General features: G+C 46.5%; 60 protein-coding genes (2 of these 60 running past the window's edge). 34 read left to right on the plus strand and 26 right to left on the minus strand.

The features are described 5' to 3' along the window. The 7 genes from PGW99_RS09660 to rdgB all read left to right on the plus strand — a co-directional run. Positions 1-588: the end of a TonB-dependent receptor gene (locus PGW99_RS09660; protein ID WP_273777472.1), read on the plus strand. The gene continues 1,680 nt to the left of window position 1, outside the view; only the last 588 of its 2,268 coding nucleotides appear in the window; its start codon lies off the left edge, out of view; the stop codon is at positions 586-588. 88 nt (positions 589-676) lie between these two features. Next, on the plus strand, positions 677-1,360 hold the full coding sequence (locus tag PGW99_RS09665; protein ID WP_273777473.1) for a Fe2+-dependent dioxygenase: 684 nt from the start codon (positions 677-679) through the stop codon (positions 1,358-1,360). A 364-nt stretch (positions 1,361-1,724) separates the two neighbouring features. Beyond that, positions 1,725-3,422, plus strand: a complete 1,698-nt coding sequence (gene leuA, locus PGW99_RS09670) for a 2-isopropylmalate synthase (protein WP_273777475.1) — start codon at positions 1,725-1,727, stop codon at positions 3,420-3,422. Between the two features lie 83 nt (positions 3,423-3,505). Beyond that, entirely contained in the window at positions 3,506-4,666 is a 1,161-nt protein-coding gene (gene metX, locus PGW99_RS09675; RefSeq protein ID WP_273777477.1) for a homoserine O-succinyltransferase MetX, read from the plus strand. Then, entirely contained in the window at positions 4,666-5,259 is a 594-nt protein-coding gene (gene metW / locus PGW99_RS09680; protein WP_273777479.1) for a methionine biosynthesis protein MetW, read from the plus strand. Before metX ends, metW begins: the two co-directional genes overlap by 1 nt. After that, positions 5,256-5,843 carry a tetratricopeptide repeat protein gene (locus PGW99_RS09685; RefSeq protein WP_273777480.1) on the plus strand — a complete coding sequence of 196 codons (588 nt, stop codon included), beginning with the start codon at positions 5,256-5,258 and terminating at the stop codon, positions 5,841-5,843. The genes metW and PGW99_RS09685 overlap by 4 nt, the downstream gene beginning before the upstream one ends. Positions 5,844-6,248: 405 nt before the next feature. Further along, entirely contained in the window at positions 6,249-6,878 is a 630-nt protein-coding gene (rdgB, locus tag PGW99_RS09690) for an RdgB/HAM1 family non-canonical purine NTP pyrophosphatase (protein ID WP_273777481.1), read from the plus strand. A 38-nt stretch (positions 6,879-6,916) separates the two neighbouring features. Here rdgB and PGW99_RS09695 read toward each other — a convergent pair whose 3' ends face one another. Beyond that, positions 6,917-7,789, minus strand: coding sequence for a permease (locus tag PGW99_RS09695; protein WP_273777482.1), 873 nt, complete (start codon positions 7,787-7,789; stop codon positions 6,917-6,919). A gap of 152 nt (positions 7,790-7,941) precedes the next feature. Here PGW99_RS09695 and tatA point away from each other — a divergent pair, with 152 nt between their 5' ends. From tatA to PGW99_RS09715, 4 genes are all read left to right on the plus strand, one after another. Beyond that, positions 7,942-8,160: a Sec-independent protein translocase subunit TatA gene (gene tatA, locus PGW99_RS09700; protein WP_273779495.1), complete on the plus strand. Its 219-nt coding sequence runs from the start codon at positions 7,942-7,944 to the stop codon at positions 8,158-8,160. A 13-nt stretch (positions 8,161-8,173) separates the two neighbouring features. After that, positions 8,174-8,602: a Sec-independent protein translocase protein TatB gene (gene tatB, locus PGW99_RS09705; protein WP_273777483.1), complete on the plus strand. Its 429-nt coding sequence runs from the start codon at positions 8,174-8,176 to the stop codon at positions 8,600-8,602. Next, positions 8,599-9,387: a twin-arginine translocase subunit TatC gene (tatC, locus tag PGW99_RS09710; RefSeq protein ID WP_273777484.1), complete on the plus strand. Its 789-nt coding sequence runs from the start codon at positions 8,599-8,601 to the stop codon at positions 9,385-9,387. Before tatB ends, tatC begins: the two co-directional genes overlap by 4 nt. A gap of 126 nt (positions 9,388-9,513) precedes the next feature. Continuing rightward, positions 9,514-11,454, plus strand: coding sequence for a PhoX family protein (locus PGW99_RS09715; RefSeq protein WP_273777485.1), 1,941 nt, complete (start codon positions 9,514-9,516; stop codon positions 11,452-11,454). Between the two features lie 44 nt (positions 11,455-11,498). Here PGW99_RS09715 and PGW99_RS09720 read toward each other — a convergent pair whose 3' ends face one another. Next, positions 11,499-12,278 (minus strand): NRDE family protein, encoded by a 780-nt coding sequence (locus tag PGW99_RS09720; RefSeq protein ID WP_273777486.1) that lies wholly within the window; start codon positions 12,276-12,278, stop codon positions 11,499-11,501. 92 nt (positions 12,279-12,370) lie between these two features. Here PGW99_RS09720 and lgt point away from each other — a divergent pair, with 92 nt between their 5' ends. The 7 genes from lgt (at position 12,371) to msrA (ending at position 16,850) form a co-directional block, all read left to right on the plus strand. After that, on the plus strand, positions 12,371-13,180 hold the full coding sequence (gene lgt, locus PGW99_RS09725; RefSeq protein ID WP_273777487.1) for a prolipoprotein diacylglyceryl transferase: 810 nt from the start codon (positions 12,371-12,373) through the stop codon (positions 13,178-13,180). 72 nt (positions 13,181-13,252) lie between these two features. After that, positions 13,253-13,648: a hypothetical protein gene (locus PGW99_RS09730; protein ID WP_273777488.1), complete on the plus strand. Its 396-nt coding sequence runs from the start codon at positions 13,253-13,255 to the stop codon at positions 13,646-13,648. Positions 13,649-13,653: 5 nt separating this feature from the next. Continuing rightward, entirely contained in the window at positions 13,654-14,025 is a 372-nt protein-coding gene (locus tag PGW99_RS09735) for a hypothetical protein (RefSeq protein ID WP_273777489.1), read from the plus strand. A 162-nt stretch (positions 14,026-14,187) separates the two neighbouring features. Further along, the gene (thyA, locus tag PGW99_RS09740) at positions 14,188-15,030 is read left to right on the plus strand and encodes a thymidylate synthase (protein WP_273777490.1); all 843 of its coding nucleotides are present in this window, start codon (positions 14,188-14,190) and stop codon (positions 15,028-15,030) included. Then, entirely contained in the window at positions 15,027-15,551 is a 525-nt protein-coding gene (locus tag PGW99_RS09745; protein ID WP_273777491.1) for a dihydrofolate reductase, read from the plus strand. Before thyA ends, PGW99_RS09745 begins: the two co-directional genes overlap by 4 nt. A 219-nt stretch (positions 15,552-15,770) precedes the next feature. Continuing rightward, positions 15,771-16,220, plus strand: coding sequence for an META domain-containing protein (locus PGW99_RS09750; RefSeq protein WP_273777492.1), 450 nt, complete (start codon positions 15,771-15,773; stop codon positions 16,218-16,220). A 105-nt stretch (positions 16,221-16,325) separates the two neighbouring features. Continuing rightward, positions 16,326-16,850: a peptide-methionine (S)-S-oxide reductase MsrA gene (gene msrA, locus PGW99_RS09755; RefSeq protein WP_273777493.1), complete on the plus strand. Its 525-nt coding sequence runs from the start codon at positions 16,326-16,328 to the stop codon at positions 16,848-16,850. Between the two features lie 60 nt (positions 16,851-16,910). Here msrA and PGW99_RS09760 read toward each other — a convergent pair whose 3' ends face one another. From PGW99_RS09760 to PGW99_RS09780, 5 genes are all read right to left on the minus strand, one after another. Then, positions 16,911-17,315 (minus strand): ExbD/TolR family protein, encoded by a 405-nt coding sequence (locus PGW99_RS09760; protein WP_273777494.1) that lies wholly within the window; start codon positions 17,313-17,315, stop codon positions 16,911-16,913. Further along, positions 17,315-17,938, minus strand: coding sequence for a MotA/TolQ/ExbB proton channel family protein (locus PGW99_RS09765; protein WP_273777495.1), 624 nt, complete (start codon positions 17,936-17,938; stop codon positions 17,315-17,317). Before PGW99_RS09765 ends, PGW99_RS09760 begins: the two co-directional genes overlap by 1 nt. An 18-nt stretch (positions 17,939-17,956) precedes the next feature. Continuing rightward, entirely contained in the window at positions 17,957-18,736 is a 780-nt protein-coding gene (locus PGW99_RS09770; RefSeq protein ID WP_273777496.1) for an energy transducer TonB family protein, read from the minus strand. Between the two features lie 305 nt (positions 18,737-19,041). After that, positions 19,042-19,908, minus strand: a complete 867-nt coding sequence (gene purU / locus PGW99_RS09775) for a formyltetrahydrofolate deformylase (RefSeq protein ID WP_273777497.1) — start codon at positions 19,906-19,908, stop codon at positions 19,042-19,044. Between the two features lie 77 nt (positions 19,909-19,985). Then, entirely contained in the window at positions 19,986-20,681 is a 696-nt protein-coding gene (locus PGW99_RS09780; protein ID WP_273777498.1) for a TetR/AcrR family transcriptional regulator, read from the minus strand. A 112-nt stretch (positions 20,682-20,793) separates the two neighbouring features. Here PGW99_RS09780 and PGW99_RS09785 point away from each other — a divergent pair, with 112 nt between their 5' ends. From PGW99_RS09785 to PGW99_RS09800, 4 genes are all read left to right on the plus strand, one after another. Further along, a complete protein-coding gene (locus tag PGW99_RS09785; protein WP_273777499.1) occupies positions 20,794-22,242 on the plus strand; it encodes a coniferyl aldehyde dehydrogenase in 1,449 nt (482 codons plus the stop codon). 163 nt (positions 22,243-22,405) lie between these two features. Next, positions 22,406-22,642 (plus strand): 50S ribosomal protein L28, encoded by a 237-nt coding sequence (gene rpmB / locus PGW99_RS09790; protein ID WP_000048256.1) that lies wholly within the window; start codon positions 22,406-22,408, stop codon positions 22,640-22,642. A 12-nt stretch (positions 22,643-22,654) separates the two neighbouring features. Continuing rightward, positions 22,655-22,810: a 50S ribosomal protein L33 gene (gene rpmG, locus PGW99_RS09795; RefSeq protein WP_003654787.1), complete on the plus strand. Its 156-nt coding sequence runs from the start codon at positions 22,655-22,657 to the stop codon at positions 22,808-22,810. Positions 22,811-22,960: 150 nt separating this feature from the next. After that, a complete protein-coding gene (locus PGW99_RS09800) occupies positions 22,961-24,679 on the plus strand; it encodes a cation:proton antiporter (protein WP_273777500.1) in 1,719 nt (572 codons plus the stop codon). Between the two features lie 37 nt (positions 24,680-24,716). On the opposite strand, the gene PGW99_RS09805 is transcribed toward PGW99_RS09800, so the two are convergent. The 12 genes from PGW99_RS09805 to PGW99_RS09860 form a co-directional block, all read right to left on the minus strand. Then, positions 24,717-24,995: a hypothetical protein gene (locus tag PGW99_RS09805; RefSeq protein ID WP_273777501.1), complete on the minus strand. Its 279-nt coding sequence runs from the start codon at positions 24,993-24,995 to the stop codon at positions 24,717-24,719. 102 nt (positions 24,996-25,097) lie between these two features. Then, on the minus strand, positions 25,098-25,601 hold the full coding sequence (locus PGW99_RS09810) for a DUF6586 family protein (RefSeq protein ID WP_273777502.1): 504 nt from the start codon (positions 25,599-25,601) through the stop codon (positions 25,098-25,100). Positions 25,602-25,746: 145 nt separating this feature from the next. Then, complete coding sequence (locus PGW99_RS09815) at positions 25,747-25,995, minus strand: RNA recognition motif domain-containing protein (protein WP_273777503.1); 249 nt, start codon at positions 25,993-25,995, stop codon at positions 25,747-25,749. 83 nt (positions 25,996-26,078) lie between these two features. Beyond that, a complete protein-coding gene (locus PGW99_RS09820; protein WP_273777504.1) occupies positions 26,079-28,070 on the minus strand; it encodes an ATP-dependent helicase in 1,992 nt (663 codons plus the stop codon). A gap of 193 nt (positions 28,071-28,263) precedes the next feature. Next, positions 28,264-29,415 carry a glycerate kinase gene (locus PGW99_RS09825; protein ID WP_273777505.1) on the minus strand — a complete coding sequence of 384 codons (1,152 nt, stop codon included), beginning with the start codon at positions 29,413-29,415 and terminating at the stop codon, positions 28,264-28,266. A gap of 80 nt (positions 29,416-29,495) precedes the next feature. Next, positions 29,496-30,068: an HdeD family acid-resistance protein gene (locus PGW99_RS09830; protein ID WP_273777506.1), complete on the minus strand. Its 573-nt coding sequence runs from the start codon at positions 30,066-30,068 to the stop codon at positions 29,496-29,498. Positions 30,069-30,201: 133 nt separating this feature from the next. Then, complete coding sequence (locus PGW99_RS09835) at positions 30,202-30,960, minus strand: hypothetical protein (protein WP_273777507.1); 759 nt, start codon at positions 30,958-30,960, stop codon at positions 30,202-30,204. 39 nt (positions 30,961-30,999) lie between these two features. After that, positions 31,000-31,980: an NYN domain-containing protein gene (locus PGW99_RS09840; protein ID WP_273777508.1), complete on the minus strand. Its 981-nt coding sequence runs from the start codon at positions 31,978-31,980 to the stop codon at positions 31,000-31,002. 92 nt (positions 31,981-32,072) lie between these two features. Further along, positions 32,073-34,715 carry a type I DNA topoisomerase gene (topA, locus tag PGW99_RS09845; RefSeq protein WP_273777509.1) on the minus strand — a complete coding sequence of 881 codons (2,643 nt, stop codon included), beginning with the start codon at positions 34,713-34,715 and terminating at the stop codon, positions 32,073-32,075. 31 nt (positions 34,716-34,746) lie between these two features. Continuing rightward, positions 34,747-35,196, minus strand: coding sequence for an ammonium transporter (locus PGW99_RS09850; RefSeq protein ID WP_273777510.1), 450 nt, complete (start codon positions 35,194-35,196; stop codon positions 34,747-34,749). A gap of 285 nt (positions 35,197-35,481) precedes the next feature. After that, a complete protein-coding gene (locus PGW99_RS09855; RefSeq protein WP_273777511.1) occupies positions 35,482-36,489 on the minus strand; it encodes a hypothetical protein in 1,008 nt (335 codons plus the stop codon). A 70-nt stretch (positions 36,490-36,559) separates the two neighbouring features. Then, the gene (locus PGW99_RS09860) at positions 36,560-36,805 is read right to left on the minus strand and encodes a SlyX family protein (RefSeq protein WP_273777512.1); all 246 of its coding nucleotides are present in this window, start codon (positions 36,803-36,805) and stop codon (positions 36,560-36,562) included. A 34-nt stretch (positions 36,806-36,839) separates the two neighbouring features. Between PGW99_RS09860 and PGW99_RS09865 the strand changes: the two genes are divergently transcribed. The 3 genes from PGW99_RS09865 to PGW99_RS09875 all read left to right on the plus strand — a co-directional run bounded on the left by PGW99_RS09865 (position 36,840) and on the right by PGW99_RS09875 (position 40,930). Then, positions 36,840-38,753, plus strand: coding sequence for an ATP-binding cassette domain-containing protein (locus PGW99_RS09865; protein ID WP_273777513.1), 1,914 nt, complete (start codon positions 36,840-36,842; stop codon positions 38,751-38,753). 114 nt (positions 38,754-38,867) lie between these two features. Then, the gene (lpxL, locus tag PGW99_RS09870) at positions 38,868-39,806 is read left to right on the plus strand and encodes an LpxL/LpxP family Kdo(2)-lipid IV(A) lauroyl/palmitoleoyl acyltransferase (RefSeq protein WP_273777514.1); all 939 of its coding nucleotides are present in this window, start codon (positions 38,868-38,870) and stop codon (positions 39,804-39,806) included. 17 nt (positions 39,807-39,823) lie between these two features. Beyond that, complete coding sequence (locus tag PGW99_RS09875) at positions 39,824-40,930, plus strand: glycosyltransferase family 4 protein (protein WP_273777515.1); 1,107 nt, start codon at positions 39,824-39,826, stop codon at positions 40,928-40,930. 297 nt (positions 40,931-41,227) lie between these two features. Here the strand turns inward: PGW99_RS09875 and PGW99_RS09880 are convergent, their stop codons facing one another. After that, positions 41,228-42,364: an endonuclease/exonuclease/phosphatase family protein gene (locus PGW99_RS09880; protein ID WP_273777516.1), complete on the minus strand. Its 1,137-nt coding sequence runs from the start codon at positions 42,362-42,364 to the stop codon at positions 41,228-41,230. Between the two features lie 192 nt (positions 42,365-42,556). On the opposite strand from PGW99_RS09880, the gene asd reads away from it, so the two are divergent. The 5 genes from asd (at position 42,557) to truA (ending at position 48,515) form a co-directional block, all read left to right on the plus strand. Beyond that, positions 42,557-43,675: an aspartate-semialdehyde dehydrogenase gene (asd, locus tag PGW99_RS09885; protein ID WP_273777517.1), complete on the plus strand. Its 1,119-nt coding sequence runs from the start codon at positions 42,557-42,559 to the stop codon at positions 43,673-43,675. A 148-nt stretch (positions 43,676-43,823) separates the two neighbouring features. After that, a complete protein-coding gene (locus tag PGW99_RS09890) occupies positions 43,824-45,131 on the plus strand; it encodes a type IV pilus assembly protein FimV (RefSeq protein WP_273777518.1) in 1,308 nt (435 codons plus the stop codon). A gap of 68 nt (positions 45,132-45,199) precedes the next feature. Beyond that, the gene (locus tag PGW99_RS09895) at positions 45,200-46,675 is read left to right on the plus strand and encodes a fimbrial protein FimV (RefSeq protein ID WP_273777519.1); all 1,476 of its coding nucleotides are present in this window, start codon (positions 45,200-45,202) and stop codon (positions 46,673-46,675) included. 50 nt (positions 46,676-46,725) lie between these two features. Then, positions 46,726-47,685, plus strand: a complete 960-nt coding sequence (locus PGW99_RS09900) for an asparaginase (protein WP_273777520.1) — start codon at positions 46,726-46,728, stop codon at positions 47,683-47,685. 26 nt (positions 47,686-47,711) lie between these two features. Next, positions 47,712-48,515 carry a tRNA pseudouridine(38-40) synthase TruA gene (gene truA, locus PGW99_RS09905; protein WP_273777521.1) on the plus strand — a complete coding sequence of 268 codons (804 nt, stop codon included), beginning with the start codon at positions 47,712-47,714 and terminating at the stop codon, positions 48,513-48,515. Positions 48,516-48,536: 21 nt separating this feature from the next. Here the strand turns inward: truA and PGW99_RS09910 are convergent, their stop codons facing one another. Next, positions 48,537-49,547 carry an AraC family transcriptional regulator gene (locus PGW99_RS09910; RefSeq protein WP_273777522.1) on the minus strand — a complete coding sequence of 337 codons (1,011 nt, stop codon included), beginning with the start codon at positions 49,545-49,547 and terminating at the stop codon, positions 48,537-48,539. 231 nt (positions 49,548-49,778) lie between these two features. Between PGW99_RS09910 and infA the strand changes: the two genes are divergently transcribed. Next, positions 49,779-50,000 (plus strand): translation initiation factor IF-1, encoded by a 222-nt coding sequence (gene infA, locus PGW99_RS09915; RefSeq protein WP_001284370.1) that lies wholly within the window; start codon positions 49,779-49,781, stop codon positions 49,998-50,000. A gap of 153 nt (positions 50,001-50,153) precedes the next feature. Here the strand turns inward: infA and leuB are convergent, their stop codons facing one another. From leuB to leuC, 4 genes are all read right to left on the minus strand, one after another. Then, positions 50,154-51,233 carry a 3-isopropylmalate dehydrogenase gene (gene leuB / locus PGW99_RS09920; RefSeq protein WP_273777523.1) on the minus strand — a complete coding sequence of 360 codons (1,080 nt, stop codon included), beginning with the start codon at positions 51,231-51,233 and terminating at the stop codon, positions 50,154-50,156. Between the two features lie 47 nt (positions 51,234-51,280). After that, positions 51,281-51,856 carry a hypothetical protein gene (locus tag PGW99_RS09925; protein ID WP_273777524.1) on the minus strand — a complete coding sequence of 192 codons (576 nt, stop codon included), beginning with the start codon at positions 51,854-51,856 and terminating at the stop codon, positions 51,281-51,283. Positions 51,857-51,959: 103 nt separating this feature from the next. After that, complete coding sequence (gene leuD, locus PGW99_RS09930) at positions 51,960-52,610, minus strand: 3-isopropylmalate dehydratase small subunit (RefSeq protein WP_273777525.1); 651 nt, start codon at positions 52,608-52,610, stop codon at positions 51,960-51,962. A gap of 15 nt (positions 52,611-52,625) precedes the next feature. Then, positions 52,626-54,044 (minus strand): 3-isopropylmalate dehydratase large subunit, encoded by a 1,419-nt coding sequence (gene leuC, locus PGW99_RS09935; protein WP_273777526.1) that lies wholly within the window; start codon positions 54,042-54,044, stop codon positions 52,626-52,628. A gap of 245 nt (positions 54,045-54,289) precedes the next feature. On the opposite strand from leuC, the gene PGW99_RS09940 reads away from it, so the two are divergent. Continuing rightward, complete coding sequence (locus PGW99_RS09940) at positions 54,290-54,526, plus strand: DUF2061 domain-containing protein (protein ID WP_273777527.1); 237 nt, start codon at positions 54,290-54,292, stop codon at positions 54,524-54,526. A 157-nt stretch (positions 54,527-54,683) separates the two neighbouring features. Here PGW99_RS09940 and PGW99_RS09945 read toward each other — a convergent pair whose 3' ends face one another. Continuing rightward, complete coding sequence (locus PGW99_RS09945; protein WP_273777528.1) at positions 54,684-55,169, minus strand: hypothetical protein; 486 nt, start codon at positions 55,167-55,169, stop codon at positions 54,684-54,686. Between the two features lie 248 nt (positions 55,170-55,417). Between PGW99_RS09945 and PGW99_RS09950 the strand changes: the two genes are divergently transcribed. Further along, positions 55,418-56,284: a LysR family transcriptional regulator gene (locus PGW99_RS09950; RefSeq protein ID WP_273777529.1), complete on the plus strand. Its 867-nt coding sequence runs from the start codon at positions 55,418-55,420 to the stop codon at positions 56,282-56,284. A gap of 128 nt (positions 56,285-56,412) precedes the next feature. After that, positions 56,413-57,007, plus strand: the start of a protein-coding gene (gene ovoA / locus PGW99_RS09955) for a 5-histidylcysteine sulfoxide synthase (RefSeq protein WP_273777530.1). It continues 1,589 nt past the right edge of the window; the window shows 595 of its 2,184 coding nt (coding positions 1-595); it begins with the start codon at positions 56,413-56,415; its stop codon lies off the right edge, out of view.

Here is a 57,007-nt window from a genome sequence, read left to right on the forward strand (position 1 = left end):
ACTTATGAGTTAGGGACAAAATGGAGCCTGTGGGAGAACCGTGCGAATGTCAACGCAGCAATTTTCCGTACTGAAAAACAGAATACCCGTATTTCTGTCGATGCAAACACCACCGCGAATGCCGGTGAAAGTAAAGTGGATGGTTTTGAAATTGGCTTAACCGGACATCTGACGGATAAGTGGGAAATGGCGGTTGGCTATAGTTATCTAGACAGCGAAGTAGAGAAAGCGGCTTATAACGCGGTCGCACAAGAAGGCAAGCCATTACCGTTCGTAGCGAAAAACAGTGCTAATTTATGGACCACCTATAAAGTGTCACCAAAATTCACACTGGGCGCGGGTGCGCAATATCGTGATCAGGTTTATGCCAATACCAACCCGATCACTGCCACTACGTCAACGAAAATCTTGCCTGCATTCACGATCTACAATGCAATGGCACAGTACCAGGTGAACGAAAACGTCAACCTACAGTTAAATGTGAACAACATTTCTGATAAACGTTACTTCACCAGCGCGCATGCTGCACACTATGCCAATGAAGGTGAAGGTCGTAATGCAGTATTAGCCGTGAACTTCAAATACTAATACTGGGCCTAGCCACAATCAAAAGACCATTTCTCGTGTAGACTAGAAATGGTCTTTTATTTTCATCACAAAAAAAAGAAGCTTGCTTATGATTCATCATATTCCAAATGTTTTAAGCAAAGAACAGGTCGCTGAATTTCGTCAACTGATGGAAACTGCCAATTGGGTAGGCGGAAAAGTCACAGCGGGAACCCTCTCCGCCTCAGTCAAAAAGAATCAGCAACTCTCTGAACATGATCCACTCACGCATCACCTTAGCGAGGTGCTGGTCAAAGCCATCTGGCAGAATCCTCTGTTTCAAGCCGCGGCTCTTCCGCATCAAGTGATTCCGCCTCTATTTAACCGTTATGATGTTTCAGAAAGCTTTGGATTCCATGTCGACAATTCGATACGGCTGATCCGTGGGACATCACAACAGTTACGTACGGATTTATCATGCACCGTATTTTTAAGCGAACCAGAAGAATACGAAGGCGGTGAACTCGTTATTGAAGATACTTACGGTTATCATGAGGTCAAACTACCCGCAGGGGATGCTGTACTCTACCCGGCGACCAGTCTGCATGAGGTCAGCAGCATTACGCAGGGAACCCGTTTTGCGTCTTTTTTCTGGATTCAAAGTATGATTCGTGAGGATACCAAACGTCATTTGCTTTTCACTTTAGATGAAAGTATCCGCCAGTTACGCAAAGACCATGATGATCAGTATCCCGAAGTGATGAAACTGACCAACATTTATCACAATCTTATTCGTATGTGGGCCGAGCTTTAATGCTGTCCAAGTGCTCTTGATCTCTAAAATGCTCGTACAATCCAGCCACATTCTATTTTAGAGATCATTTGCTTTTACTCAAAAAGCATTTACCAAACTGAGAAAAACAGAAAAATTTCTCATATTTATTAAAATAATGAAAATTTATTTTCAAAAAAGTTAAAAATGACTAAAAATTGAAAAACTTTTTCCCTTTATTCTGGTTAAACTCTATCTTATAAATGAACAGATAAGCATCAATTCGATCCAGCTCAACGCGATAGCCCAAAAAGCTTGGAAATTGACTGCATAGACACAATCTATATTAGTAGAACGGTAGTTTGAGTAAGAACTAAACTACTGAGACTACACAAGGAGTTCCCTCATGATGTTGGCTGATCCAAGTAAAAAATATCGTCGCATGTACCAGCGTGTGGACTTGCCTGACCGTCAATGGCCAAATAACGAAATCACCCAAGCGCCGATGTGGATGAGTACTGACCTTCGTGATGGTAACCAGGCCATTTTTGAACCGATGGACATGGAACAGAAATTTAAAATGTTCCAGATGTTGGTCAAAATTGGTTTCAAACATATCGAAATTGGCTTCCCATCAGCGTCGCAAATTGACTTTGACTTCACGCGCAAATTGATCGAAGAAGGTCATATTCCGGATGACGTGTATATCGAAGTCTTGGTACAAGCCCGTGATCATTTGATCCAGCGTACGTTCGAGGCCTTGGAAGGTGCGAAACGTGCCATCGTGCATATCTATAACTCCAACTCTCCAACATTCCGCAAGAAAGTTTTGAATGTGGATGTGGAAGGTGCACGTCAGTTGGCAATCAATGCTGCACAAAAAGTGAAAGAATACGCGGCGAACTACCCTGAAACTGATTTCATTTTCCAGTACAGCCCAGAGTGTTTCTCTGCAACTGAATTGGAAGTTGCCAAAGCCGCCTGCGATGCGGTGACTGAAGTTTGGGAAGCCTCTCCAGACAACAAAGTCATTTTGAACTTGCCAGCGACTGTTGAAGTTTCTACACCGAACATCTATGCCGACCAAGTAGAATGGATGCACCGTAATATCGAACGTCGTGATGGTGTAATCATCTCTGTTCACTGTCACAACGACCGTGGTTGTGGTATTGCAGCGACTGAATTGGCGATTATGGCCGGTGCAGACCGTGTCGAAGGCTGTGTGTTTGGCAATGGTGAACGTACCGGTAACGTAGACGTTGCTGCAGTAGCCTTGAACATGTACACCCAAGGTGTTGCACCAAACTTGGACTTCTCCAACATCAATGAAATCATTGCGACTGTGGAAGAATGTACCGGTTTGCCAGTGCATCCACGCCACCCATATGCCGGTGACTTGGTGTTCACTGCATTCTCTGGCTCGCATCAGGATGCGATCAAAAAAGGTTTTGAATACCAGAAAAATGAAGAAATCTGGGATATGCCTTACTTGCCAATCGATCCAAAAGATTTGGGTCGTGACTATGACGCCGTGATCCGTGTCAATTCACAATCAGGTAAAGGTGGTATCGCCTACTTGTTGGAATCAAATTATAATGTGGTCTTGCCGCGTCGTTTGCAAATCGAATTCTCACAAGTGGTTCAGCAACATACGGATGCAACGGCCAGCGAAATTTCAGCACAAGAAATCTGGAACTTGTTCAAAGAAACTTATGTTGAAGTGAAGAATGCCAACTACACAGCGAAAAACTACAAGTTGTCGGATAACAACGGCAATCAGGTGATTGAGCTTGATGTTGTGGCGAATGGTCAGAGCCAACAACTTCGTGGTGAAGGCAATGGTCCAATCTCAGCGATCTTGGATGCCTTGAACTTGCCAATCGACGTGTTGAACTACGAAGAGCGTAGTATTGGTTCAGGCGCCAATGCCAAAGCCTTGGCCTTGATCGAAATTCAAGTGAAAGGTACCGGTAAATCTGCTTTTGGTGCCGGCTTGCATGACAATATCGTGACATCTTCAATCGAAGCGATCATCGCTGCAACCAACCGTTTAATTGAACAAGGCGTGATCAGCACCGAACAAGTTGTTGCTGCTGCCGTTTAATTGACAAAAAACCCTTTTGAAAGGATACCCTTCGTTGGTATCCTTTTATTATTCTTACTAAAGATTTAAGGCGAATTGTTCCCGTGTCTTTTCCATCCGACTCCGTGGGTCTGATCACCCCGCAAAAGTTCCAATTCGAAGAACCGCTAGAACTAGAATGTGGACGCGTGCTGCCACGTTTTGACTTGATGGTGGAAACCTATGGTGTGCTGAATGAAGAAAAATCCAATGCGATTCTCATTTGCCATGCCCTGTCAGGTCATCATCATGCGGCGGGATATCACCATGCGGATGACAAGAAACCAGGATGGTGGGATGCCTGTATTGGTCCAGGAAAAGCGCTGGATACCAATAAATTCTTTGTGGTTGCCCTGAATAATATTGGTGGATGTCATGGCTCAACGGGTCCAATTTCCCCAAATCCAGAAAATGACAACCGTCCTTATGGCCCAGATTTTCCTTTGGTCACAGTGCGTGACTGGGTGAAAACCCAAGCCATGCTTTCCGACCGTCTGGGTATTACCACCTGGTATGCCATCGTCGGTGGCTCACTCGGTGGCATGCAAGCCTTACAATGGTCAGTCGATTATCCTGAGCGCTTGCAGAAGTGTGTGATCATTGCCAGTGCACCAAAATTATCGGCACAGAACATTGCCTTTAATGAAGTGGCACGTCAGTCAATTCTTTCGGATCCGGATTTCTATAATGGCCGTTATCTAGAGCATGACAGCTACCCAAAACGCGGTCTTATTCTGGCACGTATGGTCGGTCATATCACCTATCTGTCCGAAGAAGCCATGAAACAGAAATTTGGCCGTGATCTCAAATCCGGCAAATTCATGTATGGCTTTGATGTCGAATTCCAGGTCGAAAGCTACCTGCGTTATCAAGGTGAGCAATTTAGCCGTAACTTTGATGCCAATACCTATCTGATCATGACCAAGGCGCTGGATTATTTTGATCCTTCGCGTGAGTACGAATCCTCCTTGAAAAAAGCCATGGCCAATACAAAATGCCGCTTCTTGGTGGTTTCATTCACCACTGACTGGCGTTTTACCCCAAGCCGCTCACAGGAAATCGTCAATGCCCTGATCAGCAACCACAAACCGGTGAGCTATCTGGATATTGATGCCGAACAGGGCCATGATTCCTTCCTGTTCCCGATTCCGCTGTATGTGAAAGCCCTGCGTGCCTTTTTGGGTGGTGCAGACGATTTGGCCTCAACACGTGTGGAGACCGCGTAATGCGTATTGATCAACAGTTGGCAGAAAAATGGATCAAACCAGGTTCAAGCGTATTGGATCTGGGCTGTGGCGATGGCGAATTACTGGCACATATGAGCCGCAAACATCAAATCCGGGCCTATGGCTTAGAAATCGATCAAGAAAAGATTGCAATTGCGGTCAGTCGCGGTTTAAATATTATTCAACAGGACTTAAATTTAGGCTTAAGCCGATTTGCCAATCAGTCTTTTGACTATGTGGTGATGGCACAAGCTTTGCAGGCTGTAGATGCACCCGATGTTTTATTACGAGACATGGTGCGCGTGGGGAAACAGGCGATTATTACCTTTCCAAACTTTGCCCATTGGAAGACACGTTCTTTCTTGGCTTTGAAAGGGAAAATGCCGGTTTCTGAGGCTTTACCGTATATGTGGTACAACACTCCCAACATTCACCTGTGTACCTTTAAAGATTTTGAAGCACTTTGTGCAGAAAACAATATTCGTATTATTAATCGACTTGCCGTGAATGGGAACCAACAAGGAAGTTTGCTCAGTAAACATCTTCCAAATTTGTTTGGTGAAGTTGCAATTTATCGAGTGAGCGCACTATGAAAAAACTATTACTTAGCACACTTTTAATGGGGTTTTTTAGCCTTCACGCCCACGCAGACTATATTCCCCAGCCGCAATCAACGTCTTCTCAAGCAGCTCGTTACTCCACCATGTCAGTCAATGACCTGATGCAGGCCGCGAAGTCTGGGCAGGCAGGTGCACAATTCTATTTGGCCACCCGTTATCAACAAGGCAGAGAAATCGCAAAAGATGACAAACAAGCTTTTGCCTGGTTCAAATTCGCGGCTGATCAGGGCCTTTCTGCTGCGCAACTCAACGTTGGCCGTATGTATGCAGATGGGATCGGCACACAAAAAAATGAAGCACTCGCACGCAAATATTTCGAAAAAGCAGCCAGTAATGGCGATAACCGTGCCAGCTTTAACCTAGCGATGATGGAAGAACAGAAGAAAAACTACGTGGGTGCATATCAATGGTATGAACTCTCTACCCGTGATGGCATGCTCGACACCAAAGTGATTAATCTCTCTGAAGGTAAAAAAACCGCTTTGGCTGCCAACCTAACCCAAGAGCAAATTCGTATGGCACGTGACCGTGCTGATCAATGGATTCAGGCACAATAAAATTTTGATCTTTTTAAAAGGCACCTTCGGGTGCTTTTTATTGTCCAGATTGCACCTCGCACCAAAACCAACCAGGCTGTGACGCGGTTAAAAGACTCTCTCCAAATTGAATCAACAGATCAACTCGATGACTGCATTCTTACTATAAGCCAAATATACAACCGTTTTATTCTCTTCACTGCTCTACGCTCGACGTTTTCCACACTCAAAATCATGACTTTGTGTCCCCATTTTGAATACCGACTAAAGAATTAATGAATGTAAAGTTTACCTGCCTCAACTTCCAGTCGAGCTTTCAGCTCCCTCTTTTAGACTGATCATACCACCCTTGTATTTATGCCCTCATTGCATGGATAAATCCGCTAAAATAGTGGCCATTCTTTTTTTCAGATCACGGGCGAAATAATGTTTGCACACGATTGGTTATCTCAAGGTACGCTGGTTCTGGCCAGCAATAACAAAGGCAAAATCGCTGAATTTGAAAAACTATTCGAGCAGTTGGCCCTACCGGTGACAGTGGTGCCACAAGGTCAACTGAATATTGAAGATGCCGTGGAAGATGGTCTGAGCTTTGTGGAAAATGCCATTATTAAAGCCCGCCATGCTTCCCGTATTTCCAGAAAACCGGCCATTGCCGATGATTCGGGCATTTGTGTGCCGGTTTTGGGCGGTGCACCAGGGATTTATTCGGCACGCTATGCTGGAGAGCATGGCAATGATGTGGCTAACAATGAGAAATTGCTGCAAGACCTGAAACCTTTCCGCCAGGAAGGCAAAATGATTGAAGGCATGTTTGTCTGTGTCTTGGCGCTGGTACAACACGCGGAAGACCCATTACCGCAAGTATTCCAAGGAATTTGGCAAGGTGAAATTCTTGAAGCCCCACGCGGTGAAAATGGTTTCGGTTATGATCCGTTATTCTGGCTGCCTGAACTGGGGATTTCCAGCGCGGAAATGTCAAAACAGGATAAAAACCAGATCAGCCACCGTGGCCAGGCCATGCAGAAATTCCGTGCCAGCCTACTGCAAGAGTAATTTCTTGTCAGGCAATCTGATGTCATGCACACATGGCATCAGCGCAAAATATGCAGTACGACCGCATATAGCAGCACAATTACACAGCTCACCATCGTTCCTGCTGCAATATAGGCAGCAGAACGTCCCGTCCCCTGATAATGGGTTTCTAATGCCACAATATTAGCCGCCGGGGGCAGGCAAAATAACAAAAATATTACCCCGATAAACGGCCGCAACGCTGCAAATGCCAGATAGGTAACGCCACACAATACAGCACCACAGAGCAGCTTTATCCCGGCTACCTGACTGCTGTGCAGAACATCGTCCCAAGCGACCTTGGTGTGCCTGAGCCACATCCCCAACACGCACATTCCGGCAAAACTCATAGCCCACTTGCAGAAAAAATATACCCACTGCAACAGATGCGGATCCTGCACATGTTGCAGCCCAGATAGGCGTGCCAGCCCAGCCACAGCAAGGGCAATCATTGGCGGAGATCGCAGCACTTTAACTGCAATCGCCGTCCAGGGTTGAGGGGTGGAGCAGACTGCAGTGACCGCCCAGATATTGCCGAAAATGGAGCCCCCGATATAAAGAGCAACCATGGCGGCACTGATCTCTGGTCCGAACAGTGCAATTGCAAACGGAAATCCCAGCCAGGCAAGATTGACATAACTAAAGCACAAGGCTCTGAGGCGATCATGACTAAAATAGAAAAACAGTGCATAGAGCACGAGTGCCGAGCCAAAACTGAATAGCATCAGCCCCAGACTGCCCGGCTGGTAAAACACCATATTGTAAATAATGACCACAGGGATCAAACAGCATGCCAACAGGCTCGCCAGTATCGGCTTGAGCCTGTTACTCCAGTCCTGTGCAGCCAGCAACCAGCCACAACAAAAAGCCACCAGGGCAACTAGCATCGCCACAATCTTGTCCCCCTCATTTCTCTGCGGCTATGCTACCACTTTCTTGGCAGGCGATTGCTTCTCTTGAGCTGTCTTGAAATTGCAACCGGAATGTCACTGATCTGTCATTTCAGCCTGTTCAGATAGCAGCTAAAACTTCGGGAGAAAGCGTGATGGCAGGCTTGTCGATTTGGCATGTACTGATTTTTGCCATTGTGGTGATTTTATTGTTTGGCACGTCAAAATTAAAAAACTTAGGTAAAGATGTGGGTGGTGCAGTAAAAGATTTCAAAAAATCCATCCGTGAAGAGGAAGACCGTTCGAACACAACAGCTGAACCGTCCTCTGCCGCGACTACTACTAAAGCCTCTGAAAATTCAGTGAAAGGTTAATAGGCTACAACACATGTTCAATGTGGGAATGACTGAAATTTTCTGTTTTTCTGTGATTGCCTTGGTGATTTTAGGCCCAGAACAATTGCCTGAGGCAGCGCGTTTTATTGCCAAATGGTATGGCAAATTCAAACGAGCCATCACCACGATCCAGCAGGAAATTGATCAGGAACTCAAACTGTCCGAGTTCCGTGAAGAAATCCAACAAGAAATCCAACGCTTAACGGAACTAGAACGACGTCTGCAACAGCAACTGGATAAACAGCATTTGTTTGGGGAAACAAGTTGCAGGGAGCCACAAAGCCGACAAACAAGGCCACACGCCGCGCTATATCTCTACACGGCAAAACGACATATACCACCTTTCCTAAAGCCTTGTGCGAGCAGCATGATTACTTGCCCTCCTGACAATATCTCCCCTCACTTCAAGATTGCCGTATGAGCCCAATATCCCCATCTTCATCATCTTCCGACACTGAAACGCTGACCCAAATGCCAGTGATGCAGCATGTGATGGTGCTCCGGCAGCATCTGATCAAAATGTTAGGGCTCACTCTGTTACTGTTTTTCTGTCTGTTGCCTTTTCGCAATGCGATTTATCAGGGACTCTCGGCGCCCTTACGTCTGCAGTTGCCACAAAGCTCCTCGATGATTGCCACCGATGTCACCGCGACCTTTATGGCACCGTTCAAGCTCAACCTGTTTGTGGCCGTGGTACTGGCCATGCCGTTTATCCTGTATCAGTTGTGGTGTTTTATCCGCCCCGCCCTGTATCAAAAAGAACGCCGTATGGCCTTGCCCTTGCTAGGTGCCAGCATCCTGCTGTTCTATGCCGGGATTGCATTTGCCTATTTCATTACCTTACCGGCCATTCTGCATTTTTTTGTCAGTGTTTCTCCGGAAACCGTGGCACCGATGACTGACATCAACAGCTATCTGAGTTTTTGCCTGAAGCTGTTCATGCTCTTTGGGCTGACCTTCGAAATTCCACTGGTCACGTTGCTACTGATTCTGATGGGCATCGTCAGTACACAAAGTCTGGTCAAAAAACGTCGTTTTATTATCGTCGGCTGTTTTTTCATTGCCATGTTTGTGACGCCACCCGATGCATTGTCGATGATTATGCTGGCCGTTCCGATGTGCCTGCTGTTTGAACTCGGCTTATGGCTGGGCAAATTGTTGGAAGCCTCACGTTCGGGCCAAGATGAATCCATTCCTTCGGAATGAGAAGAACTGATCAAGGTGGCAACACACGACTCCCCCAAGTGACAAATCAAACAAAAAAACATGGACTGCCAAAAGAATGATCACGTCCCATCCCGATAACGAACAACATTTTGAATGGATCTGAAAATGACAATGACTTCCCCTTCTGCTAGCCGCCGCGATGTGCTGAAATGGTTAATCGGTTTACCCTTTTTGCCTTTAGGTGCGATGACAAGCGGCTGTGCACACAATCCTGCACTCAGCACGGTACAGAACTCTGGAATGCGGCTCAAACAGGCCACCTTCAGCGCGATGCAGGCACCCATCCATGTTGCCGAGATGGCCAAAACACAGGTGAACTCGCGTCTGAAAATTACCTGGGAAGACAATAGCAGCGACGACTATCAACTCGGCTATCATGAATTGCTGCGCACAGGCACCCTAGTCGAGCATTTAGATGGCGGAAAAATTGTGGCGGGTGGTTATTTTGACGCACAAGGCCAACCTATTCTGGATGATACACGCCAGTATTTCTCGGATTGTCCGGATGGTTCTTCACTGATTGCACTGCAAAATGCGCAAGTCCCAGGCGTCAAACATCCGGTCTTTTTTGTGGTGCAGTTTGAATACACGTCAAAAAGTCTGAATGGTGAGGATCCATACGGCATTTTGCCCTCTCCGATTGCCATTTTGACGCTGGACCAAGATCCGCAAACGGGCAAGCTCGAATTCAAGAAATACTTCAATGTCGATACGGCTCCGGTACATGGCTTATGGATTACCTGTGGTGCCAGCCTGTCTCCTTGGAATACACATCTTTCCAGCGAGGAATATGAACCGGATGCCTTTGATCAGGGCTTGGGCCAGTCCTTGAAAACTCTACGGGGATTTGGCCAGAAGTTCTTTGCCGATGCCCACAAAGCCAAGGCCTATAACTATGGTCATTTGCCAGAAGTGGTTGTTCATCCCGATGGCCATGCCAGCATTCAAAAACATTTCTGTCTGGGCCGCATTTCCCATGAACTGGTTCAAGTCATGCCGGATCAGCGTACGGTGCTCATGGGGGATGACTATACCAATGGCGGGCTGTTTATGTTTATTGCCGACCGGGAACGAGACCTGTCTGCCGGTACGCTGTATGTGGCGAAATACACCCAAGTGTTGAATGAACACTCGACAGCTCGCCTGCGCTGGATTGAACTGGGTCATGCCCGCAGCCATGACATTGAAACGCTGGTGAATCAGGACAATATTCAACCGTGGGACATCATGGAAAGTTATCTGGATACGGATCCGGGCAAACCGGCCGATCTGACAAGTTATATACCGATTGTGCTCAACAAGAAAAAGGCCTGGGTCAAACTCAAACCGGGGCAAGAAAAAGCGGCTGCCTTTCTGGAAACCCACCGCTATGCAACAATGCGTGGTGGCAGCTTGGGTTTTACCAAAATGGAAGGCACGACGGTCAACATCCGGGATAAAGTTGCTTACTCGGCACTCGCCAACATTCAGGACTGTATGGTGCAAGGCGACCCTTCCTGGCAGAAAGAACTGAACATTTCATTTAGCCGCCCGATCAAGGCCGGAGGCATTCTGGCACATGATCTGGCAGGAGGACAACGGACTACGGATAATCAACCGATTCACAGTGAATGGGTGCCCTACCAGTCCAAAGTCCTGCTGTTAGGTGAAGACATCGGCAAAGATGCACTAGGCAACACCGCCCATCCGGATAAGATCGCCAGTCCTGATAACCTGAAATTTTCGGAAACACTGCGCACCCTGTTTATTGGTGAAGACAGTGGCCAGCACACCAACAATTTTCTCTGGGCTTATCAGGTCGATACCGGTTCCCTGACACGCATTCTCTCGACCCCGGCAGGTGCGGAGTCGACCGGTTTACACGCGGTTGATTCCATCCATGGCTGGACTTACATCATGAGCAATTTCCAGCACCCGGGTGACAATGACAAGCTGCCTGCGGAGTTAAAAGCCCAGGTCTTGGCCAACTATAATCAAGGCTATAGTGCCAGTGTCGGCTATTTGACCGCTGACCGGATCATGCCTTCAGTTGAAAAGAAAAACTAACCTTTTTCAGGCAAATGCCGGTGTCCGCATCGGCATGGTGCTATTTACTGCAAAGTAATCTGTTGCTGCCGGATCATGCCATGCTGCTCGCCCTGTTGAGCTTTTTCCAGCCAGATCCATTGCTGCGGTGTCATCCGTAAAAAGTTGGAGCAGCGCGTACCATAATCCGCACTCTGAATAAACGTGGAAGACAGCAACTGTTCTTTTTCAAGACTCAAACCGGTATGGGGTAATTGTTGCAAGGGGACTTTGCGTTCATCTTCCAGCAGATCCCAAACTGCAGCCTGCAGTTCGCTTTCCGCCAACTGAGGTAACTGCAACATCGGTAAAAACTCCTGAGTAAAGCGTTTACGCAAATGCTGGGTTTTCACCCAAGGTTCCTGCAGCAAACCATTGGAAATGACATACACGCCATTGGCCAAGACCTGCGGTGCTTCACCACGGTTGCTCATATACACGGCGTGTTGCCGGTCACCCATGATCAGGTTAAAGCCGGCGTAATTTCGCTGCTGTTTTGCCAGTTGTTGTGCAAAGCGAATCGGAGCTTGCTTTGATTCTAAAAAAGCCTGCACCAGATGACCCCGCGAGGTGGGATACTGTTGCTGATCTGTGCCATCACGGAAATTGGTAATCACCGCCCAGCGCCCTGTTGCCGTCACGCCCATCCACGTGCCACCAGACTGCAAATCCTGACCCGCCACAATCGGACTGTCCGGCCAAGGATGTAAGGGAGCTGTGGGGCGTTGATAGAATTCATCACGATTGGAAATCAGGCATAACGGAACCTGCTCTAATACCTGCCAGGCCAGCGCGACAATACACATAAAGCACTCTCTTGATCTTTACACATTGAATGTACAACATTTTTCATGGCATTCCGCTAAAATCTGTACAAAACATATGACGAGGAGCAGGAATGCTGACCTATCCCCACATCGACCCTGTCGCGATCTCACTCGGTCCGTTAAACGTCCACTGGTACGGGCTGATGTATTTACTGGCGTTCCTTTTTGCCTGGGGACTCGCTACCTACCGTGCCAAGCAGCGCACCGGGTGGAATGCCGACATGGTCTCTGATCTGATCTTTTATGGTGCTTTAGGCGTAGTCGTTGGTGGCCGGGTCGGCTACGTTTTTTTCTACGGTTTCGAGCAATTCCTGGCTAATCCACTTTGGCTGTTTCAGGTTTGGACCGGTGGCATGAGTTTCCACGGCGGTTTCATCGGGGTCATGCTGGCGATGCTGCTGTGGTGCCGTAAATATCAGAAAACCTGGTTCCAGACCCTGGACTTTATTGCCCCGTGCGTACCCACCGGTCTGATGTTTGGCCGCATTGGCAATTTTATTGGTGGTGAATTATGGGGCCGTCCGGTGACCAATCCAGATTATCCTTTTGCCATGGTCTTTCCGCATGTCGACAATCTGGCACGTCATCCGTCACAGCTTTATCAGGCACTCGGCGAAGGGTTGATCCTGTTTATCGTGCTCTGGTGGTTTAGCTCCAAGCCACGTCCACGTATGGCCGTTTCAGCGCTGTTCCTGATCGGTTACGGGATTGCCCGTTTTGTAGTGGAATTCTTCCGCGAACCGGACAATGGTCAGCTGTTTATTGCCTGGATGAGTAAGGGGCAGTTCCTGACTTTGCCAATGATTCTGATCGGCATCTGGATGATGTGGTACGCTTACCAGAAGAAAGTTTATGATTGGGGACCAACGGCATCCCGTTAATTTGAAGAGGAGCCTCGGCTCCTCTTTTTTATGCTAAAGTCTTTCTATTCTTGGCCATCAGACCGACCTCCCATGCTCGAATTTTGGTTTTCGCCCCAAATCTCAACATTCAAAAAGCTGTTGATTGCTACTGGCATTTTACTGCTGAGTATTGTGCTGTATCTGCGCTTTCCCATCGCACCGGTCACAGTCCTGATGTTTTTGGCCACCGGCCTGCTTTTTGTCATCTGCCGCTTTATCAAAGTGCAATTTACCCAACATCAACCGTTGGGGCTACTGGCACGTCTACTCACCTGGATTCCACTGGCGGCGCTATTTGCCGTGATTTTTAGCCAGCAGCAACAACGCGACCTGCTGCTTTTTGGCATTCAGGGTGTCGGCTTTATGGCACTGGGTATTTTTCTGTTTTCTCCCCAATATCTGTTTCTGCCAGCGAGAGACTCTTCCTCCGATTCAGAATCGAAGTAACGGTTATGCTGCATTTTTGGTATTCAGAACGCTGTACACGACCAATTAAGCTGTTGATCTGTATTGTCACTGTTGCGGTGACCTTATATTTTTCAGAAATGACCAAACTTTCAACCAGTTTGACTTTGCTGAGTCTTCTGTTAGGCATGGTGATCCACGGGCTTTATTCGCTCTTGCTGAAGCTTCCACAACCAAATAGCGCCTGGTCACAAAGTTTTAAAATTTTACTCGATCTGACCTTTTTGATGGGGTGGGCAGTGCTATTGCTACAGTTACCGACTGAACAGCAACTGGCTCAAGCCGTACAATTATTTGGCTTTAGTTTGACTGGTTTTTATATCGTGTCAATCTATGCAAATCGCACCCCTCGGTACTAAAACCTTCCCGACCGGCTTTATCTTGCGATTCATATTTTCTTTCCGCAGACAAGACGAAACGGGTATGATACAAAGCAATTTAAAGATTTAAATACAGCGCTCACCTAGGAACTTTTTCAGCTCCCTTCAAGTGGAAAAAACCAATGAGCGCTCAGGATTGTTATGCGCGCATATTTAGATTTACTCCAGCACATCCTCGACAATGGTGGCGACAAAGGCGATCGTACCGGGACGGGAACCCGTTCTGTTTTTGGTCATCAAATGCGTTTTGACCTATCCAAAGGCTTTCCGTTACTCACCACCAAAAAAGTTCATTTCCGTTCCATTGTGATTGAACTGCTCTGGTTCCTGAAAGGTGATACCAACGTTCAATATTTGCAGGACCATAAAGTCACGATCTGGGATGAATGGGCAACTGCCGAACAGACCGCCCGTTTTGGCCGTCCTGAAGGCGAATTGGGCCCGGTTTACGGTCATCAGTGGCGTAACTTTGGTGCCACAAAAAATAGCGAGGGTTCATATAATCAGGATGGCTTTGATCAGATTAAATGGTTAGTCAACGAGATTAAAACCAATCCGAACTCGCGCCGCCTGATTGTTTCTGGTTGGAATCCGAATGAAGCGGGCCAAGTCGCACTGCCGCCTTGTCATACCCTTTTCCAGTTTTTTGTACAAAATGGCAAGTTGTCCTGCCAACTGTATCAGCGCAGTGCCGATGTTTTTTTGGGTGTGCCGTTCAATATTGCCAGCTATGCCCTGCTTACGCATATGATTGCACAGGTCTGTGAGCTGGACGTTGGGGATTTTATCTGGACCGGCGGCGACACTCACTTATATGCCAACCATTTTGCACAGGCCAAAGAGCAGTTGTCACGTGAGCCTTTGCCACTCTGTCAGCTCAAACTCAATCCTGCAGTAAAAGACCTGTTTGAATTTAAATTTGAAGATATCGAAATCGTGGATTATCAGTCCCATCCCGCAATCAAGGCACCGGTGGCCGTATGAGTTATCAAGATTTAGAAGTCGTGCATGTCGTTGCACTCGATCAGCAGCGTTGCATTGGCAAAGGCAATGATTTACCTTGGCATATTTCAGCCGATTTAAAACATTTTAAAGCCATTACCCAAGGTGGTGTGGTGGTGATGGGCCGTAAAACGCTGGAATCGATGGGACGCGCCTTGCCGAACCGGGTGAACTGGGTCATTACCCGTGATCGAAACTGGTCTTTTCCGGGCGTTAAGGTGGCATATAGTATTGAAGCAGCTTTGCAACAAGCCGTTGCAGATGTCAAAGCCAGCGAAAAACCAGACACTCTGTTTATTATCGGTGGCGGTGAAATTTTCAAGCAAACACTGGAGATTGCAGACCGTCTAGAATTGACCCATGTTGAGCTGGATGTTCAAGGGGATGCCTACTATCCGGAAATCCCGGCTGAGTTTGAGCAAGTAAGCAGTGAAAAACATGTAGACGAAAATAACGGCATTCATTTTGAATTCGCCCGTTATGAGAAACGGACTTCGGACTAAAAAACACCTTCTCTGAAGAGCAGCCCCGTCAGGTATGCTCTTCGCACATTTAGCGCTCGAAAGCATCGTTATCAAATCGCAAATCACCGATGGCGGGTCGGACTCTCCCGCTATCGTTACGTCATTTATATTAAGACAAACAAATTCCTACCATTGGCACTAGAGCCCCGCCATTTTCTGTTTTGATAACTGCCATACTGATGATTACGGGAAGTTCACATGTTCAAGCCGATCTTTAGTGCAGCCATGCTCTCGGCTAGCCTGCTCTTGACTGCCTGTCACACCACAACGATCAACACCCATCCGCTACAAAGTCTCCAATTACAGACCCAGCGCTGGACACTGACCCATTTAGGGACGAATGTGCTGCCTGCCAACTTACAGGTTCAGCCCTATTTACAGTTTGATGCAGCAAGCAAACAAATCCGTGGGTCAGATGGCTGTAACCGAATTATGGCAAGCTATCAACTGAGCCAAAATCAGCTGCACTTCAGCCAACTGTCCAGCACCAAAATGATGTGTCGGGATGCCAACATGCTGCTTGCCTCACAATTCAGCGAGGCTTTGCAGCAAGTGACCTCTTACAGAATTGAAGCACACACCTTGCAACTCCTGGATCGAAAGGGACAGGTACTGATGCAGCTGAATAATCGCCAGGTAGCCGATTAAACCTAGCGATAGGTTCCGCAAAATAGATCAGTTTTAGGTTCCAGATGTAGCGATACTACACTGAAATATTTTAAGATTTAACCAAGTAGAAAACAGGATATCACGATGCAACAGGCTTTATTTGGGGGTGGATGCTTCTGGTGTGTTGAAGCGGTCTTTTTACAGATTCAGGGTGTAACCCAGGTGGTGAGCGGCTACGCGGGTGGCCATACCCTCAACCCGACCTATGAACAAATTTGTCGGGGTGACACGCAACACGCGGAAGTCATTCTGATCGACTTTGATGAAAGCCAGATCAGCTATGCACAGCTGCTTGAGGTGTTTTTTGCGACTCATGACCCAACCACTCTGAACCGTCAAGGGAATGATGTCGGAACGCAGTACCGTTCTGTGATTTATTATTTTAATGAAGAACAGCAACAGCAAGCCCAGTACATGATCGAACAGTTGAAGGCCGAAGGTCTAGGCATTGTCACAGAGTTGAGTCCTGCACCGACTTTCTACCCAGCTGAAGAGTATCATCAGAATTTTTATGCACGTAATCCTCATCAAGGCTACTGCAACTTTGTGATTCCACCCAAGTTAATGAAACTACAAAGTAAATTCCAAAATTTACTCAAATCATCCTGAGTCCCCTCTCCATAAAAAAAAGCAACCTGATGGTTGCTTTTTTTATGGGGAGAGATGAAATCAGTTATCACTGACAAAGGCAATATCGCTGAGCCCGGCTTCGCTCGCGCGTGACATCACCTGTGCAACACTGTCATAACGTGATTCTTTATCTGCCCGCAGTTGTACCGTTGGTTTACGCTCTGCTTGACCCGCTTCTTGGAAGCGTCGTTCCAGCTCCTGCATACTGATCATTTCTGTATCCCAGGCAATCTCACCCTTGGCATTAATGCTAACAGTAATTGCTTTAGGCGGCGGATCAATAATCTCTGCTGTAGTCTTTGGCAAGGTTAATGGAATTGATGGGTTGGCAACGGTTGCGGTCACCAGAAAGATGATCATCAAAACCAGCATAATATCGATGAGCGGAATGAGATTCATCTCATTCATGCCAGCATCGTTGTCTTCACCCAATTGAAAAGCCATTAAGCTTGACCTCCAACAAAGTTTTGTTGTGCTGCTTTCACATCGGCAGTTTTTTCACTGCTATCTTGTTGCAACATGGTATCAATCAACAAACGATGCGCTTGATCCTGCAATTCGTGCGACAGGGTACGATTGGCACGCACACAGATGTTATAGGCCAATACTGCAGGAATCGCGACAGCCAGCCCCAAACCAGTCATGATCAAAGCCTCGCCCACTGGGGTAGCGACCTGAGCCAAGCCCGCCTGACCACTTTTACCGACCGCGACCAAGGCGTGGAAAATTCCCCATACCGTACCAAACAGACCCACGAAGGGTGCGATCGATGCGATCGTACCGAGAACCGATACACCTTTTTCTGCATTGGCTTTTTCAATAGAAATCTGGCGTAACAAGGCTTGTTCAGCCACTGATTTACGCTGCTCCAGACTTAAAGGCGCTAGTTTTGACTTGAGCTGTGCCAAGGACTGGTTCAGTTGAGCATAAGCTTGCTGTTTGAGTTGGCGTGTCCCCATGACACGTAAAATAAACAGGGTCCAAGTTGCGATCGACATCGCCAGCAGGATGAAATACAAGGTCTTGCTGACCGCATCGGCATGTTGCCAATAAACTGAAAAGTTCATACTCGAACTCCTAAAATGTTAGCCGTTAGGATTCAACGTTAATTCAAATGGCTGTTCGGCACGAATCGGATAGGCCACACCATTTTCCTTATACGGTTTGAATTTTGCATTGCGCACTGCGCGTAAAATCTTTTCATCTAGAGCTGCAAGGCCGCTGCTACGGGTAATCCGGGCATTAGTAATGTTGCCTTGTTCATTGGCTTCAATCAGCACGACCACGCGGCGACTTTCACCTTGCAGATCTTTATTGCTATAACTTGGGCGAGGTGTACGACTCCACTGCACGCCAGAACCACCGATCGAAACACTTTTTGGCCCAGCAGGGATAGGAGGTGCTGGCGGTGCAACGGGTTTTGCTGCAGGTGGTGGAACTGGTACTGGTTTCACCACTTTAGTTTCGGTTACCACCGGAGCCACGACTGGTTTTGCTGGCGTTTGTACCGGTTTCACGACGGGCTTAGCCGTTTCGGCCTGTTTCACCTGCTGGATCTTTTCTACTTTTTTCGGTGGGCTGACCACAGGTTTTTCAACCACTTTAACTTCTTTCACCGGTTTCGGTGGCTCAGCCTTTTTCGGTTCAGGTTGTGGCTCAGGTTCGGCAGGTTTAGGCTGCTGCTGAATTTTCACAAACCGAACCTGTAAGGGCTGTTTTTCAATTTTTTTGAGTTCAGCAGTTTTGATCTGGCTCACTGCCCAAAGCACACCGAGGTGGCCCACCACAACGGAAACGAGTGCAGCAATGATTTTTTTCTTCATTGGATGAGGAGGCTGCGGGCTGAGAGCGGAAGATGAACTCATTGGAATCGGTTACCTAAGGCCAAGCTTGATCACCTGCTAATCACTTCAGCAGATCAAGCCTATCGGCGTGTGTCATAAACTCACGCAATAATAAATGAGAAGTGTTTTCATTTGCAACTACTTTTCAAACTCAATCACGCTGAAAAGCCGTTGCACATACTATCTTTCATCGATTTTTTCATAGAGAAAGATAATGACTTTCTCAAGACTGAAATCAACTTCTATACGTTATAATATAACAACAATACCTACCAAGACAAAAAAAGCATGTGTAACCACATGCTTCTTTTCTGCTTAAAAGCAATTTATTGAAATACCACTGTTTTATTACCATCAACAATAATACGGTCTTGTAAATGCCATTTCACTGCACGCGCTAGCACATTACGCTCCACATCTTCACCCAGCTCGCGTAGCTGTTCGACATTATAGTCATGACTAACACGCTCCACATCTTGCTCAATGATCGGGCCCTGATCCAGATCAGCGGTCACATAGTGAGCCGTAGCACCAATCAGTTTGACCCCCTTGTCATACGCCTGTTTATAAGGGTTGGCCCCGACAAAGGCCGGCAAGAATGAATGGTGAATATTGATAATTTTCATCGGCCATTTGGCAACAAAATCTTCACTCAGAATCTGCATGTAACGCGCCAAGACCAGCAAATCATTGCCTTGCATCAACTCATCAATTTTGGCGTAAGCTTCAGCTTTGTTATCTTTGCTCACCGGAACCACTTCAAAGGGAATACCAAAATTTTCCACTGCTTCACGCAGGGTTTCATGGTTGGACACGACTTTGGTGATTTCACATGGCAAACCACCACGGGCATGACGCCATAACAGTTCTAACAGAGCATGATCGACCTTAGACACCAGAATCCCCATTTTCTTAACATCGCTCACCAGCGTTAAACGCCACTGCATGTCATAGCGCTCGGCGACATTGCTGGCAAAGGTGTGCAGCAAGGTTTCTTTACGGGTTTTCAGCTGCTCCAGTTCAAACTCGACACGCATGAAATAACGCCCGCCCTGAGCCTCTGTGGCGTATTGATCAAGTGCGGTAATATTGGCACCCTGATGATACAAAAAGCTCGATACAGCCTGCACAATACCCGGCTTATCTTCACAAGTAATCAATAAACGTGCTGTATTCGCGGTGGTCATATTCATTTTATTATCACTAATGGGTTAAATTTAAAAATAAGCCGACTATTCTAGCGTTTTTTCACTGCGGACTAAATACTGCACTACGGCGTGATTTTTCCAGTGGATGGATTGGAAAATAACTCGGAAGGTCCAAAGCTTTCCAGCAGGCGTTCATAAGTCTCACGGCTTTCTCCCACCAAGTACGGCCCTTCCAAAAACACCATTTGTCTTAGGGCTTGCCCAATCCATTTTTCTTCCAGACAATTATTGTCACTGACATGTCCGGACATATAGAGGAAATTGGTCCAGTTGGTCAGCACAATCCAGACATTGACGATTAAGGCCTCAATTTCTGTAGGAGTCATTTTCATCAGTCCAGCCGCAACAAAAGCCTGATAAATTTTTTGCCCCTGCTGCATGACCTGACCAGCAAAATGGGCATAGGTCTGGCGAAAATCGCTGTTGCTTTCAATCAGCTGATAAACGTCACGGTGCAAAAAACGATAGGTCCAGAGCTGATTGCTCAAAACCTGAAAATAATGAATTTTATCATTGGCATTTAAAGGACGATCTTTCGGCACGGCCAGCATATCCAGCGTTTGCTGCTGATAATCCTGCATCAATTCCTTGATAATGTCCTGCTTGTTACGAAAGTGGTAATACAGGTTGCCTGGACTAATTCCCAATTCTGCCGCAATATGATTGGTGGTGACAAAACGTTCGCCACGTTCGTTAAATAATTGCAGGCTAATATAGAGGATGCGGTCTCTGGTTTTCATTGTTTTAGGATCAGACATGCAAGACACCCGTTGATTCAATCACTTACTAGACTAACACATTCACCCCTTGACTCATTAGAGCTTTTACTCTAAAAATCAAGTCTGATCGATCAAAAAATGGCAGCCGGTCATGAATCATGATTCAACCCCAAGCATTATGCGAGACAGCTCAGCCGAGGTTCAGCGCTTGCATCATCTTTTAGCCTTGCAGAAGGCCGCGTATCAACGTGAGCCCATGCCGAGTGCCAAAGTCCGCATGGAGCGACTGGACCGTTTGAAACGCGTACTGATCAAATATCAGGATCAGTTTGCGGCTGCCATCAATCAGGATTATGGCAATCGTTCAGTGGGTGAAACCAAAATTGGCGAATTGCTCACCTGCCTAGAGCACATCCAATATTATAGCAAGCATTTACGTGGCTGGATGCGACCCTCCAAACGCCATATCAGCTTGCTACATCAACCTGCCAAGGGTTGGGTGCAATATCAGCCACTTGGGGTGATTGGCATTATGGCGCCGTGGAATTATCCGCTGCTGCTCTCGATCGGTCCATTAATCTGTGCCTTGGCTGCAGGCAACCATGCCATGCTGAAGATTTCCAGTGCTTCGGCACAGTTTGGCCAGATACTGGCACAAGCCTTGGCTGAAGCCTTTTCTGAACATGAAGTCGCCGTCGTCAATGGCGGGGGCATTATTTCCGATACATTCTGTCGTCTGGCTTTTGACAAAATGGTCTTTACCGGCTCAACCACGGTGGGCAAAACCGTGATGGCCGCCGCCGCAGAAAATCTGGTGCCCGTGATTTTGGAATTGGGGGGTAAGTCTCCGGTCATCGTCCATCCTTCGATGCCGATTCAAGACGTGGCACAACGTATTGCGGTAGGTAAGCTATGGAATGCCGGGCAAACTTGTGTAGCACCAGATTACATCTTTCTGCCCCGTGGTAAAACTGATGAATTCATCGCAACATTTAAAGCATTTGCCCTGGAGATGTACCCGCAACTGGCTGAAAACCAAGACTACACCTCAATTGTGAATGACAAACAGTATCAGCGTCTGCAAGGTTATCTGGAGGATGCCCGCCAGCAAGGTGCACAGATCCTGAGCATTAACCCGCACGAGGAAGACCTGATCGCGGTACGCAAGATTGCTCCAACCCTGGTCACCCAGGTGCTACCAGAGATGGCCCTGATGCAGAACGAGATTTTCGGCCCAATTTTGCCGATCATGGAATATGATCAAATTGACGAGGTGATTGAGTTTATTAATCAACGTCCACGTCCACTTGCGTTATACTATTTCGATTACGATGCAACGCGTGCCGACTATGTCGCCCAGCGTACACATTCGGGGCATTTTGGCCAGAATTCGGTATTGACCCACGTCGCACAAGATGACCTGCCTTTTGGCGGTGTTGGTGCCTCTGGAATGGGTAAATATCATGGCCCGGAAGGTTTTTTCAGTTTGTCACATGAACGTTCAATGATGTCGAAGCCTAAACTGTATAGTTTAAAATTTATTCTTCCACCATTTAACAAACCCTTGCACAAATTGATTTCAAAATGGCTTCTCCAGTAAATGATCAAGGCATGATCTGTTACACCAGTTCCTGTCGGGTTTTAGCCAAATTCGCTTGTCTTTTAATCGTATTTTTGGTATAAAACGCCCCTTGAATGAATTCATCCGTTTATTTTATGACTGGCCACACATTTGCTGCTGGCTAAATCAATGGAGTTCCACCATGTCTAAGGTTTGCCAAGTTACCGGCAAGCGTCCAGTCGTTGGTAACAACGTCTCACACGCCAACAACAAAACCAAGCGCCGGTTCGAGCCGAACCTGCATCACCACCGTTTCTGGTTGGAAAGCGAAAAACGTTTCGTTCGTCTTCGCCTTACAACTAAAGGTATGCGTATCATCGACAAATTGGGCATTGAAAAGGTTGTAGCTGATCTTCGTGCTCAAGGCCAAAAGATCTAAGGAGTCATAGCAATGCGTGACAAAATTCGCCTAGTTTCGACTGCTGGTACTGGTTATTTCTACACCACGACCAAAAACAAACGTACAATGCCTGAAAAAATGGAAATCAAAAAGTTTGACCCAAAAATTCGTCAACACGTGATTTTCAAAGAAGCTAAAATCAAATAATTTTAGCCGTTCAGGAAAAAACGATCTCGTTCGAGGTCGTTTTTTTTTGCCTTTTTTTTCTTCAGCTTGTTAAAATTTTTCCTGTCTCACTTGTTGGCATTATTTATGCTTGCAGTTTCCTAACCTTAACCCCCACTTAAGGAGTGTTGAATGCCACATGATGTTGATCTGATTATTTTACTGGCGGTGGGGTTTGGTATTGCACTGTTTTTTGGCTATATCGCCGCCCGTTTACGCCTGCCCCCCCTCATTGGCTACCTGATTGCCGGAATCGTGATTAGCCCGAACACTCCCGGTATTGTGGCTGATATCCATCTCGCCAATCAGCTGGCGGAACTCGGGGTAATGTTCCTGATGTTTGGCGTCGGTATGCACTTTTCACTGAATGACCTGCTTCAGGTACGGCGTATTGCCTTGCCCGGTGCCATTTTGCAAATCGCGGTTGCCACGCTACTCGGTGTGGGTGTGTCCATGCTATGGGGTTGGGACTTTGGTTCTGCCCTAGTGTTTGGTCTGAGCCTATCCTGTGCCAGTACCGTGGTGCTGCTTAAGGCCTTGGGTGATCGTGGCTTACTTGAATCCGTCAACGGTAAAATCGCAGTTGGCTGGTTACTGGTTGAAGATCTGGTGATGGTTCTAGTTCTGGTACTGTTACCGGCCACGGCTGTACTGCTTGGTGGCAAAGCCTTAAGTGCGGAAACGGATAGTAATCTGTTAGTGACCTTAGGTCTCACCCTGCTCAAGGTGGCAGGATTTATTGCCTTTATGCTGATTATCGGCAAACGTCTGGTGCCTCTGATCATGCAGTTTGTGGCCCGTCTGGGTTCGAGAGAGCTGTTTACCTTAACCGTAGTGGCGGCTGCAGTGTCAATTGCCTACGGCTCTTATGCCATTTTTGGGGTTTCCATGGCACTCGGAGCCTTCTTTGCAGGGATGGTGGTGAAAGAATCGGACTTTAGCCATCGGGCTGAAGAAGAAACCTTACCACTACGGGAAATCTTCTCTATCCTGTTTTTCGTGTCGGTGGGTATGCTGTTTGATCCACGTATTTTAGTGGAACAACCGCTGCATATTCTGGCTGTTGTTGCCATTATCATGGTGGGTAAAACACTGGCAGCGATGGCATTGGTCTTGTTCTTCCGTTACCCGATCAATACCGCACTCACGGTCGGTGCCAGTCTGGCGCAAATTGGGGAATTCTCCTTCATCCTGGCCACACTCGGCGTATCATTACAGTTACTCAGTATCGAAGGACAGAACCTGATTCTGGCAGGGGCATTGATTTCGATCACCCTGAATTCTTTCGTTTTTTCGGCAATTGAACCCGTCCAACGCTGGATTCGTGAACGCTCTCATTTGGCCCGTCTTCTAGAGCGCAGTGGAGATCCACTGGCCATGTTACCCGATGAAGTGTCGCAAGATTACCTGCGTGATCAGGTGGTGATTGTGGGGCATGGTGAAGTCGGTCGGCGCATTACCGAGACCTTAATGGCACAAGACATCAAGGTGGTGATCGCGGAAGAAAACCGTGAAATTGTGGAAAAGCTGCGCAGTAAAGGGATTGCTGCCGTGAGCGGGGTAGCGACTGAACCTGGTGTACTGATCCAAGCACACATCATGCACGCACGTTTGCTGGTGATTTCTCCAATGGATATTCTGGATATCCATCGTATTGTCGATATTGCCAAACAATTGAATCCACAAATTCAGGTACTGGTGTGTGCCGAAAGCAAGGAAGAAGCGGAAGTCATCCGTCAGGATGAGATTGGTGAAGTGTTCTATGCCAAAGAAGAAATGGCACGCAATATGAGTGGTCATATTCTGGATCGAATCGCACTCGCCCATACGCAAAGCCATACCTCACATTAACACCCGCACATAAAAAAGCGGCTTTAAAGCCGCTTTTTTAGCTGAGATATTTCGGTGGCTCATCTACGACTTCTGCCTGCCACTGGTGAATCTGCTTTTCGAACAATCCAAATAGCGCCGCCTGAATCATATGCTGCGCGACCAATGCCGTTTGGTCACCCAATAACGACTTGACTTCATCATTGAATTGAATTTTCACTAAAGGTTCTTGTTCGGAACCTGCATTGCGCAATGCGAGCTCGCCACCTTCAAGTTGAACCAACTCTAAAATCGCGTCTTGACTCCCGAAGAGTTCTTTTAACTGTTGTATAGACATAAATCCTCCATGTTCAACATGGTGGCAAAGCACACCTGCACTTTGCTTCTCTAGAATTTTATATAGGCACAACGGGCCTGAATTTCAAGTCCAAGCTAGAACTTAGAATTCAACCATTTCGTTACGGAAACCATCAATCAAATGAGTGAGATCGCGGTGCCATTCACGTAGAATCTTAACATCGGGCAACCAAGATTGTGGTCCTTGGGTGACTTTGATGATTAGGTTTGATGACGTTTCTTCTTCAGGTGTCGGCTCAGTAGGCTCCGGTGCATACTGGCACATGCGATAGGCACGTTTTAACTCGGCAATAAAACCGTCTTTGGCCAACTGCTGCATCACCGAAACTTCAGGTGATACCTGCCCCTTGGCTGCCATGAGCTCTTCAATCGACTTCAAACTCGGTTGCGAGTCATTTAAACGGTAGTAACGCACCAGTTCCTGTAAAAAAGCCAACACGGCACCATGCAAATGAAACACTGCCGCTTCACGATGGGCTTGTGCCTGTTGGATATGTTCAGTCTGCTCGGCTTGTTGACACGACAAGCGTGCAAAATAAAGTTTCTGGTTGGTGCGGTCAGCATGATAACGAGCAACGCGGGACATAGTTTTTCCTTAATCTGGCAATATCAACAGCAATGCAGGTGCATAGATTAACCACCCCATCGGCTTTTGAATATCATTTTTTACAACACACTGCCAAAAAAGGAGCCTGCGCTCCTTCTCTGATTATGACTTCACGACATCGGGCTTATTTGGCCGAATCTTCCGCAGCTTTAACACGAATTCCCATGCCATGCACACGTAAGGTATTTAAGCCTTTGATCGCCTTGATTGCTTCACGCGGATTCGGCATTTCAACAAAACCAAAGCCTTTGGATTTTCCAGTATCTGGGTCCATCACCAAGGTACAGCTATCCACCTTGCCATACGGTTTGAATAAAGCCAACAATTCGGCTTCTGCCACAGAACGTTCCAGATTGCGAACTAAAATTTTCATACACTAACCTTCAAAATAGGCAAAACCATCAAAAAGCACTCGCCTACTCCACTTTTTGAACGCCGAAGCGTAATTGACATAGTTTAATCCAGATCGATGCCAAAATCTAAATTTAAGGCCTGACGTTCAATCAGTGCACTCTTCACGGTCTGCTGCCGGGTTTTATAATGGGTTTCACTGCTACATAAATCCCGAGTTAGGTCATTCAGAAAATAGCTGCTGACGGTGCGTCCCTGTTCATCAATCTGATCCCGTGCCCAGAGATTGAGATTCTGCTTGGTCAGAATCAATTCATTTTGTGCACGAGTTAAGGCCACATACAGTACCCGACGTTCCTCTTCAACCTGATCAAAATCGCCTTGTGCACGTGCATGCGGATATTGTCCGGCAGAAACATTGGCCACATAACACACCTTCTGCTCGGTGCCTTTAGCCGAGTGAATGGTGATTAAAGTCACCACATCTTCTTCAGACTGTCGTTCAATTTCACTGATCGAAATCGGATCAAGGACATATTCCTCTAAGAACTCACTCAACAGCTGATGTTTAGCTGCCAGCTGTTTGACCAGCTCAAAATCATTCAGGCGTTTTGACCAGTCCTTTTTCGCATAGTTTTCCTCGAGCTGCGTCAGCACCGCCTGCAGTCCAAACTCGACACAACGTATCACTTCATGGCGCAAGGCAATCATCTGCTGCATCAGGGCAATACTTTGCTCCGGAATCCGGCCAAACTTGAGTAATAAATTGATCATTAAATCGAAATCATCTTGCTGTAGTAACTGCTGGGACAATTTGCTGGCACTGACATCCCCCACCCCATTCCACAAGGTCAGGAAACGCATCCAGGCAATATCATCGCGTGGATTGGCCACCACGCGCAGCAAACTGAGCAGATCTTTGACATGTGCGGTTTCTAACAGCTTCATTCCCCCAATAAATCGGTAAGGAATATTGGCCTGAATAAGCGCCGCTTCAATATGCCGTGCCGCAAAACTCGAACGCACTAACACCATGTGATCCTGCCAAGGTGCCCCATCAATCAGATGGCGTTCCTTGATATCAATCGCGATCCACTTGGCTTCATCAAATTCATTGGGGAAAATATGCAGTCGGGGCTTCAAACCTGGACCGCGATAGGCTTGCAAATGTTTGTCATAGTGGATGGGGCTCTGATCTAGCAGCCAGTTAGACAGATCCAGAATTTCTTGGGTCGAGCGGTAATTCTCGGAAAGTTTCAGGACTTCAGCATCGGGAACGCGCTGTTTAAAATGATGAATATTTTCAAAATCCGCCCCGCGAAAACCATAAATCGATTGTGCATCATCCCCGACACAAAACAGGCTGGTTTGGCCAAGCAAAGGTTCCAGCAGGGCCCATTGCAACGGGTTGGTATCCTGCATCTCATCCACCAATAAATGACGGCACAAACCGCTCACCCAATCCCGCAGTCCTTCTGATTGTGCCAGTGCAGATGCCACAATCGCCAGAATATCGTCATAATCCAGAAAGGCTCTTGCACGTTTACGGGTTTCATATTCCTGCATGATTTCCGCAATCTGAGCCTTAAAACCGAGAAATTCCGGCAACTGTTTTTCAAGAGCTATACTGAGCTTCTGCCGGGTATTCCGTGCATAAGAATACAGGTCACACAGCTGCTGAGGCTTGGGCAACTGGTTGGGATTTTTCTTGTCATCCTTGCCACGCAGCAAACGGAACATCATCAACTGGTCGTCACGGTCAATAATCGAAAAACTGTCCAACCCAAAGGCTTTCGGTTGACGACGCAGTAGATACATACAAAACGTATGAAAGGTCGAAGCACGCAAACCTTTTGCTTCAGCCCCTAAAGCCAATTCCACGCGTGCCACAATTTCACTCGCGGCACGGCGGGTAAAGGTCAGAATCTGGATTTGATTCGCCGGAATACCTTGAGCAATCAGGTACGCGGCACGGGCGACAATGGTTTTGGTTTTGCCACAGCCTGCCCCCGCCAAAACCAGACAGTTTTGTGCTGTGGTGGTTGCTGCTTGTTTCTGCTGAGGATTCAATTCATCGATCAGGGTGGCTAAACTCATAACATCTCATCTTGTGGACTGCAGGGTTAGTTTAGCAGAGCAACCACTGAAAAGCTGATCCATCCTGTGCATGAGTGAAACAGAGATAAATACCGAATACCGAATTTTTTCACTTCTAAAAGGTTTGCCTCACATCAGTGATCAGAATGTTTTAACAAAGATCTCCTGTTGCAAAAGATGACATTGCCTTGCTTCAGGCAATCCTCTCGCTCATTTTTAACAATCGGGCAATATTTTCACAGGTTCTTTCCAGATTGCGCTCACCCATCTGTAAAGCACTCGATAAATCACACGCTCCATCGACGATACTGAAAATTGCAGTAAAACCTTCTGCATACAAGACATCAATGTCTGCTCCAACATAACCGGCACAGGCAATGACCGGTTTATGCAAACGTTTGGCCACTTGTGCTACCCCATATGGGGTTTTTCCTAGCCCGGTTTGAAAATCAATCCCCCCTTCACCGGTCAAAACTACATCGGCTTGTGCAATATGCTCTGCCAGTCGGGTCTGTTCGATGACGATCTCTACCCCTGAACGGATCTGTGCACCTGCAAAAGCCATCAACCCAAAGCCTAATCCGCCCGCAGCACCGGCTCCGGCCTGATCTTTCACATGGATATCCAGCTGTGCTGCGACCAGATCGGCAAAATACCGCAGGTTATCATCCAGTATCTGCACCATGTCTGGGGTTGCCCCTTTCTGGGGGCCAAATATCGCGGAGGCTCCCCGCTCACCACATAAAGGATTATTTACATCACTGGCAATGATGATTTCAGTCTGCTTGAGACGCGGATCCAATCCTGTCAGATCAATCCGTTTGATTCGATGCAGCTGCCCACCACCGAGCGTGACTTCCAAATCATCAGCATCATAAAATTTCACTCCCAGTGCCTGTGCCATCCCGGCACCTGCATCATTGGTCACACTTCCGCCCAGACCAATAATCATTTTGGTGACGCCCTGATCCAGGGCCTGTTTCATCATTTCTCCAGTCCCTAGCGTCGTGGTCACTAATGGATTCCGCTGTGCAACCGGCAATAAATGCATGCCATTGGCTTTGGCCATTTCAATGATTGCGGTTTTCCCCTGCTCCACACATCCCCAATAACTGGCAACACGCTGCTGTGGCAGCGGTCCTGTGACTTCACAAGGAACTTTTACACCATTTAATGCTGAAACCAGTGCATCTGCGGTGCCTTCCCCACCATCCGCCATCGGAACGTGAATAAAATGTGCGTTGGGAAATACTTTTTCTATGCCACGCTGCATGGCCTGACACGCCAGTTCAGCGCTCATGCTTTCTTTGAATGAATCGGGAGCAAGAACAAAGGTTTTATGCATGGAAAACAGATCCAGAGTTGGATTTTTCAACATCATAGTCCATATAAAACACGACAGGTACTGGCTTTAAACTGATCCAATCAGACATCTGCAGAACTTTTAGGTATTCGCTGTTGGATATACAGTGCCAGGGTCAGATAGTGGATACCTTGGAACATCAAGTCCAATGCCAGTAACAACCCGAGTAACCAGAACGGTGCTTCAGGAGAAAGAAAAATCAAGATACCCATCAAAGTGGTCAAAAACCCGGACAATAACAGCCCACCCCAACCGGCCCAAGGTTTCCAGAAAAAAGCTTTCATCATCCGGATGAGTCCGGCAACGATCAAAACGATGGCCAGCAGGTGGGTCAGTACGATGGCTGTTTGTACTGGTGTTGCAAAAGCATAATAACCGGCAAGAAAGTACAGTAGTGCAAACAAGATGCCTAGTCCGCGCAGAGCACCGCTAAAAATCTTTATGGCAGCAAATAAATGTAAGATTCCGGCCAGCATCATCAACGAGCCAAATAGCAACACCACGGACAATGTGGCAACAGGTAATGTGAACACTAGTATCAAGGAAAAGAGCACTAGAAGAATTCCCAGTGCCAGATACCATTTGCGATTTTCATGCAGTTGATGTCGGATTAAATCATTGCCGATGGTTTTCATTCTTATTCTCGACGCCTAGCCCTTTTATACTTAGATTTTTCAATAGATCATGGGCCATGTCTAGCGGCGAGATACCGCATATTGTGAATAAAATGAATCAAACTGTGGATAACTATCCTTTTATCCACATTCACTACTTTTTCCAGCCAATTTCCATTGCCGTCGCCAGATTCAGGCGAGTCTGTGCCAGATTTTCTGCCATTGTGCTCGTATTTTCAGACAAGGGGATATGCCCAGCCATAATCTCGGCATAGCGCTGTGGATACAGCGGCTGTTTTTCTGGCTCAGCATAACCAATCGGATAAGTCGGCTGCCCGTTACTTAAGTCATATTTATCGCTAGCACCAAAAGCATGCAGCAGTTCATGCACCAATACAGTTTTATTCTGATCACTCTGTTTGACAGATGCAAACAGGTTGACGGAACCAATGCGGCCTTTTTCCAGTGCCGTGGAATGCTTTAGAACATGAACATATTGAGGATCATAATAATTCAGATACAGACGTACGCTCGGTGAGCCATCGGCGGATTCACTGTGTTTCCAGGCATAGTAACGGAATTTCAGACTCCACAACATCACGTCCAGCATCGAAGCATTTTCTGGGACTTTTGGCGGTAACTGCTGAATCTCACGTCCCAGCTGGAAATAAAAATGTACGGGTTGGCCACGATACTCGGCAGCAGCAGCACTCAAATACTGTTGGGCATCTTGTAACTGGTCCAGCGAGAGCTGCTGGATATAACGCTGGGTATTCGCGTGACCATCGGCATTTACTGGATGCAACAGTACCACCACTGGTCGTGACCAGTCCTGATTCTGGTCACGATAGGCATTCACCGCCACAACCAGCAGCACTAGCAAGAGAATTAAAATCCGAACCTGTTTCCACATAGCCCTCTCCTTTAATTATTTATTTTTTAATTTAAAAGTTCAGGGCATGACTTTATTTACTCTAATAAACTTTGTGTCTCCTACCTGCTTGGACTCAATCCAACCATTATGAATTGAATCTAGAGCTTCTTCATAATTCCTTACGTTTAAATCTGATTGTTTTAAAAAGTTAATTACATCTTGGATATTTGCCCAATTATTTTTATCAGCACTTTGATTAATTGCTTTTTGTACTAGCCTAATAAAGGTACTAAAACTACTTTTCCTTAAATACATCTGGCTACCTTGCATTTTTATTTCAAATACTCCTAATGCTTTTACCAAACCAGATAATTTGTCATATCCATAATTACGTGTATCAAAATCTGGCTTTACAGCACTAATATACGTACCTATAGCACCTAGATATGCCCAACCACTATCATCAGAATTGTCTTTGACGGCTTTATAAATCAAGTTTAAGGTAGCTTTATCTATTTGTTGTTTTATTTCTTCTTTTTCAACTGATCCAGCTTTGACTACCTCTTTAGAATCAACTTCTTTCTTTAAGAATGGATTTTGTTTTAATTCATCTTTTTCATCAACAGTTAAATTTTCCACGGAAATAAATTTATCACATGCTTTCTTAAAAGGCTCGGGTGTCTTCTTACGACCAAAACCATAAACCATTAAACCGCTTTCACGAATTCTAGAAGCCAAAGGTGTAAAATCACTATCACTAGAAACGATACAAAAACCATCAAGTGCACCACTATATAATAAGTCCATTGCATCAATGATAAGGATCATATCTGTCGCATCTTTGCCCGTAGTGTAAGCAAATTGCTGAACAGGGGTAATAGCATGTGGGAGTAATACCTCACGCCAACTTTTTAGAGCATCACTACTCCAATCCCCATATACTCGCTTAACACTAGCAATCCCATATTTTGCTACCTCTTCTAAAATTAAAGAGATTGAATTTTTTGAAGAATTATCAGCATCGATTAGAACTGCTAGTTTTTTCGCATGAACGTCCATAGCCCCCTCTCTCTAAACTTTTTCATTTTAAAAAATCAAATTTTTAAAATAAAAAATGCTAGCTCAGCTAGCATTTTTGTTTTTATTGGAATTTAACCTTCAACCCACTTTTCATTTTGGTAGACCAGACTCCACTTGGTTGGTTTACCTTCCGGAGTTTCCGAACCGATATACTGAGACTGGTTCTTACGGCTGAATTTCACCACAGTCGGGTTGCCTTCAGGATCGGTGTCTGGCGCTTGCAACAGAAACTGATATTTGGCATCCAACTGCTCCGCGACCGTACGTAGCTCAGCCACTTTGGGTGCGCGGGTTTCACGGATTTTCGGAAACTTGCTGGCTGCTAGGAACAGACCGGCAGCGCCATCACGCAATACAAAATAATCATCGTGTTTGGTTGAACGCAGATGTTCCATCTTGATCGGATCAACACGCGGTGGTGCTGGCTGACCATTTTTCAGTACCTTGCGGGTATTATCACAGCTGGTACAGGCAAAATATGGACCAAAACGACCAGTTTTTAGCTGCATTTCCCCATCACATTTGTCACATGGGATGGTTGGGCCATCATAACCCTTGATCTTGAATTCGCCTTCTTCGACTTCTGAACCATCACAGTCTGGATTGTTGCCACAAATGTGTAATTTTCGCCCACCGTCGATTACATAGCTGTCCATCGCCGTGCCGCATTTGGCACAACGTTTTTTCGACATCAAGTCCGCAGTTTCCGCAGCATCATCATCCGACAAGGCAGCCAAAGACTCTACTGGAGTTAAATTCAATGTGCCCTTACAACGCTCTTTTGGCGGCAGGTTATAACCTGAACATCCCAAGAAGACTCCGGTCGTTCCTGTCCGAATCTGCATCGGGCGGCCACATTCAGGACATTTAACTTCTGGCACTTCAATCGGCTGGTTACGGCGCATGCCATGCTCGCCCTGAGCCGTGGTCAAACGCTGTTTGAAATCGCCATAGAAACTGTCCAGCAGTTCTTTCCAGTTACGGTCGCCTGTCGCTACCCGGTCCAGCTGCCCTTCAAGATCAGCGGTGAACGCATAGTTCATCAGGTTGTTAAAGCTTTCATCCAGACGATCGGTAACGATTTCACCCATTTTCTCGGCAAACAGACGGCGGTTCTCCAGCTTGACATAACCGCGATCCTGAATGGTCGAGATAATCGCCGCATAGGTGGATGGACGGCCGATACCGCGTTTTTCCAGCTCTTTCACCAAAGAAGCTTCGGTAAAACGTGCTGGCGGTTTGGTGAAGTGCTGACTTGGATCCAGTTTTTCCAGTTTTAGGATTTCGCCGATTTTGACGGCTGGCAACAACACATCATCATCGGATTTGTTTGCACCACGGACTTTGGTAAAGCCATCAAATACCAAGGTACGGCCTTTGGCTTTCAGCTCCACCCCATTGGCATCGACTAAAATGGTCGAGGATAAATATTCTGCTGGTGTCATCTGACACGCCACAAATTGGCGCCAGATCAGATCATATAAGCGTTGTGCATCACGCTCGACACCTGCCAAATCGTTACCCGTTAAAGCCACGCTGGACGGACGTATGGCTTCATGCGCTTCTTGTGCACCGGCTTTATTGCCATAACGGTTTGGCTTGGCTGGTAAATATTTTTCGCCGTACTGCTGCTCGATATGGCTGCGCACCATATTTACCGCGTCATCGCTCAGGAATGTTGAGTCGGTACGCATATAGGTAATAAAACCAGCCTCATACAGACGTTGTGCCAGCATCATGGTTTTCTTCACTGAAAAACCTAAACGGGTACTGGCGGCCTGTTGCAAGGTTGAAGTGATATACGGCGCACTTGGATTGACTTTGGTCGGTTTGTCTTCGCGCTGTGCAACTTTATATTCGGCGTCTTTTAATACGGCAAGCAACGCATCAGTTTCAGCTTTATTGCGCAGCTTCAGGGTCTTACCGGCCTGTTTGACTGCTTCAAGGCGAATCTGCTCTTTTTGTGCCTGAGTGTCGGCAAACACTTGCCAGTATTCTTCAGGGATAAAGGCACGGATTTCACGCTCACGCTCAACCACCAATTTTACTGCAACAGACTGTACACGTCCGGCTGATAAACCACGGGCGATCTTTTCCCAAAGGAGAGGAGAAATCATAAAGCCCACGACACGGTCGAGGAAGCGGCGAGCCTGTTGTGCATTGACTTTATTGGTATCTAGACGTGCAGGATGTTTAAAAGCTTCCTGAATGGCATTTTTGGTGATTTCATTAAAGACAACGCGTTGATAGCGTGAAGCATCACCACCAATCACCTCTTTTAAATGCCAGGCAATGGCTTCCCCTTCACGGTCCAAGTCCGTTGCGAGATAGATTTCATCGACCTGTGAAGCCAGTTTTTTCAGTTCGGAAACGACATTTTCCTTACCTGGTAAAACTTCATAATGTGCTTCCCAGCCATGTTCAGGATCAACCCCCATACGGTTAATCAGTGCTTGCTGGGCTTTTTGGGCTTTTTGTTCTTCGGTCAGTTTGGTACGGGTCCCCGGTTTTTTCTCGGCCGTTTTACTGCCCCCGCCTGTTGGCAAGTCACGAACATGACCCACCGAAGATTTCACGATGTATTGTGAACCCAAATATTTGTTGATAGTTTTCGCTTTTGCAGGCGACTCCACAATCACTAAGGCACGCTTGTTGGCCGCACCAGAGGCTTTTGCTGTGGTGCTTTGGGATGTGGATCGAGGAGCATTCGCCATAATGAACCATTATTCCTTTGAAGTGTAAAAATCAGACTTGTGCCAAGCTGTGTAAATAGGTTTTGATCTCTTCCAATTGAGTTCCTCTCAAATCGGATTCCTCATCCCAGTACAGGCCAACACAGTTTGCCTGCATATCAATAGCATAAATCCCTTTTAATGCAATGGGCGAATCATTCAATTTGTCATCCCCTTGGATAACCTTGAGTTGTTGATTCTCCACACGGGCACGCATTAGAGGCAAACGGGCATCTGGAATCAGCACGCTATAGTAAGCCACCATACTGGCACGATTTTCAGTAGCCATCGGAACTTTGGTCCAGTCTGGTGCAACGACAAGACGTGGATGTAATCCCATTTTCCGTGCTCTGTCGCGCATCATGCCCAAGGCTTTCTCACGTGGGCTGACCCGCAGACCAAAAATCGATCCCAAGACAAAAATGATAATGACGACTGCGACCCAAATTCCGGTATTTTCCATAGTTCACCTTTTTCTTCCTTTATTAGAGTTGCACAAGGCCAACCTAAAACGCAAGTTTGTCGGCGGATTTTCATCAGTTGAGTAAAAGAGAAAGTCGATAAACCTAGATGTCTAAAGTATTCAATGCGCAAGTTTCTTGCGAAAAATTTAGTTTTTTTGTGAGTGGTTCATACAATATTTACCGCACTATCACACAACTGGACCCTTCCCAAACAGGGATCAACATGAAGTTTGAATCATGGCACTCAAGACACCGAAAGTCATGGAAATCAAGAGATGATAGGTTTATTGCAGTAACATCTCATGACTATATAAAACTTCATGGCCATTCCAGTAGATATAGCCTTTTTCTAGAAGTTCTTTCAGCAGCAATTTCACATCCGCGTCCGGATAGAGTTTTTCCAGCAAATCACGCAGCTCAAAAATATCTTTGGGTTTTTCCGTTTTTAACTGGCTCAGCGCGCGCACCATTTCCCATTGCAAGGCATCAATCTGCACAGCATCGGGTTGCTCTTGACGAGCGCTCTGCTGAGCCTGCAACAGGGCCTGTACGGAGGGAAACGACTTTACTGAGGATGATTCTGCTGGGCTCGTAGCATTATTCTCCTGAACGTCTACAACCGTTTCCTGTAACAGATGATCCAGTTTCAGCTGTAACCACTGTTTCAAGATTTTTTTACGGTAACTCACCTGCTGGTCATAACGTTTGACTATTTTTAACTTAATCAGCATCCCCAACAGTTGTTGAGCCTGCTCTGGCAATACGTGCAGGATATTACCGATCGAATTTTTTAACCCTTCAATGGTGCCGGGTTTTCCAGCCATTTCCCCTAAAGCATCACAGTATTTCTTGACCAGTTGTAGTGCCGGTTTACGCTGGAAGGCCTGAGCACTCGGCAAGCGATAGCTACTCGCGCTAGATGCGGATTCCGTCTGGCTTTCCAGCTGGATCAGTGAAGCAAACAGACCGGCCCCCTGCATGAGTTGCAACAACACTTCTATGCTGGACATCGCAGAAAGGACTTCAATCTGGGTCTCAGCTTCCAGCAAAGCCAACAACTGTCCGACCACGACAGCATAGGCATATTCCTGATGCTCAACTTGCGGGACATCCAGCACGATCACTTGTCCACTATTCAGCCAACTGGCAAACTCCGTCAGGTCTTCCAATGCATAGTCAAATTTTCCCTGACAATTGAACAGATACACCGTGTGATAATGCTGTAACAGCTCACGCAACACGGTCGCTGTCGGCATATTTTGTTCCAGGTCAAACAGGATCACTTTATTCATTGGTATTCAAGATCGATCAATCAAAGACGAGAGAGATTAACACAGTTGAAAAATACTGCAGCGGAACCGATTAATAGTGCGGAGGTCGGTTGGTCAACGGATCAAAAGGTGCAATCCCTTCCGACAGATCTGCCGACTCGACACGCTGATAGAGCAACTGCATCTGTTTTTTCAAAATGGCAATTTCTTGTGTCTGCAAAGCCATCTGCTGGTTAAGCTGATCGACTAAATCATCCAAAAATGCAATTCGCACTTGCAAATCTTCAATCGGTGCGGAAAATGACGCTTGATCATCATCGTATGGTTGTTTAGTCATTTAACCCTCCTCAATCGGGATCTTAGGAAACATTATGGCCTATATTACTTTAAGGGACGTCCAGCTGGCATTTGGTGGACCGGCCCTACTCGATGGCGCGAACTTCACTCTAGAGCGTGGCGAACGAGTCTGTTTAATCGGCCGTAATGGTGAAGGCAAGTCTACTTTACTTAAGCTGATCGAGGGAAGTTTACTGCCCGATCGCGGTGAAGTTTCGATTCAAAATGGCCTCACGATTTCCATGCTGGCACAGGATGTCCCAATGGATCACGGTAAAGTGGCGGATATCGTCGCTGAAGGTGCCGGGGAAGCCGCGCAAGTGCTCAAAGCGTATCATGAAGCCAGTGATGCCTGTGTACTCGGTGACATGACCGCCTGTGACCGTATGGGAGAACTGCAGCATAAACTGGATCAGCTTGATGGCTGGACCCTGGAAAACAAGGTCAACACCATTCTGGGTAAAATGGGCCTGGATCCAAATGCTGACCTGGCGGATTTATCCGGTGGTCGTAAACGTCGCGTACTACTCGCACGTGCCCTGCTGACACAGCCAGATGTCTTGTTGCTGGACGAACCGACCAACCATTTGGATGTGGAAAGCATCGAATGGCTGGAAAAATTCCTGCTTGATCAGAACAACCTGACTTTATTATTCATTTCGCATGACCGTTCTTTTGTCGATCGTCTGGCGACACGAATTGTCGAACTCGATCGCGGCCAGTTGCGCAGTTTTGAAGGCAATTATTCACGTTATCTTGAGCTGAAAGCACAACAGCTGGAAGCGGAAGAAAAACAGAATGCACTGTTTGATAAGAAACTGGCTGAAGAGGAAGCCTGGATTCGCCAAGGGATTAAAGCACGCCGTACGCGTAACGAAGGTCGTGTTCGTGCCTTAAAAGCGTTACGCGAAGAGTCTAAAGCACGCCGCTTTCAGCAAGGCAAAGTCAACATGGCAACGCAAGAAGCCAACCGCTCTGGAAAACTGGTCTTTGATATTGAACATTTACGCGTTGAGTATAATGGTCATCCGATTATCAAAGACTTCTCGGCACTGGTGCTACGTGGTGACCGTATTGGTCTGGTTGGCGACAATGGTGTGGGTAAAACTACCCTTATCAAAGCCATTCTGGGTGAAATCGAACATGGCGGTTCAGTAAAAACCGGTACCCAGCTGGAAATCGCCTATTTTGACCAGCTACGTAACCAGCTGGATCTGGAAAAATCAGTCGCAGCCAACGTCAGCGAAGGTAGTGACTTTGTGGATGTCAACGGTCAGCGCCGCCATATTTTCAGTTACTTGCAGGATTTCCTGTTCTCCCCCGAACGTGCACGTACCCCAGTGAAAGCTTTATCCGGTGGTGAACGTAACCGGATTCTGTTGGCAAAACTCTTGCTGAAACCATCCAATCTAATCGTGATGGATGAACCGACCAACGATCTGGACATGGTCACTCTCGAATTGCTCGAAGACATGCTGTCGGAATACAAAGGGACTTTACTACTGATCAGCCATGACCGTGCCTTTATGGATAATGTGGTCACCTCGACCTGGGTATTCGATGGCAAAGGCAATATCGATGAATATATCGGCGGTTATCAGGACTATTTGCTGCAGCGCCCTGATCAAAAAGTCGTGGATCAAAAAAGTGATGTTAAAAAAGCACAAGCGAAAGCTGAAGCAGCAGCCAGTGCCCCCGTTGCGGCTCCCGCAAAAAAGGTCAAACTCAGCTACAAAGACCAGCGTGAACTTGACCAGTTGCCCGTAGAGATTGAAGCCTTAGAAACCGAGCAAACCGAGTTAAATGCAAAATTGGCTGACGGTTCATGGTTTGTGCAGGATGCAGCAGCAGCAACCAAAGCCAGTGAGCGTTTGGCTGAAATTGACGAATTGCTTCTGGAAAAACTAGATCGCTGGACCGAACTTGAAGCCTTGAGCCAAGGCAACTAATCTCCCTGATTGTGAGCTTCTGCATGTTCACCTGCGGAAGCTTAGTATTTTCCAAATGTGGACACGCTTGTTACACTGCGTGCAGATTTCGCGCTTTCAGTATCATCAAAACCTATGAGCAAACATCATCAAAACTACACTCCCGGTGAATTTCAATGGTCTTTCCTGTTGCCTCAATATTGGGGAATCTGGATTGCCATTGTCTTGTTGATGCTGCTCGCCATTTTACCTTGGGCAGTGCAATATCGACTTGCTCAATTTCTCGGGGCTGTAGCGTTTAAACGCTTAAAGTCACGCCGCAAAACCACGTTACGCAATCTGGAAGTCTGTTTTCCGGAATGGTCACCGCAACAGCGTGAAGCCCAAGCTAAACAGGTTTTTGTGGATATGATGCTCGGCGTATTTGAAACCCTGAATGCTTGGTACACGCCGAAATGGTTTCAAGGACGCATCACGATTGAAGGCCTGCAACATCTGACGGATGCCCAGGCACAAGGCAAAGGCATCCTGCTATTAGGAACGCACAGTACCTTGCTAGACGCTGGGGGCTATCTCTGCAGCCAGTATTTTGATCCTGATGTTGTCTATCGCCCGCAGAACAACCCTCTGCTCGACATGTTGATTTACCGTTGCCGCGCGACCATCTACACACACCAGATTGACCATGACGATATGCGTGGCCTGATCCGCCACCTAAAAAACGGCCGTGCGATCTGGTACAGTCCCGATCAGGATTACGGCCTGAAACAAGGTATCATGGCACCCTTTTTTGGTATTCCGGCTGCAACCGTTACGGCACATCGCCGTTTGCTGAAAATTTCCAAAGCCGTTGCAATTCCCCTGTATTTTTATCGTGAAGGCGATATTAGCGATCCGCGTTATCGTATCCTGATCGAACCCGCAGTGGATCATCTGCCGAGTGAAGATGAAGTCGCGGATGCCACCCGGGTCAACCAGATCATTGAACGCCAGCTACGTATCGCACCCACACAATACATGTGGTTCCATCGCCGATTTAAAACACGGCCTGAAGGCTACGATAAAATTTATTAATCTTGAGAGCGCAATCCATGAAAGTGATGCAACTTCTTCCAGAACTGAATAGTGGTGGCGTGGAACGTGGCACGCTGGAAATTGCCCAAGCACTGGTCACTCAAGGGCATGAGTCACTGGTGGTCTCGAATGGTGGACGTCTGGTCGCTCAACTCGAAGCTGAAGGCTCTACCCATTTAACCCTCGCAATTCATAAAAAGTCGCTGTCCAGCTTGTGGCAGATTGCACCACTACGTCGTCTCATCCAACAGCATCAACCCGACATTGTGCATGTCCGTTCCCGCGTTCCGGCTTGGCTCACGCACTTCGCACTCAAGGGCATTCCAGTGGCACAACACCCGCACCTGATCAGCACTGTGCATGGCTTTTATTCAGTCAACCGTTATAGTGCCATCATGACTCAGGCAGAAAAAGTGATTGCCGTCTCCGATAGCGTGGTGCGTTACATTCACGACAACTATCCGGCCTGTCCCAAAGAGCATATTGTTCGGATTTACCGTGGCATTGACCCGCAGGCCTTCCCACATGGCTATCAGCCTTCAGCCCAATGGTTGCAGCAAACATTCAAAGATTTCCCACAACTGGAAAATAAATTCTTACTCTGTCTGCCTGGGCGGATTACCCGTTTAAAAGGCCATGAAACCCTGATCCAACTGGTCAGCCAGCTCCAGCAGAATTATCCGAATTTACACGCGATTGTCGTTGGGGGTGCCGATCCGAAAAAAGCTGCCTATCTCGATGAACTTGAGCACAAGATTCAACAACAGGAACTCCGGGACAAAATTACCTTTGTTGGGCATCGCTCGGATATTCGTGAATGGTTGGCATTCAGTGATGTAGTGTTCTCCTTATCCAGTCAGGCAGAAACCTTTGGCCGTACCACTCTAGAAGCCTTATCGGTTGGAACACCAGTAATTGGCTGGAACCGTGGTGGCGTGGCTGAAATCTTGTCACAGCTCTATCCACAAGGGCTCATTGAGGTCGATGATCATGCAGCTCTATTGTCAGCGGTTAGACAACATGTTGAACAGCCACAGGTAGTTGCTCCAGTCAGCCAGTTTAGTTTGCAGCAGATGTGTGATGAGACCTTAAAACTCTATCAACAAGTGATTCGGGGTGAATAAGTGTTCCCCCTTTTATACGACAAGCTGAAAATGAGAAAAACTTAAAATCATAAACCCGAGTTCCGCTTCCTGCTGAACTCGGGTACATGAGGTTGTGCTTTCAGGTTTATTGTTATTATTCGCCTGCTGTCCTTGTCACCATCCAATCCTTGATTTTCATCCTTCAGCGTTGGCTTTCCTTAAGGGGACTGTCCATTCCCGTTCCTTGTGCTGATGTCTTCAGATTAATCTGCTTTCCCCCCTATGACCATGCGTCATCGGCTGCAATCCGTGTGAGCATTTTCGTACACTTTTAGATTAATTCTTCTCGGAATTTTCACTCTGATTTTTATAACCACGTGCAATCTCATCCGTCACAATTTTCTCTTCAGCTTCGGCTTTTTCAATCCCTTGCTGTATGGCTTGCTGTGCTTCATGCTCATCCGCAGGCGTTTGCGCTAAAGGCTGCTGGATACGCTCAAACTTACGTCCGCTCTGCAATACGGTATAAACCGGGAAATGATCCGAGCCAATATGGGATAAACGACGCATGTCAATCAGGGCAAAATCAGCACTATGAAAAATATGATCGAGTGACCAGCGAAATAACGGATAATTTGCATGAAAAGTATTAATAAAATGACGCCCCACCCGGGGATCCAGCAAACCACTCATCCGTTGAAATAAACGCGTCGTTCTAGACCAGGCCACATCATTCAGATCTCCCATCACGATGCAGCTTTGCTGCAAATCTTTCACTTGATCTCCAACAATCAGTAATTCAGCATCACGCAGGGTTGATTCACTGGCTTCGGTTGGGCTAGGTGGCTTGGGATGCAAGCAATAGAGCTGTACAGGCTGACCTGAAGGCAACAACACGGTGGTATGAATCGAAGGGATGTCATCACTCAGAATAAATTTGACTTCGGTGTTTTGTAATGGCAAGCGGCTATATAAATGCATGCCATATAAATTTTCCAGCGGTACCGCCACGCGAAAAGGGTAGTCTTTTTCAATCACCTGCAAAGCTTGCTGCCAGTCTGCATTAGATTCCAGCGTCAAAATGATATCAGGCTGGTAATCTCGAATATGGTCAATCAGTAAATCATACTGCGTATTCGGCATCAGTACATTCGACACCAGAAGAGAAATCTGCTGTTCAGGATTCAATTGCGGAGGTCGTACCTTTTTAACCTGTTTTTTCCAGAAAAAGGTATAAGGCAGCACCATTTTTAACTGATAAGCGATTGCGGCAATCAGTCCCGCCAGAATTAGTTCACGCTGCCAGTTCCAATCATGCGGCCAAAATAGCAGGAAGCACAAAACCCCTGTACCCAAAGTCAAAATCTGTAACCGTGGAAAATCTGCGCCTCGAATCCACCATTCATCACGAGGAATCAGCGACCAGAAACTCAGCCAAATGACCAAAATAGCCATGATTTCAATCCATAGCATGCATTTTTACCAGTTCTTATCCGTATTAGGGTTGTTTAATTGCAGGACCAGGAAATAATTTGATTCAAATCACTCTGATTTAAAATTTAACGTAGAAATCACGCCATTTTGATTAGGTTATACTTGCAGTTGTGTACTCATTTGGTACACTCAAGCCCCTTTATTTTTTATTACGCACCGAGGCAAAGTGACATGAAAGTAGGTCTGGTCGGTTGGCGCGGGATGGTTGGTTCCGTCTTGATGCAACGTATGGTTGAAGAGAATGATTTTGCTCATTTCGAGCCATTTTATTTTTCTACCAGTAATGCAGGTGGTGAAGCGCCTGCATTTGGTGGTAAAACTGCCCCAGCACTTATGGATGCAACGGACATTAACAGTCTGAAGCAGATGGATGTCATTGTGACTTGCCAAGGTGGTGATTATACCTCTGAAGTTTTCCCAAAACTGAAAGCAGAAGGTTGGAATGGTTACTGGATCGATGCTGCCTCTACCTTGCGTATGGCGGATGATGCAATTATCGTGCTTGATCCAGTGAACATGCATGTCATTAAAGACGGTCTCGTGAATGGCACGAAAACTTTCGTGGGCGGTAACTGTACAGTTTCCTTGATGTTGATGGGTCTAGGTTCACTGTTCCAAAACAACTTGGTGGAATGGATGACCGCGATGACCTATCAAGCGGCTTCTGGTGCGGGCGCGCAAAACATGCGTGAACTCATTACAGGTATGGGTTACCTGTACAACAACACCAAAGATTTGTTGGATGATCCTAAGTCCGCGATTCTTGACATCGATAGCAAAATCGCAGCATTACAGCGCGGTGAAGGCTTCCCTTCTGCAAACTTCGGTGTGCCACTTGCAGGTTCCCTCATTCCGTACATCGACAAACAGCTTGAAAGTGGTCAGTCGAAAGAAGAATGGAAAGGTCAGGTCGAAACCAACAAGATCTTGGGCAATACCCAGATCGTTCCAATCGATGGTCACTGCGTCCGTATCGGTGCAATGCGTTGCCACTCTCAGGCATTGACGCTGAAATTGAAAAAAGATGTTCCACTGGATGAAATCGAAGACATGATTCGCAATTCAAACGAGTGGGCCAAAGTCGTACCAAACACCCGTGAAGCCTCTATGACGGATCTTACGCCTGTAGCTGTGACAGGCACTCTGTCTGTTCCTGTTGGCCGTTTGCGTAAACTCAATATGGGTAAAGAGTATCTGGGTGCATTCACAGTGGGTGACCAGTTGCTTTGGGGTGCTGCAGAACCTCTACGTCGTATGTTACGTATCCTGATTGAATATAAAAATGCTTAAGCATCTTTAAATTCGAGCCAAAAAGCCGGTCAAATTGATCGGCTTTTTTATGTAATACATGTGTAAACGTTTTACAATTCACTTACACCTGAGTAAGGTATAACCTTTATAGAGCGCTGCCAAAAAAACACCTGAGCAACGGATCACGATGACTGTATATAACAAACTAAAAACTGCGATTTTAACGATTATTGCCTCACAGACTACGCATGCAATTTTGATTGATCCGATTCAGATTCAATCAGCTCCCGGGGAATTGCTATATGCCGAAATGAATTTCAGCCAAGCCAACACTGAAGTTCCACTGCAAGTTGCATTGGCCTCAAGTGAGGATTTAACAGGTTTAGGCATTCAACACCGCCCACCTGAGCACTTGAACTTTTTTACCCGCCGTACAGGTCAAGGTAGTGGTGTCATCGTGATTACCTCATCACGCCCGATGACTGAAGCTGAACTGAACTTCGTTGTTAAAATCAAAGAAGGCCAAGCGACGCGTTTACAACATATCCAGAGCAGCCTGAAACGTAGTGCTCATACAGCCAACGTGCCTTTTTCTAGCACTGAACGCTTACTGCAACCACAATTGATTGTCAGTGAAAAAGATATTGCACTGAACCTGCCGGTCACAACCAGCTATACCGCTCCAAAAGTCAGTAGCCTTCAGGATAACAATATCGCAAAGAGCACTGATGTACTTACTGTCAGCATTGTTCCACCTGCGCCACAAGCAAGCAAAAAAACAGAAACCGTTCAGAACAATACAGCTACGATCAAGACGACTACAGCCAATTCCCCGGCCAAGCCAGAGAATGTCAAAGAGCAGCCATTAAACTCTGCTGTAGAAAAAACACCCCAACAGGCCAAAGTAAAATCTGCAAAGCAAGAAATAGAAAAAAACAAAACTGCTGAAGCCAATACCAAGCATGTGGTCAGCAATAATGAGTCCTTATGGAGCATTGCAGCTCGTATCGCAGCACAAACTAATCGCCCTATTGCTGAAGTGATGAAAGAAATACAGGCCAACAACCGCCATGCCTTTATTCAGGGAGATGCAAACCGTTTACGCCGCGGTGCAGCCCTAAATCTGGGTGTAGCCATTTCACCCAAAGCCCGTACTGCAGCACCGGTAAAGGTTCAGAAATCAGGCAAGCCTTCTGCATCGGGAAGCACCAAATATCGCTTGAATCAAGCCGAAATGAGCTTGGTGGCTGACAGTGCACAAGATTCAGCAGAAGGAAGTGCTAAAAAGCGCACACAACAAAACCAAACCAGTGCAGAGTTGTCATTAAAAGTTATGACAGCTCGTGAAAAAACCGTTAAATTACAAAAAAACGTGACACAGTTAGAATTGGCTCTACGTCAAAAGGATCAGAGAATTCAACTATTAAATGCACGGCTGGCAAAACTGCAACAACAATTGCAACAGCAACAAAAAGCGCAGAAGTCAATTCACTAAACTGTTTTTATAGAATTTTGGGATGAACTAGACCGAGCTCACGGCTAGACGTTCAAGGGGTTTAAAATATGATGCTCTATGTGATTCCGTTTATATTGTTGTTGGTTGTGGCCATCGTCCTTAAGAAACGTGAAGCCAGCAAGAAAGAAGACAATACCAGCAGCAAAACGGTCAACAAAAAAGCTGGCAAAAAAACGACCGCTAAAAATACCGCAAAGAGCACACCTGCAGCACTCGATTTTCCAACCACACAGCAAGCTGCTGCGAACCAAACAACACCGCTGGCACCAGAAATCCGCCAGCAAATCCGTCAACGCATCCAGTCACGCAATTTCTTTGCAGCAGAAGCTGAAATTAACCAGGCTTTAAACCGTGACGCCTCGCAGCATGAATTATATTTGTTGCTCCTTGAAATTCATTTAGAACAAAAAGATGATTTCGCCATCCGCCAGTTAATGAATCAACTGCGTGATTTAGGCCTAGATGACATCTTGCAGCAGGCAGAAGCACAACAGCAAGCCCACCAAGACAAAGTACGATCAATTACTGCAGCACAAAGCATTGAAACACCAGTGACCGCAGAAGCTGCTGAATTGAGTTCAACAGTAAAACCAAGCGTACAACCGACTGAAAATCGTGTCACTGCAGCCAGCTTTGATGCTTTAGTTGAACCGCAAAACAGCAAACCTTCATTTGATGAACTTCAATCTGAATTCTCTTCGGTCAAAAATGAGCCTGAACCTGCTCCGGCAGCTGTTACACCTCTTGAATTCAATTTTTCAAAAACCGCTGTTAAGACTGAAACAGCAATTGTTGTTGATACCCCGGCAACCATCATCGAAGAAACAAAGGCTCCAAAAGCTGTAGAGCCTGTTCAAGATCTTTCTCAGGCGCTTGAATTCAAACTGGATACACCTGTCATCGAGTCTGCCCCAACAGCGAAAGTTGCAGAAGCAGAGCCAGAAAATACTGTAGCAGAACCAGCACCTCTGGAGTTTTCGTTCTCACTAGAGAGTGCCAATAAAGTTGAAGCGAGTGGGCCGGTCATTGTTGCTGAAGCTCCTGTAGTAGAGCCAAAAGCTGACAGTGCTCCAGCAGAAACTGAGTTTAAACTAGACTTTGCTAGCTTTGACCTGACGACACCAAGTAGCAGCCCTGAAGCTACAGCAGTTGAAACACCAGTATCTGAAGCTGTGCTCATCCCTGAAGTTCCAACACTGACAGCAACACCAGCCAGTGGTCTGGAATTCAATCTGGACGCCCCTGCCATCAGCCTGGATACAGCAGCTGAAAGCAATGTTCCTGCACAGCCAGCTCTAGTTGAGCAGACGACCACTTTAGTGGACCAACATGATCCATTGACTCAATCTTTCCCTGAGTTGCTGGAAGTCAATGAGATCAACCTGAATTTACAATTGGCACAACAGTATATTCAGCTCGGTGCTTATGCCCAAGCGCGCCGCCTACTCAGCGAAAATGAAGCACAGTTCAATCCAGAACAACGTGAGCAATCTGAGCTTTTACTCAAACAAATAGCTTCTTAAGCACGCTTCGTTCTACTATAAGCAGTCCATCCCGACTGCTTTTTTTATGCATGAAAAAAATCGCCTTATTGTATATGGGGGGCACTTTTGGCTGTGTAGGTGAGCCTTTAATGCCGATGCCAGCTGAGCTGTTCCTGCCTCAGCTAAAAAAAATACTACCGCCCCATTTGCAGGTCGACTGCATAGCTGCGCCCTGTATCCTCGATAGTAGCCGTTACACGGCAGCAGACTGGCTACAACTGGTACAATACATCCAGCAATTGCAATTACACGGCTACCAGCATTTTGTCATTGTGCACGGCACAGATACGTTAAGCTATGCTGCTGCTGTGCTGGCACGCTGTCTAGGCACCTCCTGCCACGTCGTTCTGACCGGCAGTCAGTATCCGCTGCTCAACACGCAAGGCGACAATACTCGTGAATTCAGTGATGCACATGACAATTTGAATCTTGCACTCGAGCACGTATTAACACTTCCTGTAGGTGTGTATCTCGCCTTCCATCATCAGGTCTGGCATGCCCAAACTGCAATAAAAATGCATAGCACTGAGCTAGATGCCTTTCGTGGCCTAGCAGCGGAACAGTCTCTCCCCGAAGAACCTTGTAGTGGTTTTATCATCAATGAGCATTATCTAGTTCGTGCCCGAGATTTCAACCTGTTAAGCTGGCATGTACAGCCTATCCAGCCTGAACTGCTGCTACAGAATCTACAGCTGCTTTTACCGCACCCACCTGCTTTTCTGGTGTTGCAAGCTTATGGTACAGGTAATTTGCAGGTCACGCCTGAAATCGAGCACTGTCTGGAACAGCTCTATGCTCAGGGCTGTCTGAGTATTTTGACCACTCAGGTTCCATTTGGCGGCATTGATCAACGTTATGCCGTCAGCCAATGGGTACAATCCAGCAAAATTATGCTGAATAACACCCTAAGCCATGCCGATCTGTATGCCAAAGCACTGCAAATGTATTTACAATACCCAACTGCAGAACAATGGGCTGCACACTGGTAGCATCCGTAATCGACATCGAGGTAAACATGCAGCGTTATGCAATCGGGATTGAGTTTTGTGGGATCCGTTATCGTGGATGGCAAACGCAGCAGCCCGGTGTTCCCAGCGTACAGGAAACCTTAGAGCGTGTGCTAAGCAAGATCGCCGATGAGCCCATCATTGTACATGGTGCTGGCCGTACCGATGCCGGTGTGCATGGCACGAATATGGTGGCTCATTTTGATACGAATGCCATCCGTCCAGAACGTGGTTGGATGATGGGCGCCAACACCCTGCTCCCCAAAGATATTGCACTGAAATGGATTCAGCCGATGGGCGAAGATTTCCATGCCCGCTTTAAAGCCTGTGCGCGCCGTTACCGTTATGTGGTCTACAATGCCCCCCATCGTCCGGCTTTACTATATAAACAGGTCACGCATATATTCCAGCCCCTCGATGCCGTAAAAATGATCGAGGCTGCCAAGAAATTTGAAGGCACACATAACTTTGAAAGTTTCCGTGCCGCAGCCTGCCAATCAAATCAGCCCGTCCGTCATGTATCACATTGCCGCATGACCCAGCATGGACAGTATCTGGTTTTGGACATTCAAGCCGACGGTTTTTTACACCATATGGTGCGCAACATTATGGGTTGTCTGCTGGAAATCGGCCAAGGGATGTATGATATCGATCATATTGACGAGATTTTTGCAGCACAAGACCGCAAGGCCGCTGGAATTACAGCGCCACCGCATGGCCTATATTTTATTCAGGCCTACTATCCAGAACCATGGCAATCCCAATTACCCGTACAGCCTTTAGGACCGCACTGGCTGAATATGCCGGAATAAGCACTGTAATCTCGACTGGGTCTAGATCTGCTGTTTACGCTTACGGTATTCGACCGGGGTTTCTTGGGTCCAGCGTTTAAAAGCCCGATAAAATGTGCTTGGCTCGGAGAATCCTGTCAGATAGACAATCCGCTCCACACTCTCATGGGTATTGGCTAAAAGTTTTTTGGCCAACCTGCAGCGATAATCCGATAAAATCTGCTGAAAACTGGTATGAGCTTCACTCAGTTGGGTGCGCAAACGGCGTGGAGTAATCTGTAACTGTGCAGCAACTGTTTCCAAGGTAGTCTCTCCACTTTCCAGTGTGGCACCAATTGCACGGCGGACTTCACCGACCAGATCATAACGTGCCAGTTCCTGCAGTTTTTCTAATGCCAGTTGTTCATGCAATTGCGACAGTTCAGGTTCGGCCTGCCAGAGCGGATGATGCAAAATCGCCGGATCAAAGTACAGCCGGGTTTCTTTTTGACCTAAACTGACCGGACATTGGTAGACTCGCTGATATTCCTCGGCTGCTGCCCCTTGCGCAAAATCAAAGTCAATATAAATGGGCTGGAACTGACCTTCAGTAATAAATTTAAAAAACCGCAAAATCCCGCACATGGCACTTTCAGTAAAATGTCGGTTAACCAGTGGATCTTTGATGTCCTGGATGCCATTAGTCAAATAACAACGTCCATCCTGCATCACCAAACGGGCCTGAAAAGCATCACTGATCAAACGCTGGTAAGCCAGTGCCCGCTGCAAGCCTTCACCGAAATTGGCACTACTGACAAATAGATGTTCAATCACCTGCCCACGATACAAGGGCAAATATTCCCCCAAATGCAGACCGATATCCGGATCTTGGCTCATCTCCTGTGCTGCGCTCCAGAATGCATGCTGGGCGCTCAGCGGTGTGCGCTGGTTGGCTTCAACCTGATTTAAGGCAACACCGGCTTTGCTCAATATTTCCTCGGTTGGCAAGCCGGCGCGACGCATGGCCTGATAACCAAATCTTAAGACGATTGACGCATCCGTTCGTTGAGCCACAGCTACTCCTTGCTGATGAATAAAAAAGTTAAATATTGAAAAAATAGAATTTAGATTAGCTTTGATTGGCCGAACTGACAACATCAGCCCAAAGAATTTTGCCGAGAAACTTTAACCTCAACATTCGCTTATTTGCCTGTCATGTGTACAGTGGAACCTCCCTGCCACCTTGTTTTTTTCGAGGAAATTGTATATAATTTGCGCCTTTCCAATTTGATTATCAGGTAGGCTATGGCCAATAAAGAGGAACTCATTGAGTTCGAAGGCGTTGTCACCGAAACGCTTCCTAATACGATGTTCCGTGTACGTTTAGAAAACGGTCACGAAGTGATTGCTCACATTTCAGGTAAAATGCGTAAGCACTATATTCGTATTTTAACTGGTGACAGTGTAAAGGTTGAAATGACACCTTACGATTTGACCAAAGGTCGTATCACTTATCGTGCACGCTAAGTTTTAGCGCAAGCAAGAAAGCCACGTCACGTGGCTTTTTTTATGTCTGTGATTTGGCGCTTTTGGCTTTTTCAAGCGACCCCATATGACACAGATCTCGAAAATTGAACATAAAAAACGCAGCATAAGCTGCGTTTTTTTACTGGGTTTAACTTAACCCAAAGCAGCTACAACAGCTGCACCCATTTCTTGAGTACCGACTTTGTTCATACCTTCAGACATGATGTCCGCTGTACGCAAGCCTTGATCCAAGACATTACCAACGGCATCTTCAATTGCTTTTGCTGCAGTCTCTTCACGGAAGGTGTAACGTAACATCATCGCAATTGAAAGAATAGTCGCCAATGGATTCGCCAAGTTTTGACCTGCGATGTCTGGTGCAGAACCATGGCAAGGTTCATACATGCCTTTACCATTTTCATCCAATGACGCTGATGGCAACATACCGATTGAACCAGTCAACATCGCTGCTTCATCAGACAGGATGTCACCAAACAGGTTAGACGTCACAATCACGTCAAACTGTTTTGGTGCACGAACCAATTGCATCGCCGCATTGTCAACATACATATGGGATAACTGGATATTTGGATACTGTTCCTGCTGCATCGCAGTCACTGTCTGTTTCCAAAGTTCGGTCACTTCCAATACGTTGGCTTTGTCTACTGAACACACTTTGCCACCACGTAGGCCAGCCAGTTCAAAGGCCACTTTCGCGATGCGCTTGATTTCAGACTCAGAATAAACATCAGTGTTGAAACCTTGCTTCTCGCCATTTTCCAATTCACGGATTCCGCGTGGCTGGCCAAAGTAAATCCCGCCAGTCAATTCACGTACGATCAAGATATCCAGACCTGCGACGATTTCTGGTTTCAAGCTAGATGCATCTGCCAATTGCGGATAAAGAATCGCTGGACGCAAGTTGGCGAACAGGTTCAATTCACTACGTAATTTTAACAAGCCACGTTCTGGACGAATGGAACGCTCAATCGTATCCCATTTTGGCCCACCCACAGCACCTAACAGAATCGCATCCGCCTTTTTCGCCTGTTCAGAAGTTACAGATGGGTACGGTTCACCATGCGCATCAATTGCCGAACCACCCAAAAGACCTTGTTCCCAGCTGAGACCCAAGTTGAATTTTTCGTTGACACGGGTCAACACCTGTTCTGCGGCAGCGACAATTTCTGGACCGATGCCATCACCAGCCAAAATCAGAATATGTTTAGACATGAGGGTTTCCATTTTGCAAAATTGATCCGTTCAGGATCAATCAGAGATTAAATTTTTTGTTCGACAAACTCACCGAGTCCGGTCAGTGCATCATAAGGTCGGCAAAAGCGGCGAATGGTACGCTGGCCTTGCTGTAAGTCCACACACAGGGGATCAGGAACTGACACATTCAACAGGCTTCCGGCATGTTTGGAACGATCACGGTACATCTTGAATGTGTACTTTTGATTGGCCACAAACTTGTGAATCACATGAATGGTTTCTGCACGATCCGGTGAAATCGGATAGAAGCGCACCACGACTTCCTGCTGCTTAGCCGGAACGGTTAAATACAGGGCATTCGGCTGGCTCGAGGAGCTGGCTTGCAAATGCACATAACCACGCTTAATCGCCTCATGATTGATACGGCGTGATACCGGGTCGACAATTTTTAAATTGTCCACGCGCTCAAACTGACAGTCTTCGGTACCTGAACAATAAATTGTGACATTCGCTTGCTCAGTAGTCGAATTTTTCGCCTGTTTGAGACGCATGGTGTCTACCATGTGCTGGGTACTTTGGCAGGCGCTCAGCGCTACGCCGCATACCAGCAAAGCAATGCTGTGACCTAAAATCTTGATCATGGTCTGGGCCCAACCTCACTAAATAGAGCAAACGATAAATATTTATATCCCTACGCATGTTAGCAAGAGTTGGACTGCATCGCCATGCTTAAATGTTGTGCTTTTAAGCTTGGATTTCCTGGAAAACCCAAGGGCGCACCTGTTTGGTTTTTTCTTCATAGGCACGGATCAAATCCGCATCCTGCAAGGTTAAACCAATATCATCCAAGCCATTCAATAAACAGTGTTTACGGAATGGATCAATTTCAAATTTGAAGGCTTCGACCGCTGGAGTACGGACTTCCTGTGCTTCAAGGTCGATGGTCAATTGATAGCCTTCGCTTGCTGCACACTCTTTGAATAACTGATCAACAATCTCTTCAGACAAGATCACCGGCAACATACCGTTTTTGAAGCAGTTATTAAAGAAAATGTCAGCAAAACTTGGCGCAATCACAGTACGGAAACCGTATTCATTCAATGCCCACGGCGCATGCTCACGGCTAGAACCACAACCAAAGTTTTGACGGGCAAGCAATACGCTCGCACCTTGATAACGTGGCTGGTTCAACACAAAATCCGGATTTTTAGGACGTTTGCTGATGTCCTGTCCCAAATAGCCTTCATCTAGATAACGCAATTCATCAAACAGGTTGTCACCGAAACCGGTACGTTTGATAGACTTCAAAAACTGCTTTGGAATGATCAAGTCAGTATCGACATTCGCACGGTCTAATGGCGCCACGATGCCTTGTTCAACGGTATAAGCTTTCATATTGCTCTTCCCCAATTAGAATGAACGAACGTCAACAAAATGACCTGCCAATGCCGCAGCAGCAGCCATGGCTGGACTGACCAGATGGGTACGGCCACCATTGCCCTGACGACCTTCAAAGTTACGGTTCGAGGTCGAAGCACAATGCTCACCCGGTTGTAACTTGTCGGCATTCATCGCCAAGCACATCGAGCAGCCTGGCTCACGCCATTCAAACCCAGCTTCAAGGAAGATTTTATCCAAACCTTCAGCTTCTGCCTGTTGTTTCACCAAACCAGAACCTGGAACCACCATCGCCTGTTTGATGGTTGGTGCCACTTTACGGCCCTGAATCACTTCAGCGGCAGCACGGATGTCTTCAATACGCGAGTTGGTGCAAGAACCAATGAATACGCGGTCGATCTGGATGTCCGCCAAAGACTGACCTGCCGTTAAGCCCATGTACTGATAAGCACGCGTCCAGTCGTTACGCTGTACGTCGTCTTTTGCCTGTTCCAAAGTCGGTACCGCTTGTGACACTGGAATTACCATTTCAGGAGAAGTCCCCCAAGATACTTGCGGCTCGATCTCTTCACCTTGCAATACCACCACGCTATCAAATACCGCATCTTCATCAGAATGCAAGGTATTCCAATAGGCTACTGCTTGATCCCACTGTTCGCCTTTTGGTGCATATGGACGGTCTTTCACATACTCGATGGTCTTGTCATCCACAGCCACCATACCGACACGTGCACCGGCTTCAATCGCCATGTTACACACAGTCATACGACCTTCGATCGACATGTCACGGAACACCTGGCCACCAAATTCAATCGCATGACCAGTACCGCCTGCCGTGCCAATTTTGCCAATGATCGCCAATACCACATCTTTTGGAGTAACGCCTTTGCCAAGCTTGCCATCAACACGCACCAGCATGTTTTTCATTTTCTTCTGAACCAGACACTGGGTCGCCAAGACATGCTCAACTTCAGAGGTCCCGATACCATGGGCCAAACAGCCGAACGCACCATGGGTTGCCGTATGCGAGTCACCACACACCACGGTCATGCCCGGCAGGGTCAAACCTTGCTCTGGACCCACCACGTGAGCGATCCCTTGGCGGATGTCATTGATGTCAAATTCAACAATATTGAAGGTCTTACAGTTATCATCCAGCGTTTGTACCTGGATACGTGAAGTATCATCTTCAATCCCGGCAACGCCCTGTTCACGCTCTTTCTTTGACGTTGGAACGTTATGGTCTGGCGTGGCCACGTTAGCACTCAGACGCCATGGCTTTCGGCCTGCCAATTGCAAGCCTTCAAACGCCTGTGGTGAGGTCACTTCATGTAATAAATGACGGTCGATGTAAATTAAGCTTGAACCATCATCACGCTGCTTGACTAAATGGTCATCCCACAACTTGTCATATAATGTTTTGCCTGCCATGTCGGACGTGCTCCATTGGACTGGGTATTTTGTGAATTTAATGGATTATAACGCGGGTTTTACATAAAACTAATTTATCATTTTTATTAATTCATAAACTTTTTGGAATGATTTTATCTGCTCTCATCTTTTCCTTCTCATCTAAAAAATGAATCGACAGCATAAAATTTCCCCATTTCACAAATAAGAATAATTCTCATAATCTAAAATCAACAACAAACGGATGCGAAATGGAGGATAGGCTGATGGCTAAAATTCAACGCTTTGTGAATCATAACCAAAGAACCTTAAAGAAAACCTTCAGCTATTACATCATGCACATCACAGTAGCCATGTTGGTGGGTTATATCGTGACAGGCAGTATCTGGGTGGCGATGACTTTGAGTTTGCTAGAACCGACTGTGCAGGCAGTGGCGTTCTTTATTCATGAACGTATTTGGGAAAAAAAAGCCCCCATAAGCAATGAAAAAATCACGGTTTAATGACCTTAAATCGATGTTCCTTTAAACATCCTCTTTCTTGTTGAGTTGCTGATTGAGTTTAAAGTCGTTAAATCAATAATTCCTTCATGTCGGGTTTTTCGATAACACTTATGAAACAGATTTACTTTCGGTAAATTGAACAATTGACATAAGGTAGTTAAATAGCGGTTCGCTTCTCTTTTACATACTGTATATATCTGTGCAGGCCTGTTTTAAAGCCACTAAAAGCCATCACACTAAATGCGACCACGAGACCCAAGTTGAAATCGTAGAATCCGATCCAACCACCTAAAATCAGTCCGATGAAGATTGCTCGTTTAGAAATTTCACCCATCGCTTGAAGGGATGCACAATCTGGGTTTAGTCTTGGATTGAGGTACAGACATTGATCTTTTTGCAGCGCAAAGCCTATATACACACCTGCTTGAGCGACAGGCAATATGACCATTCGAACTTGGTCGCCAATTTGTATGTCCAGATTGCTAGAGGTCAGTCTGACTTGCTGTAATCCAATTTTGATTAAATATTGCTTGACCGCAATAGATTTCTGGCTAGATCTGCTCTTGTACCAGATCACAATACCCTCATCAATAATCCGAATTTCTCCTACCACTCCTTCAATTAACCTGAGTGATTGCTGCATATTGAATAAAATCCTTCTAAGTTTATTTTTTTATTTAAAATTCTAATCCTGTTTTCATCTAGTAAATTAGCTCTGATTTTTTAAATAAGCATGACATTACACTGAATAGAATTATTTCCTTTACCATTGATTCAATTAATTTTCTAACTGCACTAATTTATAGAAAAATTTTACGATTTTCTTTAATTCATTCTAAAAATTTTCAATAATCACAAAATCAATAAAAAAATTTTATCCATGGATCATGCATGAACCTTGCTGCCTTTGAAGCCTTTGTGAAAGTGATGGAAACCGGCTCCATTTCCATAGCGGCCGAACAGCTGTTTATTACCCAACCCGCTGTCACCAAACGCATTCATAGCCTGGAAGAATATTTTGGAGTCAAACTGTTTGAATCGGCCGGGCGTGGTATCCAGCCGACCCATGCTGCCGGTTCACTGCTGCCCAAAGTGAAAAACTGGCTGAATGAACTCGGCGATATCCAGCATACCCTGAGTCATGAACAGAAACAGGTACAAGGCCGCTTGACCATTGGCACCAGTCACCATATTGGCTTGCATCATTTGCCGCAGCATTTAAAGCAGTATGTGCAGCAGTTTCCGGACGTGACGCTAGATGTGCATTTTGTCGATTCAGAACAGGCGCATGAACAGGTGTTGAATGGTGATCTGGAACTGGCGTTTTTAACCCTGCCTCCGATTGGTGATGAACGCCTGAAATATATCCCGATGTGGGAAGATCCCTTGGTCTTTGTCGCGGCCCCATTTCATCCTTTAGCGCAGCAAGCTGAGTTGACCCTGCAGGATCTGAGCCAGTATCCCAGTCTGTTACCTTCTGCGCAGACTTATACCAGCCAAATCACCCTGGCCGAATTTGAGAAACAAGGACTCAAACCCAAAATCAGTATGAGTAACAATCCCCTGGAATCTATCCGCATGCTGGTCTCCATTGGGCTGGGCTGGTCAGTTTTACCGAAAACCCTGCTCAACCATGACTTAAAACGTCTGAATATTGCACTAGAAATGAACCGCCAACTCGGCATGGTCTGGCATCCCGGAAGAACGCAATCTAAAGCGGCACAAGCCTTAGTTCAATCCATGCAAACATCAAAATAAGTCATGCAGCATCAAGTTGTTACCGAATCATAAAACATCCGGGGAAAATTTGGCGTAAGTTGGAAAGAAAACCGTGGCATTTTAAGCACGGAGCTACATCCACTTTTATACCGTCAAGGAGCAGAGTGATGTCACATAGCGCTTCCCCACTTTATGACAATAACAATCTAAATGCGCCCACATCCCCAACAGAAAATGCACTCATCCGGTCTGCACATGCATTTGCGCCCACCCCAAGCTTGAATCTCAGTGATCCCGAGCAGATGCGCCAGCGTTTACGTCAGGATTTCTTACATACCTTTGAATGTTATGAATCTTTATTTGAATGTCTAAACAGTGATGCAGCCTTCTACCACAAACCGATTTCCCTACGCCATCCGCTAATTTTTTATTATGGTCATACTGCAACCTTTTTGATCAATAAACTGCTGTTAAGCAAACTGATTACACAACGGGTGAATCCACATTTTGAATCAATTTTTGCTGTCGGCGTGGATGAAATGAGCTGGGATGATCTGGATGACAGCCATTATGACTGGCCGACACCTGCGGAGGTTAAAACCTACCGGGATCAGGTTAAGGTGATCGTATTGGGCATTATTGAGCATACCCCGTTGGTACTGCCCATTGACTGGCAGCATCCGTGGTGGGCAATTTTAATGGGTATTGAACATGAACGGATTCATCTGGAAACCTCTTCGGTGCTGATTCGCCAGCATGCAT

Origin of the sequence: Acinetobacter sp. GSS19 (assembly GCF_028621895.1) — a bacterium.
In the GTDB taxonomy this organism is placed as follows: Bacteria; Pseudomonadota; Gammaproteobacteria; order Pseudomonadales; family Moraxellaceae; genus Acinetobacter.

What these genes read in the sequence shown, in the direction of transcription:
- PGW99_RS09665 (WP_273777473.1), top strand. Translation starts at nt 677, where the DNA reads ATGATTCATCATATTCCAAATGTTTTAAGCAAAGAACAGGTCGCTGAA.
- leuA (WP_273777475.1), top strand. Translation starts at nt 1,725, where the DNA reads ATGATGTTGGCTGATCCAAGTAAAAAATATCGTCGCATGTACCAGCGT.
- metW (WP_273777479.1), top strand. Translation starts at nt 4,666, where the DNA reads ATGCGTATTGATCAACAGTTGGCAGAAAAATGGATCAAACCAGGTTCA.
- PGW99_RS09685 (WP_273777480.1), top strand. Translation starts at nt 5,256, where the DNA reads ATGAAAAAACTATTACTTAGCACACTTTTAATGGGGTTTTTTAGCCTT.
- rdgB (WP_273777481.1), top strand. Translation starts at nt 6,249, where the DNA reads ATGTTTGCACACGATTGGTTATCTCAAGGTACGCTGGTTCTGGCCAGC.
- tatA (WP_273779495.1), top strand. Translation starts at nt 7,942, where the DNA reads ATGGCAGGCTTGTCGATTTGGCATGTACTGATTTTTGCCATTGTGGTG.
- tatB (WP_273777483.1), top strand. Translation starts at nt 8,174, where the DNA reads ATGTTCAATGTGGGAATGACTGAAATTTTCTGTTTTTCTGTGATTGCC.
- tatC (WP_273777484.1), top strand. Translation starts at nt 8,599, where the DNA reads ATGAGCCCAATATCCCCATCTTCATCATCTTCCGACACTGAAACGCTG.
- PGW99_RS09715 (WP_273777485.1), top strand. Translation starts at nt 9,514, where the DNA reads ATGACAATGACTTCCCCTTCTGCTAGCCGCCGCGATGTGCTGAAATGG.
- PGW99_RS09720 (WP_273777486.1), bottom strand. Translation starts at nt 12,278, where the DNA reads ATGTGTATTGTCGCGCTGGCCTGGCAGGTATTAGAGCAGGTTCCGTTA.
- lgt (WP_273777487.1), top strand. Translation starts at nt 12,371, where the DNA reads ATGCTGACCTATCCCCACATCGACCCTGTCGCGATCTCACTCGGTCCG.
- PGW99_RS09730 (WP_273777488.1), top strand. Translation starts at nt 13,253, where the DNA reads ATGCTCGAATTTTGGTTTTCGCCCCAAATCTCAACATTCAAAAAGCTG.
- PGW99_RS09735 (WP_273777489.1), top strand. Translation starts at nt 13,654, where the DNA reads ATGCTGCATTTTTGGTATTCAGAACGCTGTACACGACCAATTAAGCTG.
- thyA (WP_273777490.1), top strand. Translation starts at nt 14,188, where the DNA reads ATGCGCGCATATTTAGATTTACTCCAGCACATCCTCGACAATGGTGGC.
- PGW99_RS09745 (WP_273777491.1), top strand. Translation starts at nt 15,027, where the DNA reads ATGAGTTATCAAGATTTAGAAGTCGTGCATGTCGTTGCACTCGATCAG.
- PGW99_RS09750 (WP_273777492.1), top strand. Translation starts at nt 15,771, where the DNA reads ATGTTCAAGCCGATCTTTAGTGCAGCCATGCTCTCGGCTAGCCTGCTC.
- msrA (WP_273777493.1), top strand. Translation starts at nt 16,326, where the DNA reads ATGCAACAGGCTTTATTTGGGGGTGGATGCTTCTGGTGTGTTGAAGCG.
- PGW99_RS09760 (WP_273777494.1), bottom strand. Translation starts at nt 17,315, where the DNA reads ATGGCTTTTCAATTGGGTGAAGACAACGATGCTGGCATGAATGAGATG.
- PGW99_RS09765 (WP_273777495.1), bottom strand. Translation starts at nt 17,938, where the DNA reads ATGAACTTTTCAGTTTATTGGCAACATGCCGATGCGGTCAGCAAGACC.
- PGW99_RS09770 (WP_273777496.1), bottom strand. Translation starts at nt 18,736, where the DNA reads ATGAGTTCATCTTCCGCTCTCAGCCCGCAGCCTCCTCATCCAATGAAG.
- purU (WP_273777497.1), bottom strand. Translation starts at nt 19,908, where the DNA reads ATGAATATGACCACCGCGAATACAGCACGTTTATTGATTACTTGTGAA.
- PGW99_RS09780 (WP_273777498.1), bottom strand. Translation starts at nt 20,681, where the DNA reads ATGTCTGATCCTAAAACAATGAAAACCAGAGACCGCATCCTCTATATT.
- PGW99_RS09785 (WP_273777499.1), top strand. Translation starts at nt 20,794, where the DNA reads ATGAATCATGATTCAACCCCAAGCATTATGCGAGACAGCTCAGCCGAG.
- rpmB (WP_000048256.1), top strand. Translation starts at nt 22,406, where the DNA reads ATGTCTAAGGTTTGCCAAGTTACCGGCAAGCGTCCAGTCGTTGGTAAC.
- rpmG (WP_003654787.1), top strand. Translation starts at nt 22,655, where the DNA reads ATGCGTGACAAAATTCGCCTAGTTTCGACTGCTGGTACTGGTTATTTC.
- PGW99_RS09800 (WP_273777500.1), top strand. Translation starts at nt 22,961, where the DNA reads ATGCCACATGATGTTGATCTGATTATTTTACTGGCGGTGGGGTTTGGT.
- PGW99_RS09805 (WP_273777501.1), bottom strand. Translation starts at nt 24,995, where the DNA reads ATGTCTATACAACAGTTAAAAGAACTCTTCGGGAGTCAAGACGCGATT.
- PGW99_RS09810 (WP_273777502.1), bottom strand. Translation starts at nt 25,601, where the DNA reads ATGTCCCGCGTTGCTCGTTATCATGCTGACCGCACCAACCAGAAACTT.
- PGW99_RS09815 (WP_273777503.1), bottom strand. Translation starts at nt 25,995, where the DNA reads ATGAAAATTTTAGTTCGCAATCTGGAACGTTCTGTGGCAGAAGCCGAA.
- PGW99_RS09820 (WP_273777504.1), bottom strand. Translation starts at nt 28,070, where the DNA reads ATGAGTTTAGCCACCCTGATCGATGAATTGAATCCTCAGCAGAAACAA.
- PGW99_RS09825 (WP_273777505.1), bottom strand. Translation starts at nt 29,415, where the DNA reads ATGCATAAAACCTTTGTTCTTGCTCCCGATTCATTCAAAGAAAGCATG.
- PGW99_RS09830 (WP_273777506.1), bottom strand. Translation starts at nt 30,068, where the DNA reads ATGAAAACCATCGGCAATGATTTAATCCGACATCAACTGCATGAAAAT.
- PGW99_RS09835 (WP_273777507.1), bottom strand. Translation starts at nt 30,960, where the DNA reads ATGTGGAAACAGGTTCGGATTTTAATTCTCTTGCTAGTGCTGCTGGTT.
- PGW99_RS09840 (WP_273777508.1), bottom strand. Translation starts at nt 31,980, where the DNA reads ATGGACGTTCATGCGAAAAAACTAGCAGTTCTAATCGATGCTGATAAT.
- topA (WP_273777509.1), bottom strand. Translation starts at nt 34,715, where the DNA reads ATGGCGAATGCTCCTCGATCCACATCCCAAAGCACCACAGCAAAAGCC.
- PGW99_RS09850 (WP_273777510.1), bottom strand. Translation starts at nt 35,196, where the DNA reads ATGGAAAATACCGGAATTTGGGTCGCAGTCGTCATTATCATTTTTGTC.
- PGW99_RS09855 (WP_273777511.1), bottom strand. Translation starts at nt 36,489, where the DNA reads ATGAATAAAGTGATCCTGTTTGACCTGGAACAAAATATGCCGACAGCG.
- PGW99_RS09860 (WP_273777512.1), bottom strand. Translation starts at nt 36,805, where the DNA reads ATGACTAAACAACCATACGATGATGATCAAGCGTCATTTTCCGCACCG.
- PGW99_RS09865 (WP_273777513.1), top strand. Translation starts at nt 36,840, where the DNA reads ATGGCCTATATTACTTTAAGGGACGTCCAGCTGGCATTTGGTGGACCG.
- lpxL (WP_273777514.1), top strand. Translation starts at nt 38,868, where the DNA reads ATGAGCAAACATCATCAAAACTACACTCCCGGTGAATTTCAATGGTCT.
- PGW99_RS09875 (WP_273777515.1), top strand. Translation starts at nt 39,824, where the DNA reads ATGAAAGTGATGCAACTTCTTCCAGAACTGAATAGTGGTGGCGTGGAA.
- PGW99_RS09880 (WP_273777516.1), bottom strand. Translation starts at nt 42,364, where the DNA reads ATGCTATGGATTGAAATCATGGCTATTTTGGTCATTTGGCTGAGTTTC.
- asd (WP_273777517.1), top strand. Translation starts at nt 42,557, where the DNA reads ATGAAAGTAGGTCTGGTCGGTTGGCGCGGGATGGTTGGTTCCGTCTTG.
- PGW99_RS09890 (WP_273777518.1), top strand. Translation starts at nt 43,824, where the DNA reads ATGACTGTATATAACAAACTAAAAACTGCGATTTTAACGATTATTGCC.
- PGW99_RS09895 (WP_273777519.1), top strand. Translation starts at nt 45,200, where the DNA reads ATGATGCTCTATGTGATTCCGTTTATATTGTTGTTGGTTGTGGCCATC.
- PGW99_RS09900 (WP_273777520.1), top strand. Translation starts at nt 46,726, where the DNA reads ATGAAAAAAATCGCCTTATTGTATATGGGGGGCACTTTTGGCTGTGTA.
- truA (WP_273777521.1), top strand. Translation starts at nt 47,712, where the DNA reads ATGCAGCGTTATGCAATCGGGATTGAGTTTTGTGGGATCCGTTATCGT.
- infA (WP_001284370.1), top strand. Translation starts at nt 49,779, where the DNA reads ATGGCCAATAAAGAGGAACTCATTGAGTTCGAAGGCGTTGTCACCGAA.
- leuB (WP_273777523.1), bottom strand. Translation starts at nt 51,233, where the DNA reads ATGTCTAAACATATTCTGATTTTGGCTGGTGATGGCATCGGTCCAGAA.
- PGW99_RS09925 (WP_273777524.1), bottom strand. Translation starts at nt 51,856, where the DNA reads ATGATCAAGATTTTAGGTCACAGCATTGCTTTGCTGGTATGCGGCGTA.
- leuD (WP_273777525.1), bottom strand. Translation starts at nt 52,610, where the DNA reads ATGAAAGCTTATACCGTTGAACAAGGCATCGTGGCGCCATTAGACCGT.
- leuC (WP_273777526.1), bottom strand. Translation starts at nt 54,044, where the DNA reads ATGGCAGGCAAAACATTATATGACAAGTTGTGGGATGACCATTTAGTC.
- PGW99_RS09940 (WP_273777527.1), top strand. Translation starts at nt 54,290, where the DNA reads ATGGCTAAAATTCAACGCTTTGTGAATCATAACCAAAGAACCTTAAAG.
- PGW99_RS09945 (WP_273777528.1), bottom strand. Translation starts at nt 55,169, where the DNA reads ATGCAGCAATCACTCAGGTTAATTGAAGGAGTGGTAGGAGAAATTCGG.
- PGW99_RS09950 (WP_273777529.1), top strand. Translation starts at nt 55,418, where the DNA reads ATGAACCTTGCTGCCTTTGAAGCCTTTGTGAAAGTGATGGAAACCGGC.